Genomic DNA, 43,505 nt, shown 5'->3' with positions numbered 1-43,505 from the left:
ACGCCCTACAGGATTCGAACCTGTGACCTACGGCTTAGAAGGGCGTTACATACTGATTTCATTGAGTTTTATATAATTTCATGAGATTTCATCCTTCTGATTTATAAGGATTTATATACCTTGCATGATTTCAGCTAGTTTCATATCATTTCTTCGTTACTTGACCCGTTACTTGACCCGCAAAAAACTCGTAAATGGAAATTAGTTATGGCTAGCGTATTACTGACTGATAGTAAAATACGAGGACTGAAACCAAAGAAATCTGCGTATTATACTTGGCAAGCATCAGCGACTAGAGGAACTGGACGCCTTGGTGTAAAAACATATCCATCTGGAAGAAAAGTTTTCGTCTACCGCTACTTCAAAGATGGAAAAGAGAAATTTATATCGCTTGGTGATTACCCTAATTTATCACTAGCAGATGCTGCAGTAAAATCCGTAGCAGCTGCTACTGAATCATCATCCCTTGAGAAAATTAAATATGAACACGCCACAATAAAACAGCTCTTTGATGATTACATTGAAGATCAGAAACGGCAAGGCAAGCGTTCATATGATAAAACTCAAAACAGACTCAATCAGGTTCTAGATAGCAAGCATATTGATGCAACTATGCCTGCAAAAGATGTTACTCCAGATCATATAAAAAGAATACTTTCTGAGTTTATCTCCCGAGGTGCTTTGGCAGGTTCGAACAAAGTAAGAGCAAACCTACATGCGGTATTCAACTTCGGTTTGTTTGCCGACAATGATCCAGCAAAAATAAACGAGCGCGTTATTTATGGATTGGAACGAAATCCTGTCACAGTGGTTCCTAGACAAAAAGGTGCAGATAAAGCGTTAGATAGATTTTTATCATGGGATGAGTTGAAGCTATTATTAGAGCTATTCAATAAACCCACCATCGAATGTCCTATTAACTCAGATTATGCACGTCTATTTCTATTTTGTGTCTATTCCGCAGGACAACGACCATGGGAAATTATTGCTAATACCCGTGATAATTGGGATAAGAAAAATAATACATTAACAGTACCGCCCCATATTTCAAAAACAGGCGATTACCATGTAATTCCATTGATACAGCCTGCTATTGATATTCTTAATATCCAAGAGCTTTTGTATCCAACATCAAATTATCTTTTCCCTGCTAAAACGAAAGAAGGGCACCTGTTAACATCTGAATACGCTAAACAATTAAATAAATTTTGTAAGAAGAATGAGTTTGAGAAATTTACACCTAGAGATGTGAGAAGAACATTTAAAACATTGGCTGGAGAGATGGGGATTAGTTCTGAGTTAAGGGATATGGTACAAAACCATAAAAGACCCGGCGTTTCTCAGAAACATTATGACAGGTATGATTATTTAAGAGAAAAACGTGAAACGCTTGATACATGGTGTGAAAAGCTATCGTCGCTAAAAGAAGAATAGGGTTTATGTATCTCCCCCTAGCTCCTTATTGTAGGATAGATGTAACCCACAACAAGGAACACTAAAAATGAGAATGACTCTATATACCTGTCACTGTCATAGAAATCAGTTATCATTATTGATCTCTACAAATAAAAGCACAAAAAATGAGCATTTTAGTGCGAAGTAACGTACACTGAATCACGATATCCCTATGATGGGTGAAAGATATGAAAGCTTTTAACGTGATAAGAATGTTTCAAGACACACCAGTACAAGTTACCTGCCCAAGTTGTTCTTACGTTGCAAAATAAAATAAACACAAGCTTAAGAAGAACCTAATCTTATTAGGTCCTAATTGTGGCTACATGTTTTATTTCAATAAAATATAAACACAACTCAATATACCAGTTGTTGCCGTAGAAATTGAACGACAACAACCAGCACATTTATGAATGTATTTTAATAAAGGGTTAGTGTTTTATAATGAAAAAAATAAGAAGTTGCTACACGGAAATTCTGCACCATATCTGAAAGAGCTAAGCAATTTGATTTATATTAAAACTCAAGTTTTGACTAATAACCTTCTCATATACATATCATCAATCATTGATATAACACATTGAACGACAATAACAAGATCGATTTTAACGATCAGTTTACCAACCATCAATAGATTGAAACTATCAAAACCAACGCCATCGATCGAAAAAACCATCTTTACTTAAGTGATATTTGAAATAATAATAACTTAAATTATTTATTTTTATATTTGCCACATCACCATTAAAAAATTTAATATCTTTATTATTTATATATTCTACAAATATAAACCTCACTATAAACTCTATTTAATAGGATTATATATATATTATTATTCAATAATACTTTTCATTTTTTTGAAAAACAAAAAATAACTTAACTTTAATTTAATTTAAAATAGGAATCTTAAATATATGAAAAGAAAAGTTATAGCACTAGCTACTATTCTTTCTGCTGCATTTGCTGGCTCATCTATGGCGTATGACGGAACAATTACATTTACAGGTAAAGTTGTTGATCAAACATGTTCTGTTGATACCCAATCAAAAAATTTAGCTGTTATTTTGCCGACTGTTTCAGTCGCAACATTAAATAATGTAGCAACAACAGCAGGCTTAACTCCATTTACAATTAAGTTAACTGGTTGTTCCACAGATAAAGATGGTGCTAAAAACGTTAAAGTATATTTTGAACCATCCGCTGATACTGATTTAACTACACATAATTTAAAAAATACAGCAACAGGAACTAAAGCAAATAATGTTCAAGTTCAATTACTTAACTCAGATGCAGCAACAACAATCCAGTTAGGTACTGATTCTGCAACACAAGATGTCCATCCAGTACAAATCGACAATGCTAATGTAAACCTTCCATATTTTGCTCAATATTACGCAACCGGACAATCTACCGCTGGAGATGTAAAAGCAACCGTTCATTACACCATTGCCTATGAGTAAGGTTTATTGGATTGCTTTTATTTTACGGGGCAGAAAAAACTGCCCCATTTCCTTCTAGAGGTATTATGTTAAAGTTCATTCTTATTTTCTTGACTCTGTTTGTATCCACAGTGGCTCAAGCCAGTGTGGTTATTATGGGGACCCGCGTTGTTTATCCCGCAACGCAAAAAAGCATTAATGTTCAATTAAATAATAACGATGAATCCCCCGCATTAATTCAGTCTTGGTTAGATACCGGAAACGCAGCTGCAGCACCAGATTCAATTCACGTTCCTTTTATCATTACTCCTCCCATATTTCGTATGGAGCCAAAATCAGGGCAAACCATCCGGATTGTCTATACCGGTGAATCATTACCACAAGATAGAGAGTCTCTTTTCTATTTAAATGTCTTAGACATTCCGGCAAAACCTAAATTGGAAGAAAATTCGGAAAACTCAGAGGGAAATAACAATTACTTACAATTAGCCGTTCGTAGTCGCATTAAGTTTTTCTTTCGCCCTGATAATCTCAACGTAACGCCTGATGATGCTTACCAAAAAGTGACTTGGCATCAGGAAGGAGCACTACGCATTAAAGCGATTAACCCAACACCTTATTACATCACTTACAACAAAATCTCAGTGGGTCAGGATAAACAGCTAACGCCTGTTGAACAAAGTGGGATGATAGCTCCTTTTTCTTCAAAAATATTTTCACTTAAAGAGAAGCCAATATTAACAAATAAAGTCACTTGGGTTGTTGTTAATGATTATGGTGGATACCAACAAGGTGAATCTACTTTGGAATAAGGTAATATAATGAATTTTAATAACCAATTACACCTCATTTCCTATCGTTATTCTCTTCCGTTTTGTGTCGCTTTAGGGATTGGGGTGATAACAACTTCTTCATTCGCTGCTGAAGAAGCTGAATTTGATCCTAGCTTTTTGCATTCAGTACAAGGAAAGAATGCGATTGATATACGTCGCTTTAATTATGGCAACCCTATTCCTGAGGGCAAGTATTACGCTGATATCTATCTCAATAATGAATGGAAAGGAAAAGCTAATGTACAGTATTTATATACTGACAATGCGAATACGTCGACGTTATGTCTAACGCCGGAATTACTTTCATTAATTGATGTCGTCAAAGGCACTGTTCCTGAAAACAGTTATAAAGCCACTTGTTATCCCGCCTCAGAAGGACTCCCCTCAGCAAAATTTCATTTTGATTTATCCACTTTAAAGCTGAATATAGAAATTCCTCAGGCACAAGTGAATACTCGACCTCGAGGATATATTGCCCCTGCACAGTGGCAAAGTGGAGTCCCTGCCGCATTTGTCAACTATGATGTTAACTATTATCAATACAATACTCCGGATATAAATAATGAGCAGACTTACCTTGGGTTAAAAGCGGGACTCAATTTATGGGGATGGGCTTTTCGTCACCGTGGTGGTGAAAGCTGGAATAATGGTCATTCTACCGGATATCAGAATATCGAAACAAATGTGACGCATGATATTGCTCGGTTACGGGCACAATTCACATTAGGTGATTTTTATACGAATGGCGAGTTAATGGATAGCCTTAGCTTACGGGGAATTCGATTAGCATCGGATGAACGAATGTTACCCAACTCTTTACGTGGCTACGCTCCGATCGTGCGAGGCATTGCTAATAGTAATGCTAAAGTTACGATTTATCAAAATGCTAACATCCTTTATGAAACAACTGTGCCTGCTGGCCCCTTTGTCATTAATGATTTGTATCCCAGTGGATATGCTGGCGACCTTCTTGTGCAAATAACCGAATCTAATGGACAAACAAGAACATTTACGGTTCCTTTTGCTTCTGTTGCCCAACTTATTCGTCCCGGATTTAGCCGTTGGCAAATGTCAGTGGGACGCTATCGTTATGCAAATGAGACATATCATGATTTAATTGCACAAGGCACATATCAATATGGTTTGACAAATGATATCACTTTAAATAGTGGACTGACCACAAGCTCAAAATATACCGCAGGATTGGCTGGTGTTGCTTTTAACACGCCGATTGGGGCAATTGCATCTGACATTACATTGTCCAGAACAACATTTAATCACTCTAACGTAACGCGCAAAGGCTACAGTTTACATACTAGCTATAGCGTCAATATTCCGACCACGAGTACAAATATCACGTTAGCAGCCTATCGTTATTCATCTAAAGATTTTTACCATTTGAAAGATGCGCTATTGGCTAATCACAGTGAATTTATTGATGATGTTTCCATAAAAAGTGCCGCATTTTATCGCCCTAAAAATCAATTCCAAGTTTCAATTAATCAAGAATTAGGTGAAAAATGGGGAAATATATTTTTAACTGGTACCACTTATAATTACTGGGAGCATAAAGGAAGTCGTAATGAGTATCAGATGGGATATAGCCATTTTTGGAAAAAACTTGGTTATCAGATTGGCTTTTCTCAATCACGAGATAATGAGCAACAACGCCGAGATGACAGATTTTATGTGAACTTTACGCTTCCTTTGGGAGAGCGTGTTCAAAGCCCCATTTTTTCTACTGTCTTAAATTATAATAAAGGCGAGAAAAACAGCATTCAAACATCCATCAGCGGTATCGCTGGGGAAGATAATCAATTCTCTTATGGTATTTCAGGTAATAGTCAGGAAAGTGGACCTTCCGGCTATGCGATGAATGGAGGCTATCGTTCACCTTATGTAAATGTAACCGCAACCGTCGGGCAAGATACTCAACATAATCGTCAAATGTCATTGGGGGCGTCGGGGGCGGTTGTTGCACACCCTTATGGAGTGACATTGAGTAATGATTTAAGTGATACTTTTACCATTATCCATGCAAAAGGAGCACAAGGTGCGGTTATTAATAATGCACCAGGTAGCCGATTAGATTTTTGGGGTAATGGTATTGTGCCTTATGTCACCCCCTATGAAAAAAATCAAATTAGTATCGACCCCGCTAATTTAGATTTAAATGTTGAATTATCAGCAACAGAACAAGAAATTATTCCTCGTGCTAATAGTGCCACGTTAGTGACATTTAATACTCAAACAGGGAGAAACCTGCTGTTTGATATTCGTATGCCAGATGGCAGTACTCCTCCAATGGCTTCCGAGGTTTTGGATGATCATGAACAGTTAGTCGGATATGTTGCTCAAGCTGGGCGCTTATTTACCCGAGGTCTTCCCAAACAAGGTCAACTTGATGTGATATGGGGACCAAATCATGACGATAAATGCTCATTTACATATCATGCGACACACAATGAAACTGACATGCGGCCTCAAATCATTCCTGTTCAGTGTATACCGCACTCTAATTAGGAACAAAACATGAAAAGAATATTTGTTATATTATTTCTTTTAAATCTATTCCCTAGTCTGGCTGTTGCTGGTGCAGATGACTACGTACCGTCTCCAATAACAATCAACACATCTACCCACCCTGTTGTTGTTATAGGCCCTGCCGATGCCCATACTTACCCTCGGGTGATAGGAGAACTCAGCGGAACAAGCAATCAATATATATTTAACGGTGGTAGTTTAATAGCGTTAATGCGTGGAAAATTTACTCCCACATTACCTAAAATAGGCAAGATTACATATAGCTTTCGCCAAGGGAAAAACACTCAATCTTCCGATTTCGATATATTTGATATTGGAGTCCCGGGGCTAGGTATTATTATTGGTATGGCAGGCTATTGGCCTGCAACGCCTTTGGTTCCCATAAACAGCTCAAGTATATATATTGATCCTGTTGCCGCCAATACAAATCCAAATGCTTATAATGGTGCAACTGGAAGTTTTGGTGCTCGTTTATATGTTGCTTTTGTCGCAACAGGACGATTACCTAATGGGTATGTAACGATACCAACCAAACAACTGGGCCATATTTTATTGGAATCTAATCGGGCAAGTTTGAATAATAAAAGATTAACAGCTCCTGTTATGTTAAATGGAGGGCGCATCCAAGTGCAAAGCCAAACATGCTCGATGAATCAAAAGAATTATGTTGTTCCATTAAATACTGTCTATCAATCCCAGTTCACGTCTTTGTATAAAGAAGTGCAAGGAGGGGAAGTTAATATACAACTTCAATGCCAAGACGGTATTGATGTTTATGCTACATTAAATGATGCGACCCAACATGGGAATCGTTCTGATATATTAACATTAGCAACGGATTCTACGGCAAAAGGCGTTGGGCTAAGATTATATAAAAATAATGAAGTAACTGCGATTAGTTATGGTTCAGACACTCCTAACAAAGGAAATCAAAATCAATGGCATTTTTCAAATTATAGAGGAGAGATAAATCCACGTATAAAATTAAAAGCTAATTATATAAAAACAGAAAATACTATTACGCCAGGAAGTGTAAAAGCAGTAGCAACGATTACTTTTTCATATCAATAAAAATTAATTGAGTTTTATAAGTAGAGTAAAATGCTTTTATAACAAATGCTTTTTACTCTGTTAAACTTAAAAATCTGTTTATTGTTGGAGAATGAAGTTCATGAGTACAATTAATTCCATTATTGCTTATAGAATAAAGCAAAAAAGAAAAGAATTAGGGATGACAGGGAGGGAAATAGCCCATTCATTGGAAATAAGTCAACAGCACTATTCACGTATAGAGAATGGACATACCAAAATAACAGTAGAACATTTATTCTCTATCGCGTTTATTTTAGGTGTCAAACCTAAAGAACTATTGCCTAATTATAAATTTTCAAATGAAAAAGAAATGATTAAAGCAAAACAATCATTATCAGCAGAAAGCATTATGCCAATAAAGAAAAGCGACATGTATCCCACATAAATATAGACAGGTATTCATTTTATTAAAAATAATGTGAACCATTAAGGACATAAAAGGGAATACGTTGCTCTACATGATGTTGCCGATGAGCATCACGTATTCGTTCGCTCACAAAAATCTGTTTTCCCCGAAAACGTATCCCCGTATTGCGCTTGGCCCAATCAATAGGGTCATCCTGATAAGACGCATTCACAAACTGACTTGTTGCACAGACTAAAGGCAAGCTATATGGAGTCTCTACACTCCCCTCCCGTAATAACAATTCCATTGATTTTCCTCGGGTAAAAGGCAAATAGTCCGTATTAAAGACCAGTGTTCCATCTTCACTGTACAGTGATAAACCCCAACGTCTCTTCGGGGTCAAAACCATTCCTGAAACGAAAACACACACATAAATGTCTGTTTGGGCTGAACTGTATAATTGCTTTTTATGCGCTAAATAGCTCACTTCCGCTTGAGGGTTGGTGGCATGATAAAACACAACACACTTATCTAAATGCGGTAATGTTGTTGGCAAAGACCAATAGCGCCCGCCTTCAAGGTGGATTTTTTGTCGAAACACACAATAAGTCATTTGTGTATTACGTGTAATCGCACTTCGAAATCCCTGAAAGGCGCCATACCACTCCACACCATACGTTGGTTTTGTACTATCCGGTAACGGGATACCATAAATATCGACCACCATATTGGCTCTTTTGGCCATCTGTGGGTCTTGAGCCTGAACATTGTCATAAACATACTCATAACGTAATACAGGCCCTTCCATTCGGATATGCGTTATTCCCTGAAAATACGCATAATCATTCACCGCCATATACACAGAAGCCACTCTCGGGATGGCGAACGCCTCATACTCCATGGCTTCATGAATGACTTTGCTCCGTGTTTTTTTCGGTTGTCGATAATGGGGCCAATCTTCTGGCCCTATCTGATAAGAGGTTAAATAACAGAGAATTTGCGTATCACGCGTTAAACGGTAAGGTTTACCGCCTTCAACAGGAAAAATTTCAAGACCATACATAAATCAATTCCCTAGGTAACCGATTTTCATCACAAGGCGTTTTTTCTCATCTTTGACGACCAATTGATTATTGGTGATATTTAATGCCCCATTACCACCCGTAAAGCGGAAAATATTGTTTTTTGCATCCAATAAAAAGCCATTCCCTTTATCAAATCCCGATGATTTAAAATAATTGAGTACCACTAGTTTCTGTATCCACGCTTTATCCATTAAGGCTTCATGAATAACCACCTGTCCATTCTTCACGACAAACGGTGTCACCACTTTGCCATTTAATGACGATATCACCGCAAAGTTTTGGGCATTAACCAGAAATTGGCTATTTCCTTGCGCATTAAATCCTAAGCCAATGCCGGTAATGACTTTATTCCCTTTGCTATCTTGTTGGACTTTCATTGTCCATGATGCTGAAATTTTGCCATTTATGTCTGTGACCACTTTCGAAGTTTGTTCGATTTTGGCTGAACTTGTACCCACTTGGCTTTCTAAACGAGTGACTTGCTGAGCGGTAGAGGTCACTTTACCTGAAACCTCGGTCACTTTGGTTTCAAGTTGGTTTACCGCATTCGCCGTTGCATTAGCTTTCTGTTCGCTCGATTTAGGCACATCATTCGCCACAAACCCTTTCGGTGCCACCGATTGCTTGTTGTTGGTGTAAGTGCTGGTGATGATTTGATGGTTAACACTTTTATGCTTAGTGAGTTGGTATTTAGCGCCTCCTCGCAAATAGATATATTCCACAGAACCATTTATTAATTGAGCTGGTCCCATCACAGGGGATTGATTTGTCCATCGCCAATCAAAATTATCAATGATGCGGTTTTCAGACTGTGTTCCCCATCCAGAACCACTGACTTGCCATTCCACAATCATGGCAAAGCCTTTGGTGCCATGTGTCGCATAGCTGGGTTTATTGTCTCTATATTGCCCTAAAGTTCTAAAAACCTTAAACGCGTAACGACGAGAGGTCACTAAAGGCAAAATAACCGGATAATAGGTGTTTTCATTGAGTTTAGATAAATCTAAATCCACCATCACAGATCCCGTTAAATCGGCTTTCACTTTATCTAATTTGCTGGATAACGTTTGTACCTGAGAGGTTGCGGATGTCACTTTGCCATCAATATTAGATACTCGCGTATTTAACGCATTTACCGCACTACTATCAGCTTTCCCTTTAAGAGTTGAATTGAGCGTTGAAATCTCTTGCGTTTGGGCTTGCTGTTTCGAGGTGAGGGTTTCTAGTGATTTATTAATCGCGGAAACATTCCCATTCATCCGTGTTTCCAATGATTGTCGGGCTTTCGCTTCTGCTTGGTCACCTGTAACTCGCGCTTGCTTCTCAGCGGAGATAAGTCCTGCGGTGACTTTCGATAAATCATTGCCTGTATAATCACCACGAAGTTGTGTAGCTAAGAATTGGCGTTGTTGAGCCTCCGCTTTATCAGCTTCAGCGCGAGCTTGTTGCTCTTGGTTAATTACTGCTCCTCGTGCAACTTGCTCCGCTAAAATCGCATCATGGTTCGCTTTCACTTGCGTATTTAACTCAACAACGGCTGATTGGTCAGCTTTGCTATTTATCTCACCCAATAAGTCTTGTGCGAGTTGGCCTCGGCTGATTTGCCCCGCTAATTCTTCAAGAATTAAATCGGTTTGAGCTGAGCAAACACCAGAAGCCTCCACAAACGGCGATTTGCCATAGCTGTTGATTGTTCGAACATAAAAATAATACGTATGTCCTGCTTTTAAATTCTCTTGCGTCCAGAAATTCCCTTGGCCAACTTTATTTGTTTTGGTGATCACTTCATTTTCAGAAAGATTAGCGAGTTTTTCCTCACTAAACCAAAACTCAAAGGTATAACCCAAGACAGCACTATCACCTTGTTTTGGCGAGACGGTGAGGCTGAACATTCCCGAAGTAACATCAACCTTAATGGGAGCAGGCGGTGCTTGGATGGCAAAATCACTGATAGCGGGTGCCGACATCGCACCAGCCATATTCGTCGCTCTAACTTCAACACGATAAGTCCCTCGTGCTAATCCGTTAATATCAACACGCTCGGCCGGCACCTGAATAGATTGAATAACGTTGCCTTCTTGAAGAATAGTGACGGTGTTATAACGCACATCAGAAGCGATATTCTGCCAAGAAAGTGTACCTTGCACGATGTCACTGACTGCAAGTGGAACAAAGGTAAGATTAATCGGTGAAGCAACACCGCCAGCGGGTAAACTCACAAACGGCGGACGCTCGAAAGGCTTGCCAATCACATCTTCATATAAATAGGCACCATCCTCTTCCAACGTTAAAGCCACACCGTCTAAAGCATGGAAAGACCATTCGGCAATACGAAATTCCAGCCCACTAATCCCCAAAGCCGGTAATTCTAAAAGCACAACTTCCCCGGGGCGATAAGCATAGCCGTCTAAGTTCATCGTGAGTTGAACCCGTCTTCCGGCTTTCTTTTTACGGAGATATTGGCGAGCTAATCGTTGGGCTTGATAAGGGCTGGTGACAAAACGATAGTCGATGTTCTCCCGAATTTCTAAGCCATCCTCTTTCACCCATTCATCCACAATCACAGGCGTGAAATCCGTTTTTGTGTATAACTGTTCGGCATCAATAAACGTGCCATACACCGCATTGGTCGCATCTTTTAACCCTGTTTCAGGGGTACATGTGACGGTGCCAATCAATTGTGATTCGGTGATAGTTTTTATTGCCGGCCCATAATAAGCACCAATTTGAATACCGTGTTTTCCTGCGGTGAATGTCGGTTCCGCGTTAATACATTTGTGCATCGCTTCCAAGACACTCGATGGACTCTCATTTAAGTCATAGGCACCATTAAGGGTATATCGCGACTCAAATCCGCCTTCTGGCAGACTCACTTTTTCATCACATAAATCGGCTGCTTGTTTAAAGCTGTCAAAATCAATATCCGTATCAGGCACTTTTAAATAATGGCGGTAATAATCCAAAATAACTAAAGCCCCATTATTACTCCACACAGTTTGCCCAGTGCGAGGATCAAACAGATGTTTTCCCCAAACTTCACATTTCACATTGGGTAATCCATAAGGGAATTTTTCCTGGTCAAACGTGAGTGTTACACGTAACCAAGCCATACCCCGCCCAATCATATCCTCCTTCCATGACGGGCAATTTTTTAGCATAAAGGGATCGACATCTTCTCGCCCATTATGTAGCTCGATTTCAACAAGTGGCGCCGTGATTTTAACGCTTCCATGAAAAAGTGGAATTTCAATAGCAGTGTATTCACCAAACGTCTCAATGAGATCGTCCCCTAACCAAATCTTCCCGATTTTCTCTATAGGGTGCCCTGCCAGCGCCAATGCCAGTGTGATTTTTTCATTTTCATCTTGTTCCCCCGCCTCTTCTTCGGCAAAGAAAAGCAAACCCGATATCACTGTTTTTCCGACGATCACGGTTTCAGGGGCAGACGATGAACGTAACATCTGTTTGCGTTCACCGGTATCTCGATAATTCATTGACGGAAGTTTTGGCTTAAAGATAAGCGAACCTGCGACTTGAACCGCGACGCCTGCTGCCATCAGCGCCATGCCTATCGCTGAGGTGACGCCTCCGGTAAATAGCCCCGCAATCATTAAGCCAGCACCCACGACTTTTGAAATTAATCCACCACTCCCACCCATTATTCCACTCTCCACGCTTTGATTGGGTTAATCTGCACTGGCTTCACGCCTTGTGGGGTTACCCCCCAATAATGCCCCGCCCAGGCCACGGCTAAACAGTCACCGTCCTCACCTTTAAACAGTACGAGGTCGCCACGCTGAACGCGCTCAATCTCAATGGATTTGAAATAGCGTGATACAGCTTTCTCTAAGGAGCCAAATTTGGATTTGATAAGATTGAAAGCTTCAGCTTTAGTTTTATAGTGATTGAGATAAGGCTTTATTGGCGAGAAACCACATTGTGCGTCAATACATTCCGAGGCAAAAATACAACAATCAAATTCACCCCATGAAAAAGGGCGATTCATGGCCGCCCTGATGGCTTCAGGTAATTTAAATGTCCAGTTGGGTTGTTTCATTATCAAAATGCCTAAAAACAAAAAAGCCGGCATAATGCCGACTTTTATATTCTCTGTTTATCTTTTAACTAAAAACGATAGCCAAGACCAAGCATCCATGTGCCCACTTTAAAAGCATCTAATTTAGTGTATTCGTAAGAAGCATCAATCGCGATATTGGGATATGGGTTAAATTGAAGACCCGCACCATAAGCGAATGCGGATTTACTTTGTTGATTTTCTTTCCCATTATAGGAAAAATTATTCAATGCCACTTCCATTTGTCCATGAGCTACCCCAACTAATCCATAAGCACTTATATAATCGTTAAAACGATAAACAGGTCCCGCAGCCAACGAGTAATAATCTAAATCAATACTCCCAATCTTTCGAGAGTTCCAGTGATAATCATACCCTTGATGCGTATAAACAAAGGAGCCAATCATTCCCCACTGATTATCGAATTCATAACGATACTTAACATTAAATCCTTTGGGTTTCTCTTTTAGTTTATCGCCATCCACTTTAGCATGACTTTGTGCATAACCTAATGAAAGCGTATTTTCACCTACGGCTTGTGCATTTGCTGCGCATAGCGATAGACTCGTCATAATAAGGGGAACTAAAAGTTTTCTACTCATTTTGTTTCTTCCAACAATTATTTATAAATAAATGAAGGTGCATCTTTCTTGCTGCCCCAATAAATCGCCCGTTCAGCCATTTGAGCAACATAGCGAAAGATACGATCACCTTGCCGTCGAGATGACCACGACTCATCGGTGAATCTATCGGGTAACCCAATTGACCATCGCTCGAATCGATTAGAAACATTAACACATACGGCATTTTCTTCGCCAGACACCACATTAATCGATGTGATTTGTCCGACAAATAAGATTTCAGCAAGAAGCGGTTTTCCCTCTTCACCGATGGCAACCATCATCAACCGCACTTCTCGCCCTCGACTTTGCTCATTCATCACCATCCCCACCAGCGATTTATCAAAACCCGCTAATTTAAGCTGTAATTGTGGGGGACTGGTTGTCTTATTTTCTTTTAGCTGACTGATTTCGCCTAAACTTCCTACACCTAAATAGGTTTCCCCCGCAATAATCAGTTGCCCAACACCGGTATGCGCACAGGTGACGCCTGATTTCAAATCGAGTCTGGCGGCTAAAACGATATAAGCCCCCTCATTAATCGCGTTGACCATGGCATCAGAAAATGGATGATATTGCATTAGTACAACACCTCCTCAAAAGATAACGTGATATGGGTATACCCCAAGCGACGATGCTGAAATTTACCCTGTTCATTATCAACAAGCCGAAAAATCCCAAAAGGACGCTCAACCTCAAGAATTTCATTAACAGTAGGTGACGTTCTTAACATCGGCGAAATAAGAATAATGGCACGGCCTTGATTATCACTGACCACATCCGCCACCACCATTTTGAGTTCATTGCCCACAGTTAAGCGATCCCCTTGCTGTAACACGCGCATATTGCGCTTCCAGTCCTTTGTTTCTAGCCGATGACCTAATTGGCTCGGTATTGCAATGCGAGGCGAACCATACCCATAACGCCCTTTTCTTATCCAACTGGCTATTTTGACTCGCCCCGACATCCCATCCAATGAAGCCACCAGCGCTTCTAACTGGCGCGATTTCTCTTCATTTAAATTATTGAATGTCAGCTCACAACGCCAACGACTTCCCGGAAAGCGTACCGTTTGACTACTTCCATTAAATGGTGAGGTAAAGGTTTTGCTGTTACTCAATAATTGCCAGTTTTCCTGCGTGGGGATCACCTCTTTTGGCCATTCAAGAATAGACATTTAAACTCCTAATGTTCTGCGTGCTGCACCATTACTTTGAAAGTCTTGTAACATCATCGCGTGAGCTTTCTGTGCGCCGGCTTCTGTCCCTTGTTGTGCGGCTTCCTTCATTGCCTGCGCAAGTACAGCGTCACCATTTCCTGTCACCGTAATATGATTGACGACCGTCATTTGTACACCACCCGCACGGGCTAACGTCGGTTGCGGTGTAACGGGTATTCGTCCTGCGACCGCCCCCACAAAGCCACCTGAAGCATAACCTTGCGCCGCATGCATTAAGCGATAGAGATTGCCGACACCCAATTTAGCCGTCGCTTCTTTGGTAAAAACAAACTCACCACCATGCACAATCCCTTTAGGCTCAAATTTCCCGCCATGCCCCGTATAACCGCCGTAAGCATGCCCTTTGCTCATCCATCCCATATCAAAGCCCATTGCCTGCCCGCCTGCTTCAATGGCTTTGAAAACCAACATTTTCATTACCATTCGAGTGATATCGGAAATCACCGCATTGGCAAAATCTTTAAAGCTTCCTTTGCCCGTTAAAGCAAAATCGGCTAATGCATCAGACATATTATTAAGGGCATTGGTGGTGACGTTTCTGACGTTCTCCATCACATTCATGGCCGACTCACTGAAATCCGATAAGCCTTGTTTTAATCCCGCCATCGGATCGCCTTTCATGGCCTCTCGCATCCTAAGCTCTGCCTCAATCTGCTGTTTAGTGAGTTCGACATTGCGTTGTAAGTTCGCCAGCTCTTTTTCGCCTAAATCCACACTGGCTTGCTGATACAGCACATCAATCTGACGAAGGGCATTGAGCTTTTCTTGCTCTGCGCGTGATTTTCCTATCAAGGTAGTTTCAAATTGCATCTGCTCAATTTCTTTACCGCGATCATAAGCAAATTGCGCAACCGAGTTTGCTCGCGCTAAATCATCAATGGCTTTCGCTTTTTCTTTTATCGTCTCAATCGCTTTGGGATCGATTTTTAAGATGGCATCAAACTTGTCTTTATTCTGTTTGATATCGGCTAAGGCGGATGTGTATTCATTAAAGGAAGAGGTCGTGCCATACCGCTGAATATTTTGCCCATCCGCAATCAGTGAGGCTTGTTTTTCCTCTAATTCTGTCAAGATTTTGGTGTATTGCTTGGCATAATCAATGGTGGATTTCTTTGGCTTATTTCTTTGAGCCAATAACGCATTTTGTGCTTTAATTTCTTCAGTCAAAGCGACTTCATAACCTTTTTCTTCAGGTTTAATTCCCCGTCTTTTCAGCACATCTTCCGCATTCAACTTAGCCAGCTCAGCAGGAGATGCCTTAGCTTTCATGATAGTACGCCGAGATTCAGCAATAGAATCCTCTATTTTTTTTGCGATGACCTCGCTCATATTGGCTTGACTATTTGCTGCTTCATCTGTCTTATTAATTAACGCATCGAAATCATAACCCAAGTTTTTTAATGTCACCCTAAATTGGTTAATGACACTCTCAGCCTCCTTTACTTTCGATGCATAACGCTGATATTCATCACTTTGCTTACCATGTTTTTCTTCAACCAATGCCAGCATTTGTCGCATACTGGCTCGCTGACGCTCTAATATCGTCAACTGTGAAGCCACCTCCCCCATCGCTGCATCAAGTCCGATTTTTGCTTCTCTTTGATTTTGCGCGATTATCTCTTTATAACCTTCATGGTCACCCGTAAAACTCAAGTAACTCGAGGCATTTAAGCTCCAACCGGACTTCGAGTCTGCTGCCAATTTTTTAGCTTTTTCTAACGATCCTTCAAATTTTTCAATCTGAGCATCAATACCTTCAGATAATTTGCCTATATTCGTCAGCAATACTTGATTATTCATTGCTTTTAAGGCTTCTGTTGATGTATCTAGAGCATTGGCAAATTCGATCGATTCTCTTTTAGCTTGTTTGATATGTTCGCTATATTCATAGACGCCCATTCCAACAGCCGTTATTGCCGTTAACGCCAGTCCAACAGGGCCACCAACTAATGCCAATGTCCCACTCAACGCTCTTCCTGCGACCGTGGCTTGACGGCGTGCCGTCGTTAATGCCCGCTGTGTCGCCGTTTCTGCTATCAGTGCTTGTTTGTATCTTAAAGAGGCTTCCGTCGCTAACGATTTTGTCGCAATCACTTTCTCTAAGGCATAACCTTCTGCCGCGGTTCCTTTCGCCACTTGATAACTCATTTTTGCAGAATTCAATGCCGATAATGCCGCCTCTTTATCCGCCCATGCCTTCCTCACGGCACTGGTTGCTGCCACACTGTTTGCCTCTGCACTCTGTAATGTGGCTTTGGCTTCATTCAATGTGGCTTGATTTTTTAAGTAAGTGGCTTTTGTCCATTGAGAAAGCTTGGCGACTAAAGCTGTAACTGCAAGTCCTTCTGCGATTTTAGCCACCGTCGATAAGTGATTAGAAAGTCCCTCTAAGCCCGACGTTAAAAGCTGAGTCGCACCTGTACCTTGATTGGCTTCACCAACAAACCTCGTCATTGCTGATTGTAAATTAGTAAAACCTTGACTAACGGTTGTCACACTGGAAGCAAACTTCTGATCAACAGAATTTTTGACTTTCTCCAATGCCTGAATGATTTTATCAATCGCCATTTCACCGTCTTGGGCTTTCTTTTTTAAATCCCCCATGGAGATCCCCATGCCTTCTGCGATGACCTGTGCTAAACCAGGGATTTGCTCGATAACAGAATTTAAATCTTGCCCACGTAACTGACCTGCTGCTAATGCTTGGCCAAACTGAGTTAACCCCATTGCAGCAGAGGCAGCACTGGCTCCTGAAAGAGAAACCGCTTTAGAGACGGTTTCCGTAAGTTCAGCGACTTTCTGCTGGCTTAATCCTAGACGATCGGCATTATCCGCAAAACGTTGATAAACCTGTGCTGTGGCATCCAATGATTGATAGGTTTTTTGGGCAATATCATAGACGGCTTGTGTGGCTTTATTTAACTCGATAGAACTTTCCGTCACCAGTTTTAAGCGGTTCTGTAATTCTGTCCAACCATCGGCATAATTAATCACTTGCCGTACAGATAATGCACTTGCTGCGACGCTCGCAAAACGGGTAAAGAGTGCCGAGGATTTTGCAGTTTGCGATACCATACGCTCTTGCTGTACGGTGATAGCTTGAAGACTGACGCGAATACTTTGCCCAAATTGTTCTGTTTGGCGCTGGCTACGGTTGATCGCATTTATGAAATTTGCCGTATTCAGCGTCAAATCGATATTTAGTCTCCCCAATGCGCCAGCCATAAAAACTCCTTAAAACAATAAAAAAGCCCCAAAAAAGGGCTATCGATTAGCTAATACACTCTCAGTGACATTATCCCACACCTCTTCTTCCGTGATTTTCTTCTTCCACATCGGCATAAAATCCATCAATTCAGGCGGAGACATTTTCGGATCACGATTTATCATCGCGAGAAGATGCGCCACTTGTGCCATCCGATAATCCTCTCGCCATAAACCAAAGGGTTGTTTGCGATAAAAGGCTTCATATTCACACAAGTGGCTTTCAGGCATTTGCTCTATTTCCGCGAGCGTTTTTCCCAGTGCCAGCGACAATATCAGTTGGAATTGTCGCCGTTCTCCAAGTTTTTTTCGCTATTCCCCGCTTCTGCTGTAAACACCGCATTAGAGAACCCTTGTCCTAAACGATTAAGACCTTTTAAGTCTTCTTCATTTTCAGCATCAAAAAGCAGTTCCCCTTTTTCATCACACAACTTAAAAGCCAACATTCTGGCGACATCATATTCATCGTAGACACGATTTATCGCCTCGTTAAATTGTTCGGGATCGTCTTCATCTAAATAAATGTCCTGCGCCTCGGCAAGCTTGATTTTAATTTGACGAAGTTTGCGCTGAATGTAATTCATGGTGCCAACATCCAGCTCTTTGACATAAAAGGTGTTGTCTAAATAAGTAAAAGGCGTCACTTTCAGTGCTTGGTTTAACACTAATTCACGCAATAACGCGTTAGACATAATTACTCCTAAGATTTTTTATCGAGAAGGGAGAAGAGAAATAATGAGGTGGATGAATTAAGGGTTATTTCTTCGCATTCAAATAATCACGGCCAGACAATTTAATCGAGATCCCTGAATCCATCATTTGCCCTACACTGCCATCAATGTTCATGCCCGTTTCGACGGAGCCGTAATAAAACATGGAGCCTTCATCTCGCGTTAAGACCATTTTCACCGCAAATTTTTCTTTGCTGTTTTCATATTTACGCAAGAGTCGTTGCACATCACTGGAGCTATACCGTAAGAAAAAGGTCAATTTAATTGAACCGTATTCCGTATCACCGGATTCATATTCCTTGCCATCACTGCAAATGGTGGTGACATCGATTTGTTCAGTTGTTGAGCCATCTTTACTGAAGCTTTTTACGGCACAAAAGTTATTAGACCACTGAATACGTTGTGCTTTGGCGTTTGCAAAATCCGTGGGTAACGTTTTATCACTCCAATCCACTTCGTCGCACAGGGTCACTTTGTTGCCATCAACCTGTGCAACAGGAAAACGTCCATCTAACTCCCCGAGTCCCGATAACATAATCATGTCATCGGCTTTCAGCTTATTATTGGCGATGGTAATAGTTGCCGGTGATAACGTCGCTTCCGTCACGGTCATCGCCTCTCCTAAGCCGGTTTGCACAAAGATCTTCGTGCCGAGGAAAGGCGTCGCTTTATGGTTTTTTGACTTTGCCATATCCATTCCTTATTTATCTGATGAAATCATTAATTCAAGAACAAGCCGATGCAATTTGACATCCGCTTCATACCCAAAGACCGCATTCACCCGTTGTGCAAATGGGATTGTCGCAACAATCTGAGCCTCAATTTTTTTACGCAAGACCATAAGGGGTTGTGGCTGCGGCGCATACACATCAAGTTGCACGCGATAGTTATCTAAATCCGCATCCTCCAGCGCACTGTTAGGTGTGATACTGGCAAATTGGATCACAATGGCGGGATAACGCCCTTTGCCTTCGGGTAATACCTGAAAAAAAACCCTTCCATCGACAAGCGGTGAAAGGGTCTCTTTTAATTGCTGTATCATGATCTCTACCTTGTTTTTTCAATATCCTCTTTGAGTGTTTGAACAATCACTTTAGCCGTCGCTTCCTTTTTCGCCTCAAAGCTGAGGCGCATAAACGGTTGTGCGGGCATCTTGGCGGTACCAAACTCGACAAACCACCAATAAAACGGATCATTTGGGTTCAATGCCGCACTTTTTCCCGTTGCCTGTTTAAAGGCAGACACTTTTTTACCCGATAATGATTTCACCCAAATACGCGTTTTGACTTGTCCATTGCGCTGCACTTTCGTTTTAGAACGAATATTGCGCTTGATGGTGCCTTTACGTCGATGCGGTACCGTTTCCTTAAGGATAGGCACTCGATGTTTGATTTCCTGCTTTAACGCCAAAGCCCCTGCATTCATTGCCTTACGCGCACTTTGATTTCTGGTTTTACGGGCAATGTCTTGCATTCGTTGAGCAAGTTCAGACAATCCACTGATTTTAATTTCACCCATCATTCACGCCCTCTTTGCACATCAATTGAAGCTCACGATGACGCTCATCAGGGTCAATAATCGAAATAATATTAAATATTCGCTTACCCCATACAATACGCATCGAAGTATCAATATCAGCGATATAGCGAATAAGAATTCGCGTTGTGGCCTCACTTTGTACTTGCTGGGCTTGAAAATATTCCCGTCCTTGATAAGGCATGATCGCTGCACGTACTTTTGTCGCATGATCCGTCCAAATCACATCACTGCCACTGATGGCATCGGGCGCTAATACTGATTTTTGAATATTAATGGTGTGGCGTAATCGTCCTGCACGCATAAAACCTCCTACAACCCATAAATCCGGTAAGGTTGAAGTAGTGCGGTGACCGCAAAAGGTTGTGTAGAAAAAGCTTGCCCCGAAATTACCCCCTCACGATTTTCATACCATTGCGCAATTAATAAGAGCATTGCCGCAATCACATCATCCGTTAAGAACAAGGCTTCAGGATCTTCTTGTGCTTTATCCATCTCCTGAGTTTTATGTAATGTTCGACGCGTGTAATTTTCAACATATTTCACAGCGGAACCGATATACAGCGTCAATAAATTATCGTCATCCGTAAAATCAGGATCGATATTGCAATGCTGTTTCACCAATTCGAGAGAAAGCATTATTTCTCCTTTTTCGCCTTAATATTTCTTTTCGGTTCAGGTTCGGGTTCAGTAACAAGATGTGTTTCTTCCTGTTCTTTGGCATAACCTTTTTGGATTAACTCCCGTCCATGTTGCTCTAAGGTATCAATCTGCTCGCCTTCAAGCACCACTCGTCCCTCAAAATAAATGGCTCGTAAGATGACTAATTTCATATCACCTCCAAAGAAAAAGCGGTCATAAAGACCGCCTTAGTTACATTAATCACTTGACGTTGCTACCGTAAAATCACCGTAAACAAAGGCTTCTGGACGTTTGATCGCCAAAGCAAGACGCTCTTCACAACGAATAGAGATCATGTTTTTCTCAAAATCATCGGCGTTTTCCGTTGAAATCACCACATTCGTTTCTTCGCGATCAAAGAGCTGTGCACCCGCATTAAATGCCCCTGTTAAGAATTTCCCTTTAAACGCGGGAGTTTCTGTTGCCACAACCGGTAATCCCCATAAAGTCGGCCCTGTTAATGCGGAAGGATTAGCCAAAATATAGCGCCCCAAAGCGTCTTTGGTTAGTTCAATTTTCGCCCAGTCAATAAAGTGTAAAACGTGACCAGAAGCAGGGAAACGCGCCAATTGAGCTTGAAGCATGGCAAGCCGTAAATCATCGATACCATTTTGTTTTTCAACCGTAAAGGAGGCTTTATATTGAGTGGCTTGTGGGATAATGCCGTGCAAATGAGCCCCAGATCCATCACCAAATAAAATTTCTTGCTCTTCAACAAACTTCAATCCATAACGCATTTCTGCATCAATCAACGACTGCAACTGAGAAAAATCATCTAAGATTTGTTTAGACGCTTTAAACATATGAGCAATCGTCGTCACTGGCGTGATTTTGGTCGCAAAGGCAATGTCGCTATACGGCTTAGTGGTATTTTCAGGCGCAACCGCCGCCTTGTTGGTAAACCCCGTTTGCTGAACCCAGAAAATGGCGGGAGATTGCGTTTTACCTGACGCAATTAAGTCACGAATAAAAAGTCGTTGTTTCGGTGCAACATCGATACCCGACAATCGTTGTGGTTCAACCACGCCTTCGGCAACGCCCGTAGATGTTAATGCTGCTTGAACAGGAATTGAAACACGTTTGCCCCCTTGAATGCTGGAATTGATCTCTTTTAATACTTCAGCCGAAATCACTTGTTGACCAACACTTTTTACAACCTGCACCGCATTATTGAGTGGCATTTGCGCAACATGTTGTTCTAAATCCCCTAATGCGGCTTTCAGTGTTTTTTCAGATTCGCGTAGCGCATTTAGCTCAGTTGCCATTTTGTCTACGGCATGTTTCGTTTCTTCATTTAATCCACCCACTTTCTGCGCTTCTTTTAACGCTTCTTCAGCTTTGGCATTAAAATGTTGATTGGCTTCTTCAATTTTTGCCGATAGGTTTTTTAATAATTCATTTGTCTCTGACATAGTCACTCCAATTACTTAACGCAGGCAAAGGCGGTCACCGCCTCCTCCAATTTTGACAGGATTTCAGGATTAATATCGCAGGTAGCGCTTGGCATACCATTAGATTGGGAAGTAGCGCTCGGCATACTTCGGGTTAATGCACTAATTAGTTTTCGTCGTTCAGCACGAGGTGTGTTGGTTTTGGCAAGTAGCGCATCCAGTTTTCGGATCGCGGCTTGGGGACTTTCATCACCTTCGTCAATCACATCGGCAGAAAGTAGGCTGTCCGCAAATCCCTTTTCTATCGCTTCACTCGCACTGATATATGTTTCGTTGTCCATCATCTGACTCACCACGTCACTCGATTGCCCACTGCGTGCAACATAGATATCGGTCATCGAGGCATCAAAAGGGGCGAGATCATGAGCAAGTTTTGCAAAGTCGTGACGATTTCCTACCCCCATTGCCCAACAGTTATGGATCATTAAAAAGGCACCGCGCCCCATTTTTATTTCATCCCCTGCCATCGCAATAATGGACGCAGCGGAAGCGGCAATGCCCAAAATATTGACCGTTACCTTGCCACTGTGAGCACGAAGCAAGTTATAAATGGCCAACCCTTCAAACATATCGCCCCCTGGACTATTGAGGTTAACGACAATATCTTGCTCACCAATGGCACGAAGCGCGGCGGAAATCCGTTTAGCGGTGACACCTTCACCCCAATAATCTTCTCCAACGACGTCCAATATCGAAATCGAGTTATCCGCACTGGATGCCCGAATACGGCTATTCCATTTATCCAGTGCTTTGGGTTTCAGCTCATAGCGAATCAATGCGCAGGGGCGATCCTCCAGCGCGACTGGCAACTGATTTTTTTTCATAACGATTACTCCTCGGGACGAGGTGGATTGGATTGAGATGGGGTTACAGGTTCACCTTCAGGAAATAACCAGTTAGTGATCTGCGCTTTGAGCTTTTCAGCTTCATTGTTCGTGATGTCTTTTCCGAGCTGATCCAGTGGCGTTAAATTAAGCTGAACCGTATAAATATCGCCCCCTTCAATAGGCGGTAAATTCTCTAACCGTCGAACATCATTTCGGCTCATCCAGCCATTTTGTAACGCTGTTGTGTAATAAGCTGAACGTCCTGCACTGTCTGCACGTAATAAGCCCTCAACAGAAAATTCCGCATAATAATCATCATCACTGTCGAGTAAACAACGATTAATTTCTTGCTCAATATTGACCAATAAGGGACGTAGTGTATTGGTCAAAAACTGCATATTCATCCCTTCCACACTGGATGCCCAACTACTTTGCTTATCGGCATGCCCCACCATAAAAGGTGGAACGCGAAACCAACGGCAAATTTCCTCAATGCTAAATCCGCGACTTTGTAATAATTGCGCCGTTTCAGGGTTCATGGTGACATTTTGATAAGACAAATCCGCTTCAAGGATCATCACCTTTCCGGCATTTTTTGAGCCGGTAAACGTCATTAAATGCTTTCTTAGGCGTTCTCGTTGATCGGCTTTCAAGGCATTCTTTGACGTTAATAATCCACTGGTTTGTAACCCATTTTCAAACACTTTTCCGGCCGCTTCATCCGTCGATAACGCGGTACCAATCACATCACGCCCAATCTGGATCGGTATCATTCCGCACACACCATCCATACCAAACCCTCGAATATGCATCATATTTTTAACGGGAATAACCCGTTTATTCGATTTAGGCATGGTATAGGTATATTCCAATTGCCCATTTTCCAATCGTTTCACCGTCATGTTTTGAGGTAATAACGGTTGAAGAGAAACCAACTTTTTCCCGATATAACATTTTTCAATAAACGCATTTCCTCTTAAACATAAGCTGGCAACAACCATCAACATAAAGCGAGAAGGCGTCATTTCTGCATTGGGTTTTCGGCATAATACGGTGTAAGCGGGATGATGTTTCGCCAGTTCGCGCGAGCCATCCGCCTTCGTTTGATAGATTTTCAATGGCAATGTCGAAATAGATTCACTGAGTAACCGAACGCAAGACCATACCGCAGACAGCTGTAATGCATTATCTGCGGTGACCACCTTGCCACTGCTACTCTTTCCAATCCATTCTTCCCAAAAGGCGCCATCAGTTAAACTAATGGGTATCCCCATCCAATTGAGGATCGCCGATTTTATTCGGCTCTTTTTTTTCACGTTACGCATTTAGATCCCCACAATAATTGGGTTATCAAAGAAACCATCAATATCCCCTTCATCCTCGAATTCCCCTTCAGAAGCCCCAATCGCCATTGCTGATGCCACCACACCATCAATTCGACCGGTGCTTTTTTTCTTAGCAAAGACGCGGTTATCTTTTTGGTCAGCCTCAAGCACAGCGGATGCAGCATTCCATCTCAAACAAGGATTGGCGTGGATCTCAATCTTCTTGTCATCAATGAGCTGTTCAAACAGTTCGATAGAGTGTGGCATCCATAGCCCTGAATCTTTGGCTTTGTAAAATCCTTGTCCATGTTGGATTAAGGGAACCGTCACCCCCACCTCATCCAGTTTGGGTACAAGGTATTTAATGCGATAAGGGTCAAAGGCAATGGCTCTCATGTTGACGTGCATCACCATCTCCGCAATGCGTTCTGCCACAAATTCATATCTCACCGCATTCCCTGGCGTGGTATGCATAAAACCTTGCCTTACCCATAAGTCGTAAGGCACTCGGTCGGTTTTCGCTCTATCCAATAAGGTGTCTTTGGGTGTCCAAAATTCGACATAAAGACGTTTAAGGCGAGGAAAATACAAGGCTAATGCGGTTAAATCTTTGGTTCCCGATAAGTCCAGTCCGCCATAACACTCTTCACCTTGAAGATCATCGAAGGTGAACGTATTTTCACACTGCATCCATGTTTCACTGTTAATCCACGGATTATCGGCATCCACCCACTGACAAAAATTGAGCCGACGCACAATGCTTTCTTTCGCGGGCATACCTCGAGCTTGTGTCACTTGCTCGCGTAAATAGCGATCAGAAAAGGTGTAGCCCAGTGACGGATTGGCTTTCCCCCAGCAAGACTCATCCTTAAAGGGATCATCACCTTCATCCAGTGAGCAAATATAGGAAAAAAAGCTGTCGTCTTCGATAGTGCCTTCGGCGACTTTTCGACCGTATTCATGGTAGTCATAACACACACTGGTTTTATCATGGCCACTGTTGGTGATCATAAATATCAAGGCTTGTCGCCGACCTTTTGTGCCCGCTCGCATCATCTCAACGGCAGTATTATTTTTGTGCTCATGAATTTCATCAATCAACGCACAATGGGGACGAGGCCCTGATTGCCCATCATCTGAGCTAATTGGGCGAAAGAATGAACTCGTTTTCAAATAAGCCAAGTTCCACTCTTTGCCTGTTCCGCCTGATTTGGTGATCCGCTGACTTAATGCGGGAGATTGATCAACCATCGCCACCGCATCACGAAACAAAATCATAGCTTGGTCTTTTTTCGTGGCCGCCGCATACACTTCGGCACGCGGTTCACTGTCGGCGACTAAACAATACAACCCAACGCCACCTGCCATCGGGGATTTTCCTGAACCTTTGCCTGATTCAACGTACACCATGCGAAATCGGCGTGTGCCGTCTGTCATTTTCCAGCCAAAAATGGAGCCAATCACAAAGCATTGCCAAGGCAATAAAATAAACGGTTTGCCTTCATGCTCCCCGCCATTGAGCTTTAAGACTTTCGCAAAAAAATCGATCACTCTTTTGACGGCTTCGACATCCCAGACTAATCCCCGTTGCTCGGCTTCGTTTAAATCTTTGAGATGACGCGCACAAGCATGACGAATATCAGGTCCCGCTAAAATTTTGCCTTGATGCACGTCTTGCGCGTATTGCGTTGCGGGATCAACCGAAATATTGGTTGAGCGGATCTTCCTCTTCTTCTCCACCATCCATCTTCACCTTCGAACGAGCGGCGGGGGTTAAACCAAACTCGACTAAATAACTTTTAAAAAGACCGTCTTTTTTGTCCAACATGGCAACCGCTGGATTCGCTTTAATTAAAAAATCCCCTAATTGCGTTTTTGTGGTGTATGTCTTACCTTCAATGGCAATGGTGTCTCGCAATTGAAGAATATCGGCGTAGATATCACACAGCCGTTCTAATGCCAGCGTGTCAGCCACGGTTAAAACGCCCATCCCATCGAGTATTAAGGTTAATTTTGCCCACGCCATTTTCCCCCAATCCGTTAAATGTTCGGGTGGGCTTGGAATTTCACGTTTGGGTTGGGGTTCTTTATCGTTGAGTTTTCGTTTTCCCGGATTACCGGTGACCACCTTCAAGTGGGTCGGTTTCGGGCGTCTTCCTGCCATCGGAACCTCCCAGAAAAAAACTTTTCATTTCGCGGTTGTGCACACAAATGAGGGCGCTAGGTAATCAGGGCGAAAGTGTTTGAACTTTTACCCCGCCCCCACCCGTTGTTATTTCAATTTAGAATTATTTCAAATGGATATCGGGTGCATTCATGATCATGTCATTAGTGCATGTCAGTGTGACTGAGATATCAACTTGTTTACATAATCCATCAGCGGGTGGAAGAACAACTAACTTTTGATTACTTAACAACTCACCATCAACACTTAATGCATGACCAACGAAGCGACCGCCACGAAATAGCTTGGATAACTTCACTTGTTTTTGATTACACATCGTTATTTATTCCAATGAGAGTTCGGATCGAGTGGAATGCCATCCGCATTACAGCCAATGACTTTGCCACTCTTTTCGATACGTTGTTTGGTTGAGTTATGATGCAGTTCGCATAAGCTTTGAAAGTTCTTTGTGTCCCAGAATAAGGCCTGAGCTTTTGCGATACGTTCTTTATCACCTGATTCAAGCGCTTCTTTAAGACGATGCGGAATAATGTGGTCAACTACTGTGGCAACAGTAATGCGTCCTTGCTCTTGGCACATGACGCAAAGTGGATATTCATTAAGAAATGCTAATCGTACCTTTGCCCAGCGACCACCATAGACATTGCGTTTTTTCATGTTTTGTTTCTGACAACATCAGCTTCTATTGATGATTGCTTATTGCAGGTAATAATTCCTTTGAATATAACGTCACTAGACGTACTAAAACCTAAAGAATTATCGCTACTAATAACATAATGTTCATAATCAGCCTTATCCGCCCATTGATTATGAGTGGTTGCTAGTGTGATGATAGTTTGATTTATTTTATGTATTTTTTTTAGCAATTTAGCTGGCTTATCAATACTATTTAAATCGATGATTTTTGTGTTTCTTGGATCTGTATAAGGAAATTGCCCTGAATGACAAATCGCTATGAATTCTTTATATAGGTTGCTTCTCTCTTCAATTAGCTGCGATATTTCTTTTTGCAAGTAAACACAATGACCTATTGCCTCATAATTAATCTGTTTGTTTGACATAATAAACTCCAATAAAAAAGCCATTAGGGCCTATTCATCGTTAGATATTAATTAAATCAATATCCTCAATTTTAAGGAACGCTATTCAATACCAGGAATATAGATTTGAGCTTCTTTAAGAATTCGTTCCCTCGCTGTTAGTAGTAACTGCTTTCTACCACCAACTCCCCAGTTAGCCATCGTTCTTGCACAGTTACTTATATTTTTAGTTTCGGTATTAATGACATGATCTAGCTTGTTCAACTTAGACATGACATCTAATCCCTTCCTCGTAGCCTCTTTAAACGTGTTGTAGACAAGGATTTCAAATTCTGGCTTTAACCAAGCTGCATATCTAATAACGACTAACTCTAAAGCCCAAGTTCCCTGGTTGAGTCCACCTTTAATCACTTTAACCGATGCACTTTTTGTTGCATCGCTTAAAGCGTGAACAAATCGCCTTACTTGACGACTTTTCAAAAATGCACCAGGCCTTTGTGATTCCGTTGCTTTACCATCCGCAACAGCGGCCGCATGAAGATCATTTAAATTATATCTACCTTCACTATCAACACGGACAGACACACCATTAATACTTACTCTTGGATATTGCATAACGTATTACCTTCATTTGAAATGAACCCTCGTTCACATAGAAAATCAGCCCGTCGAAGCTCGCCAGCTATAACTGACTTTCTCGAAGGCTCATATCAAAGTGATTGGATTCGACGTTTTTGAATTGCTCTGTGAATGAGCGATGAAATGCGTATAAAAAAAGCCACCAGCGGTTAACTGATGGCTATCCATATACGTCACTAAATAAATGACGTTTGTAGAATTAAATATATTGATGTCTCTCCATCGTCACGCCCCTTCTTCTACCTACAGCTGACGTTGCTGATAATGACCGAAAAATAACAAAACGGTGGTATTCGTTGTTTTTGACTCTCACTATGCGCTCTCTATCGAGAAATAAAATAGGTCATGGCTAACATAGGAGACGGCGACAACGCGACGCTTTCTATTTCTATTGGCATTGAAATAAGAGTAGCGGTATGATTTATAGGTATTTATTTTTCGCTTAAATTTAGCCCCACGGTAAACTCAAACTCGCAGGGTTATTTTATTTGTATTCAATAGTTAATTAAAAAAACAATTGAAAGTATTCAATTCGCTTATTTGCTTAACAAAGCGATACTGAATTAATATCACTATATTCCTCTTGAGAAGTTCTTTATTTAATTTTGTCCATGCGTGATGCTGGAACTTATTTTTCATCTCTAATGTGAGAAGCCTCACACAAATAATAAATTTAACTCATATTTCTTCTTTATATAAAAATAAGTTGAATATTTTTACTAATATTAAAAGTTACTAAAGTAAAAATTTATTTACTCTTTTATTTTATCCCATTTTATTTTTATTAATAGTGATTAGTCTAATGGACAAAATTTACATTGCATCATCTAAAATTATTTCTGTTGCTTACGATTATCAAACTAAAATGCTAGAAATCGACTGTAAACATGGAGAACAATATCGATATAAGGAAGTACCATTCAGTATTTACCAAGGTTTAATGGCATCAAATTCTAAAGAAAAATTTTTTCATGCCATGATTGAACATAAATACTCTTATAATTAAATAACCTTATAGTTACCATTTAATATTATTATTCTTATTTTTATCACAAAAAATATCTTTTTTAAAAGAAAACAAAAACACAAATAAGAATCATTCCATCTGACTTATTAAAACTATTTAGCAAATTAATGTTAAGTATATTGTAACCACTTATTAAAATAATATTTTTGCCGCACTATAGGTATATTCACTTATAAGTGCTATCTTTATTAGGATTGATATTTTTTCGACAAATTTCAGTTTTGCCCTCGTACTCTACGTAGGGCTTTTTTTTAGTTCACACACTCCACTCTAATGTAATTCTGCAACCCTTTAATCATTTGCTCTGACTCTGCAATTCGTTCTCTGAGTAACCAATAATTTCGGAGAGCGGTGTCAGTAGGTCGGGCGGTGGTTGCATAAGCCAAGCTGGTGGAGGGAGTGGTTTTGACTTTGGGACACTCGGCTTTGATGTACACCCGCTCAGGATGACGCTCGCTAATATCACGCAAGCGACTAATTTCATTCTTGGCATTCGCTAACTCCTGCGTATATTGAATATCCAGTTGGTTTAACCGCATTATGCGTGCTTGATAATCAGTATTAATAGACTTCTGCTCTTCGAGAGCTACTGTCAGTTTTTTGTTGGTATCTGTCAGTGAATTAATCCTATTAGCTTGCCAATTAATCACCCAATAGCCCCCCACAATGATGCCTACCATCACAATGACAGCATAGAGTTTCCCATATTTCATGATTAATACCGATGATGTGAGAGTGCAATCTGACAGCGTTTTTCTAAACTCACTGGGTCTTTAGTACATGAGTTATCAATCAAGAGATAAATACCACCAGCGACTGTAATGAGTAATGCAAGGATAAAGCTGATAATGACGATTAAAGTTTTCCATGACATAGTGCTGACTCCGCTTCTCGTCGACTGACAAGCCCTCGCCAAACCTTTCCACCTGCATATACCCAACGTTTTATTTCTTCACAGGCACCCGCTCTATCACCGGCGTTTAGCTTCTTGAGTAATGTTGAGCGAGAAAATGCGGTAGCACCCACATTAAAAGCAAAGGAATATAAAGCGGCTTTGGTGTAGTCATCGAGTGGTACTTTGATTAATGCATCGACTTGCTGTTGTGTCTTAATAAAATCGTTTTGTAATAACGCATCACATTCTTGTTGTGTGTATCTCTTACCTTGAATAATGTCTTTGCCTGTATGCCCATAACAAACTGTTAGAACACCCGCCACATCACGATAAGGTTCATAACGCACACCTTCAAAATGGGCTATTACTACTAACGCGATTGCTGTGGCTCCCGCTGTTGTTAGCGCAGCTATTTTCTGTTTGAGAGACATTAAATATCCTTTGGCGCTTTCACCATTAATTCAGCAAGCCTTTTTAGGGTTTCAGTTGGGTTTTGTGGGTCAATATGTTGAACAAGCTCTTCAAATAATTGAGTGCGTTTTCGCTGTTCTCGACGAGTCATAAAATAAGTAGCTAAACCCAGAACCATGCTAAACGCCATCCCAATAACAAATCCCCATTCATATAATGAGAGGCTGGCAAAAAAGGCCGTTAGGCCTGCTGTTCCATAGGTTACATTGGTTAATTTTTCCATACGCATAGTCACCCCCAAAGGAGTGTCCGTTGATGATGAGTGTGAGAAAGTTAAAAGTGAAACGATAAAAATTAGGCGGGCATTGATACTTTAAGTGCCTTTAATAAACCTTCAGGCAACTGTTCTTCCAGTGACGCATTAGAAACAATCACAAGACCATACATAGATATCCATGTATTCGTTTGTTGTAAGTGTCCCTGAATAAATTGCTTCGCTTTCTCTAACAAATAAACACAACTCTCTTGTGTGTTTTTACGCCAATAGGATTCAATCGCCACCAGCAATGGAGCACCAGCATTACCAATTTTTTGCAAGCCGATTCGATATTGCTTTTTACCTGCGGGAGACGTTGTGCAAATTAATTGTGTCAGTTGTTGAGTTTCACCATCAGCCGTATGGATATTCGCCGTTAAAATGATAGAGGTGTTCTTTTCACTGTCTGTTTCTGAAGCATAGTGAAGACTAAACTGTAATTCGTTTATCTCTTTTGGCATGATGCGCACCTTTTATTGATATATGTCATATTTAGACAAGAAAAAAACCACTGTTGTGGATTCATATAATTGATATTTTAATGATAATAATTATCATTACAGCACATATCTGGTTTTCCCTGATATTGATACATTGTTTTATTGATAATTTATCTCGTTATTAACACTATTCCCGAGAGTTTATGCCGACATAACTCCTAGCGTGTCGGCTTTTTTTTATATAAAAAAACCCCGCCGAAGCGAGGTTTTATATATTCAACTATTTAATGCTTAACTCATTTGAGCTGTCATCACACTTTTGCAAAAGATACATTTTGCGCCATGTGGATTGTTCACTGTGACATCAAATTGTGATGTTCTATATTGTGAACCGCTACAACAAGGGCATTTAAAATAGAGGCGAATAGTAATAGCGCCTTTAGAGAGCCACCACGTTGCCTGCTGCTGGACCTTTCATACCATTTTCAATGGTAAATGAAACTTCTTGGCCTTCCATCAGAGATTTGAAGTCATCACTTTGGATTGCAGAGTAATGTACAAATACATCTTTACTTCCATCTTTAGGGGTGATGAAACCAAAACCTTTATCATCGTTAAACCATTTTACTGAACCAGTCATTGTATTAGACATAGAATTTCCTTTAATTTATTTAATTTGCCATAAGGCATATGAGGGTTTGTTTTTTATTTTTACTTATGGGAATTAATTAGAAGGAATTCGCAATGAAGTGGTATCGAGGATAACGCTAAACGGTGAACAACTTTAAACTGACTAACATAAATAGGCCTGTACTTCCAAACCAGTGATGTCATTAAGCCATAGATGAACTCAGATAGCAAACTTTATTTTATATATAAAAACCCCGCAAAAGCGGGTTTATAAGTTAGTTGACCTTGATGTCACTCTTATCACAATATCATCATTTTTACGATCGTAAAGCGCTTTATGTGACTTTTTCTATGTATCGATCCATTTCTAAGGAGACATCTAACATCATTAACATACCCTCTATTATCCCTTCTGCTTTTTGCAGTTTTTTTCCTATGTGAGTATCAGAACAATTGTGCTTGTTAGCCAGTTGCATAAATGTCATTCCGAATAAATAGTAATCGAGTAATAGGTCATGCATCCCACTATTCTTTTTATTTAATTGAGCCATGCAACTAGAAATAATTATTGCATCGTCTTCACAGCATTGAGGACGAGCTTTAACCTTGCTTGGTATTAATCCACTAAATCCCGCAGCAATCGAATACCATTGAACCGACTCAGTATTATCAGCCGCCCAAGCCCCCCATCGTTCTAATACCTGTTGAATATCACGCATTACGCCATTTCCTTATGTTGTCTTGAAAACACTAACTCTCTTACTTCACAGGCCTCTATTAACATGTCATTAAAATCGCCATTATCAGGCCATCTCACACTGACCGTTTCTACATCATTATTAGAAAGTAGGTTTTTATGTGCACATTCCATAGCGGCTGCATGCCCAGCAGCACTCCAATCCATATCTGTAAAGATAACAAGGTGAGTCACACCTTTCGGTGCTTTGAATTTTTTCATGAAGTTGGTATTGATAACCGACCAAGTATTGACACCATAGAGTTGCTTACAAGAAAGTGCCGTTTCGATACCTTCAGCAATGCCAAGTGTGTTATCAACAGGAAACATTCTTATCGCGACAGATTCTGCATACTCTAAATAATTATCTTCCTGCACAGCTGTCATTTTCTTCACAATATCAAGAGAGGCTTTTTTATCCCCTTGTAAATACGTTCTATGCAAGTAACAAAGTTGTCCTTTAGCATCAGTGGCTAATGACCAAATAGCTTGAAATTTGTCAGAACTATTACGAACAGGTTGATGATCACAATAACGAACGTTATCAAGTGGTAACTCAAAAACACCTCGATTATGTAAATACTGCATGGCGGGTGTATTTTTCAGTATTGATAATTTAGAATAACAGCCTGTAATGCGTTGGAATAAATTATTCTTATTTGTTTTACTTGGTAAAATAGCTTCTTTTTCTCGGTGATTACCAATCAAGACATCAATTTCATCTGCTAATGTTTTGAAGTCTTTGCCTTGTGTTCTTTCCAGTAATTGAAAGCCATTTCCCGAACCGCACGTGCAGATGTAAGTTCCTCGCCCGTCTTTATCATCAATACGAAATTTTCCTTTTTGCCCGCAAATAGGGCATTTCCCTTTAAAGTGCTTACGCCCCGTTATAGGAGGTAACCCATAATGTGCAAATATTTTTGCCCATTGCCCTTTTACGGCATCAATCGTATTCACAGTAAACCTCCTTGTTGTGGCTGGTGGCTAATTTGAGTACGTAAATTTTGAATATTGGCTTGTGCCTTCTTGCGAGATTTAGCAAAGGCAATTTGTTTGTACTTAATAAAGTTACTCACTTCGGGAGTGATTTCTTGTGGTGTGTTATGAAAGCCTCGTGGCCATACCCCAAATTTATCTTTAAAGGTATTAGCAACCCAACCATCACTTATCGGTTTACCCTGTGTCGCTCGTTGGTTCTGGTAGTATTTCAATTGAGACCACCAGCTTTGCTTATCTTCTCGGGTGTAAGTGCGCTCTTTTTTATTCAGTTTTTTGATGTTTCGGCTAGTATCAACATCGATATCTTCACCCACTAAAGGTTTAAACCCACATTTAGGGCAAACATAAACACCTGCAGGCTTCATGTAGTGGCAAGAAGAACATTCTTTCGGTTTCTTCTCTCGTTTTTCTTGCTCTCGGCTAGATGAAGATTCACTCATACCGTCATTTTTGGTGAGCAGTTCGTTATATTCAATGTCATCGGGATAACCTAAGCGGTGAACAGAACCAGAGTGATCGAAAATAAGGCAAGTCTCTTTTCCTGGTGCGGTACGTAATCCCCTTCCAATAGCCTGACACCAACGAATCTCTGATTTAGTTGGACGGGCGTAAATAATGCAACGGACATCACTATCAAAGCCGGCAATCAATGTTCCCACGCTCACAAGCACCTTGGTCGCGCCTTGCTCAAACCGATGAATAATGATCTGACGCTCATCATGTGGCGTATCTGCAGTGATCACCTCAGCATTCACACCTGCACGATTAAATTCGACGGTGACAAAATTGGCATGACTGACTGTGACGCAAAAGCAAATCGTAGGTAGGTTTCGACCATTCACCAACCAGTTATCAACAATATCCCCCACCAAATCAGCACCACTCATAATTTCAGCAATTTCAGCTTCTTTGTAATCACTGCCGAACTCTGCGTTGCTGGACGATTTTACTTTTGATAAGTCTGGTTTAGTTGGTGCATAGAACTCGTATGAGCTTAAATCACCACGCTTGATTAACTCTTTCATGGTGGTGGGCTTGATTAGTGTTTCGTAGTAATGACCAAGGAATGGCGCAAAAGGCGTACCGGACAAACCAATTACCTTGAATTCACTTTCACTGATCACTTCTAATATTTTCTTACGACGCAAATGCGCTTCATCGATTATGAGTAAATCAATGTTGTCTGGAAAATCTCTACGAATAATAGTATCTGCTGACGCTATCTGAATAAAACGGGTCGGATCGTAATTAGGATGATTACGCCATACATAGCTAATTTCTTCGGCTGGTAAGCCATACTCAATAAAACGACTGGCTGTTTGATCAATCAAAATTGTGTAAGGAACAAGAAACATCACTCTCATTCCACGCTGAACATGTCCATCAGTAATAAACGCAGCTAATGCCGTTTTTCCGCTTCCTGTTGGGCTATAAATCATGAATGTTCTATTTTGCTTCCATGCCTGACGTAACATCGTCAATCCGCGTTCCTGTGCAAAATTTGGTGTGATTGTTAACATCGGTTTCCTCATTTGATAATTAGCGCTGCCAAAGGAAGGGATTTATTTTTATTTCTTTGGACGTCTAAACGGCTATTGCTTTTTAACTCCTATAGAGATCTATATTTAAGATCTACTCACTCCCTTGGCTGTGCCTTCCCTAACACCCCTTTCAAAGATCACCCCCCTTTCCCCCCTAGAAAGTTTTCCCCTCTTCCCCAGAAAACAATCTAGACGGCTAAACGTCTTAACTTCCAATACCTCCTAAATTTAATTACTGCTAAATCGATAACGGCTTTGCTGTGTACCCTTGCATTGCCCTCTGATAACGCTTTATGAACTCTCTTAATCTGACGTTAGCTTCATGACGAGCTTTGTTGTCTTTACGGTAGGGAACTTGTTCTCGTTCCCATTCCGTTTGGTATACTTCTGAATATTTAACTAATGCCTTCTGCCTCACGCTTGGGCTTAACTTCGTAAGTTGTTCCTGAATCCACTTAGCATCATCAGGAAAGTAGTGATCAGGCATCGGCATATTGATTTGGTGCATGAGTTTCCCTTTCTGGTTTATTAGGAAAAACTTTAATTTCCTCGGCTCCCACCACTTCTCCATCAACATGAATAACAAAAATATTTCTTTTGTTTTTTAATGCTTTATTTATTGCACTTTGCTGAATACCAAATAAGTCAGCTACTTTTTTTTGCCCCAACTTTGAAACCAAAACCGATAATGGTATTTTTTCCATAAATGCTCCTCCTGAATTTATTATTACCGCTAATGATAATTAAATCAACACCGGAGGTGATTGTTTTTATCTCCGGAGGTGATATTATTAATTTATGAAAAAGAAACCTTTGACTGATGAACAAAAAGCAGACGCAATTCGCCTCAAATCCATATTTGAATCTAAGAAAAAAAACTTGGGATTATCACAAGAAGTTCTTGGGGAAATGTTGGGGATGGGGCAAAGCGCTGTTGCGCAAATATTGAATGGCGTTAATGCTATTAATCATGAGCATGTTGCAAAACTTGCAAAAATACTTGACGTTTCGGTAGAAGAAATAAGCCCATTTCTTGCAAAAGAAATTAGGGAGGTTTACCAACCTGTTTTATCTCACACAACACAAAGCTCTCAAAGTTTTCATCAATACCCATTGTTCACAAAAGTTCAGGCTGGTGCCTTCTCGACAGAATTTAATTCATACACAAAACAAGACGCAGTGTCGTGGATACCAACAGCCAAGAAAGCCAGCGAACGTTCTTTCTGGCTAGAGGTTGAAGGTCAATCAATGACCGCACCACCGGGAGGTAAGCCAAGTTTTCCAGAAGGAATGCTTATCTTGGTTGATCCTGAGGAAGAAGTAGAGTTCGGTGACTTCTGCGTTGCTCGTTTACTAAATGATGAGTTCACATTCAAACGACTGATTAGAGATGGTGGAGTTGAGTACCTAGAGCCATTAAACCCTCGTTTTGACCTGATCCCTATTAACGGGAACTGCACAATCATAGGTAAGGTAATCAAGTCACAATGGCCTGACGACACGTTTTAGGAGGAAATATGGCGTTTAACAATATTGAGATAGCAAATATTAGACGGTGTATGGAATTTTTCATGGAAAAACGCCGCCCAGCAGAGCACCTAAGGGATGAATTAGATTTACAGTATCGTATCGAGGACGACTCAGTAATTATCTTTGAAATTAGGCAACTAATATGGAGTGATGGCAGAGTAGAAGAACCTATAGCAAAAATCACACATAATAAATATTCGAATTCATGGTCTCTGCTTTGGATGGATAAAAATAGTAACTGGCACAACTGCGATGAAAAAATGTTAGGTAGTTTCTCTGACGCTATTAAGCTCGTCGAAGATGATGTACAAGGCTGCTTCTTTGGGTGACGACACGTTTTAGGGTGTGGTTGACAGAGCAACAGTAAAACTGAAATTTGGCTGACGCGATTTTAATAATTAATCATCAAATTAAACATGAGATGGCGATGAATAATGCTATAGCTATAAAATTCAATTACAACAAAGATAGAAAAGACCCTGAAGATATTCTCAATATTTTAACTGGTTACGTTAAGTTTTATAAAAGAATTGGATTGATATCATTATCATCAATTAACGAAAAAGATGATGCTGTTTTTGAGTTGGTTGGGCTACAAAATGGGTCGGCTATAGCATGGATTAAGTGCATAAAGGATAAGTGGGAAATCCTTATATTAAAATCAGCTACATCCTTAGCAGATAACATGCTTATAAAGTCTGAAGTTTCAACGAGAGATGATCTCGAGTCCTATTCTAATGTTATTTCTGAAACAATTATTAATAATTCAAATGAAAATATAAGAGTAGAACCATGTATAGATTTAGAGATGCTGGGTAAGACCTTATCTGATTATTCAGTTTTAAGCTCTCGCCTTCACGAAAATGAATCAGCTCTCATCGGAATGGGAGCCATGGGTGACACTGACTTTAGCGGTTTCAAAGAATTAAATAATAAATTTACTTTTAATGGAAATGTTGAAGATATTCTTTCCCATGCAATAAAACACCACAAAAGGGCATCTAAATTTCACGTAAATGTATTAGCCAACAAAGGGGATAACATATGGCGACTAGAAGAACTAGTAACTGAAAATGTATTTGCAGCAAAAGTTGCAAATAATGACTGGCTAGACAGTTATCAATCAGGGCTTATTTCTCCTATTGGCCCAAATGATTTGATGGAAGCGATTATCGAATATGATGAGATTATGCCGATAAAAGGAAAGAAAAAAGCGAAAAGTAAGTACAAAAATGCTAAAATAATAGAGGTTATTAATATCGAAAGAAATACAGGCACACAAGATGATCTCTTCCAAAAACGAGAATGAAGAAAAAAAATCGATGATGGCCGACATCTATGGAGAAGCTGTCTTCTTAATTATTCCTGTTATTGCACTAGTGATCATTACAGCTGTAAAAAACTCAATTTCAATTGAGGCGATTGTATCTTCTCTATTACTAACATCCGACTGGTCGATTATGTCATCGGTGATATTTGGACAATGTGCATACAAAGTGTCTAGAGTCGTAACCCTTCTAGGCTCAAAAACTGACGGGAGAAGGTATGCCTTCTATCTTGCTAGAAGGATATTTTTAATTACAATTTCCTTACTTGTTTATGCCTCTGTTACTTTTTCTCCTAACTTGTATCTTGGCGTGATTCAAGTAATCCTATTCTTTTTATCTATCTATTTTTTCTTTGTGGATAGCGCTGGAGCTTATATTTTACTTAATCGAAATAGTTTTAAATAACCCCAGCCCTCTCCGCGAGGGCTTTTTTGTGTCCTCTCCCCTCCAAAGAAGTGATCTTCATTCCAATCTGAGATTTATTTGAAAATAAATTCCTTTTAAATTCAATAAAATAACTTGCGGTAATGACAATTAATCACCCGCGGTGTTGACAACAAAATCACTAGCGGTGATACTTAATTGTAAATGATAACTGATAGAATTAATGAAGGATCATATATGACCAGTATATATTCTACCGCAATCCCTAATTTGCCGAAACCTGACATGCATACAGCCATAATGTTACCTATGTTCTTGTTTCGTTTCTGGACTAAAACTGAGCATCCAGAGAAAAAAGAAGTTATGGCCACCAGCGCTGAACAAGCTAAAGAGTTACTTGGTGGTAATGTAGTTTTCTCTGCACAATTTCCTTGCGAGGCTTAATTATGGCTCACGAACTCAATTTAGAAGCTGTTGCAAAAAAAAGCGACCAACTAAACGCCCTTTTATTCCAGCTCAACGCTGAGCGCATATCGGGTCAGCCTGAGATAGAAAGCTTAATTGGACTAGCTTACGAATTATCAGGTGATATTTCAGTCTGGTTAATTGAAGAAAATGCACAGAGAGATAATGATCATGGCAAAAGAAATAATTAATGTAGATAGCGGGAAAATGCTAGATACATTACATCGAGTAAAAGCATTCTTAATTTCAGCTCAGTTTCTTTCTCGTAATAGCGAAGAGCGAGCAATTCAACTTAGCTTATTATCTCAAGCAGAAGATGAAATCGATGAGGTTTTAAATGATGAATAACACTAAGTTAAAAGAATCCGCTTGTGATGAATTACTTTATGCAACTTCTATTTTAAATCTCATTATCAATGATAACGTAACACCTAGCGATAATATGTTTAATGCGATTGAATCAGCAGTAGCCAATATAGAAAGAGCTAAAGAAAGTGTATCGAATATTAATACTGATAAATCACCAAAGCCTATCGGTGAAATTAAAATCAGTGATAACGATACAATTGAAACGGCTGTCGGGTGCATTTTAAATACATTAGAAACTGCAATTAATTTAAAAGTCTCTGAAGAAAGCGGTCACATTAAAAATTACGATATTCAAATTACAAATTTAATCCAGTCAGCCAAATTAAATTTAGAAACTGTTTATGAAAAAGTAAGTTTCACGGAGGCTTAATGAATTTTGATGACTTAGTTACTCTTCCTGATTTAAGTAAATTAACAGAAGGTGAACTGGGTAACTTAAGAGGTAATTTAGATTTAGCTATCGATTCACTTGTTACAGGAATGAATATATTCGGTGAGTTTATGTTTTGGGCTGATGCTAATGAAAATTATCCCGATGGTAAAGATCATCTTGGGGATGTGGGATTATTTGTAAGTCAGCTATCGTCATTTATATCAATATTAAATGACAGACTTGGTGGAATTGAATACGAAATATCAAATCGAAAAATAAAAGGAACAAGAAAATGAGCAGACAACACGAAGCTATTGAGAAAGCAACTGATAATCAAATTACTATTGCCATGCGCCCTGTATATATTATTACAGGTGCTAATCGAGCTTACTTAAGTGAACGTTCAGCATTAAATAAGCTAGCAAACATTCTCACTGAGCGTGAATTTCACAAAAAAGGTATTGAAACTAACTACGAAGGTGAACAATGTGAACTTGAGAATGGCACAATCGCTTTCAAGCGTGGCGAACCTACCGAGCACTTTATGAAACACAAAGAAGCTAAATTATCAGAGCTTCATGAACGATTAAAGCAGGAGCGTAATATTGAACGCTTACAAAAAGAATATGCTAAAGCTGTAGAAAAATATGATGAGGCAGAAAAAGAAGCTGATAGATTATATTACGAATTAAATAATGCTTTAACCAATAAATAGAATATCTACGAAATAAAAATTAATTATAGCGTTCATGCTAGGGATTGCTGCGCTCTAAATCAGGAGTAAGCAACATGGATAAAGTTAATTTACTTGAAGTAAGAAGAAAGCGTTTTATCAACTCAGTGCTTATTTATATTAAACAAAATGGAAAGAAAGCTGAGTTTAAATCAAAGTTAAATAATAAAACTGTTATTACAGAAATTAGCTTTGAAAATTTAAATAATTTCTTCCGTGATGTCTATGAAGAAAAAGATTGCCGTCAACGTTGTAAGTGGAGTGATAAAGATATCTACAATACTTATGAATGGTTATATAACTTAAATGGCTCGATTTCTGATATGGGTAAATTCATGATTGATTATATTGTTGAGTATTTACCTCCTTACTTAAATGGAGAGGAATATAAATATCATGACGTATTCTGAATTCATGAAAAAAGGTAAGCAATTAGAGGGGAAAGGATTTTATAGACGCGCACTAGAGCAATATAACCAAGCTTTTATTATCGCAGATCCACCAGCCAAGGGTGCAATGAGTTATCAACAAAAAATAAGTAATCAATCATCTAAGCGTTGCTTAGATAAAGCCAAAATTAAAGTGACGGAAAGTTATTTATGAAACATGAAAATATGGCGGTAACTCAACTAATAGAAATTCTAAAAGAAAAAGTACCAGATTGTCCGACTTGGATGCTTGATGAATCTCGTATGAATTATGAAGCACTAACACATCAGGAACTAATGGAGTTCGCTGAATGCGCGGTTAAGCGCCAGCGTTATATTCAAGCCACAAAGTACCTTATTTACAGCAAGGATCGATTTGGCCTTGATCCCCACGGGAATTATCAGTTTTTTTATAAAAACTTTGGAGCCTACATGGATATTGAAGTGATTGAAACCTTACTAATTCATCAAATTGAGCGACCTTTATTAGAGGAAAATCCAGAGGAAAAATATATTGCCGTATGGCGTTTTTATACAAATAACGAAACTAGAGAAACTGAAACCGGTATTACATGGCTATTTGACTTCATAGATGACGTGTTTATTAAAGGCTTTCAATTTTTAAATACACCTTTATCAAATAACTCAGTTCACTAGGGAAAATATATGAATAACTTAATCACTATTAACAACACCCAAATGCCTGTTGCTGAATATAAAGGTCAGCGCATTGTTACTTTCTCAATGATTGACCTTGTACATGGTCGACCAGACGGTACGGCTCGCGCTGCTTTTAATCGCAATCGTGACCACTTTATTGAAGGTGTCGATTTCAATGAAGTAGGTTCGGACGTAATACGTACAGACCTACCTGAAGGGATATTTTCTAAATTTGCTCCTAGCGGCATCGTACTGTTTGAGTCTGGCTATCTCATGTTAACCAAACCATTCAATGATGATATTGCATGGCAAGTACAGCGCGAACTGGTTAATAGCTACTTTCGCCCACCGCAAACCGCTATTAGCGAATTAGAAATGATTGCCAGAATCGCCAGCCATAATGCCCAGCAACAACGTCAAATAAATCGTATTGATGAGAAAGTTGAACAGATGCATGAGACTGTCGAACAAATAAAACAAGGAACGATCCCTGTAGGTTGGATTGGTTACTCATTAGCGAAAACTAAATCGGGCATGACGATTGATAAATGCAAGACGCTTGCCAAGCAATACAGTGTCCGAAAAGACCAAATAACCGTTCTTACCCCAGAAGGCATGCCTAGGCCTATGGCTATCATTCATGAGGCTGACTTCATGGTAGCAATGAAACACATGATGGGCGAAGCAGAAAAACGCGGTACTCGTTGGTATCACCCGAAAATGGGACTATTTCAGGCAATTGGCTGGGAGGATAAATAATGATTATTCAAACGCATTTACTTCGTGCTGCTTTGGTTTGCGTGGCTAAACAAGATCCTCGTTACTATCTGCAAGGTGTTCATATTAGTAATAAATATCTTGAAGCAACTAATGGACATGTCGCTGTGCGTATGGAACATGGCATTAAGACACGCCGTGATGCAATACTTGAGTTCAGAGGCTCTATTCCTGCAAAAGCAAACACAACAGAAATTAAATTTACTGAAGAACCTTTTGCTATTCATCGCGACAAAAACGGTCATCGCGTGGGGTTCTCTGCACTTGTTTCACATAAAGGTGCGCGCTTCCCTAATTTAGATCTCGTCATCCCGACAGAATATGAACTTTGTTTACCTCATATGCAGGCTATTTACCTTACTTATCCTGAAAAGATGTTTAGTACTAGTCGCGGATGTCATCCTGTCTCATTTCATCCATCAGGAATGACCAAGCCTTGCCTATTAAAATTTAGTGACGTGATAAACGAAAAATACGGCAATCCGCAATTCGTTGTTATGCCATGCAGAGCTTGAGGTGAAAATGAAAATTGAATATATCTCCAGTGGAACGGGAAGCATGGCAAAGGTAGTTATTTTTTCCTTTATCACTGAACGAAGAAAACTAAATCGGTTAATTAATCGGGTATTACTTTTTACCCCCGTTCACGAGAACACTATCGGGTTCTTTTTTCGAGTCACCACTATTTATGGCAAACCGAATCACGTATTGCGAGCTTACAAAATTATTTGCAAGGAGGCAAAAAATGACAACTACAACTCGATACATTAAATGGAAAGAAATGATCCGGTTAACAGGAAAAAGCAAACCTACAATTTGGAGAATGTATGCAAAACGAAATGAGTTCCCCAAACCAGAAAGAACAAAAGGTGGTACGTTTTTAGGCTGGCCAGAACATGTCTATGAAGAGTGGGTTAGAAGTGAAAAACTGTAATGCTAACTTGACCCGTTACTTGACCCGCATCTCTTGCGGGTTTCTTTTTAAAATCTTATAAGCTATTGATTTGAAATGGTACGCCCTACAGGATTCGAACCTGTGACCTACGGCTTAGAAG

The 43,505-nt window shown here is 40.1% G+C and carries 59 protein-coding genes; 23 read left to right on the top strand and 36 right to left on the bottom strand.

What is annotated here, in order from left to right; translation table 11 throughout:
- Positions 1-207 precede the first annotated feature (207 nt).
- The 6 genes from GWI59_RS06885 to GWI59_RS06860 all read left to right on the top strand — a co-directional run bounded on the left by GWI59_RS06885 (position 208) and on the right by GWI59_RS06860 (position 7,748).
- Positions 208-1,434: a tyrosine-type recombinase/integrase gene (locus GWI59_RS06885; protein WP_036935173.1), complete on the top strand. Its 1,227-nt coding sequence runs from the start codon at positions 208-210 to the stop codon at positions 1,432-1,434.
- Between the two features lie 935 nt (positions 1,435-2,369).
- On the top strand, positions 2,370-2,915 hold the full coding sequence (gene ucaA, locus GWI59_RS06880) for a uroepithelial cell adherence major pilin UcaA (protein WP_020946062.1): 546 nt from the start codon (positions 2,370-2,372) through the stop codon (positions 2,913-2,915).
- Between the two features lie 65 nt (positions 2,916-2,980).
- Positions 2,981-3,706 carry a fimbrial biogenesis chaperone gene (locus GWI59_RS06875; protein ID WP_041701675.1) on the top strand — a complete coding sequence of 242 codons (726 nt, stop codon included), beginning with the start codon at positions 2,981-2,983 and terminating at the stop codon, positions 3,704-3,706.
- 9 nt (positions 3,707-3,715) lie between these two features.
- Positions 3,716-6,250: a fimbria/pilus outer membrane usher protein gene (locus GWI59_RS06870; protein WP_161724332.1), complete on the top strand. Its 2,535-nt coding sequence runs from the start codon at positions 3,716-3,718 to the stop codon at positions 6,248-6,250.
- A gap of 9 nt (positions 6,251-6,259) precedes the next feature.
- Positions 6,260-7,342, top strand: a complete 1,083-nt coding sequence (locus GWI59_RS06865; RefSeq protein ID WP_020946065.1) for a fimbrial protein — start codon at positions 6,260-6,262, stop codon at positions 7,340-7,342.
- A 100-nt stretch (positions 7,343-7,442) separates the two neighbouring features.
- Entirely contained in the window at positions 7,443-7,748 is a 306-nt protein-coding gene (locus GWI59_RS06860; protein WP_036919964.1) for a helix-turn-helix domain-containing protein, read from the top strand.
- A 22-nt stretch (positions 7,749-7,770) separates the two neighbouring features.
- Here the strand turns inward: GWI59_RS06860 and GWI59_RS06855 are convergent, their stop codons facing one another.
- The 24 genes from GWI59_RS06855 to GWI59_RS06740 all read right to left on the bottom strand — a co-directional run bounded on the left by GWI59_RS06855 (position 7,771) and on the right by GWI59_RS06740 (position 28,384).
- Positions 7,771-8,772, bottom strand: coding sequence for a hypothetical protein (locus tag GWI59_RS06855; protein ID WP_161724330.1), 1,002 nt, complete (start codon positions 8,770-8,772; stop codon positions 7,771-7,773).
- A 3-nt stretch (positions 8,773-8,775) separates the two neighbouring features.
- A complete protein-coding gene (locus GWI59_RS06850) occupies positions 8,776-12,453 on the bottom strand; it encodes a phage tail protein (protein ID WP_161724327.1) in 3,678 nt (1,225 codons plus the stop codon).
- Positions 12,453-12,851, bottom strand: a complete 399-nt coding sequence (locus tag GWI59_RS06845; RefSeq protein ID WP_161724325.1) for a DUF6950 family protein — start codon at positions 12,849-12,851, stop codon at positions 12,453-12,455. Before GWI59_RS06845 ends, GWI59_RS06850 begins: the two co-directional genes overlap by 1 nt.
- Positions 12,852-12,919: 68 nt before the next feature.
- Positions 12,920-13,471: an Ail/Lom family outer membrane beta-barrel protein gene (locus tag GWI59_RS06840; protein ID WP_004244754.1), complete on the bottom strand. Its 552-nt coding sequence runs from the start codon at positions 13,469-13,471 to the stop codon at positions 12,920-12,922.
- A 17-nt stretch (positions 13,472-13,488) separates the two neighbouring features.
- Positions 13,489-14,070 carry a hypothetical protein gene (locus GWI59_RS06835; RefSeq protein WP_004251702.1) on the bottom strand — a complete coding sequence of 194 codons (582 nt, stop codon included), beginning with the start codon at positions 14,068-14,070 and terminating at the stop codon, positions 13,489-13,491.
- Complete coding sequence (locus GWI59_RS06830; protein ID WP_161724323.1) at positions 14,070-14,666, bottom strand: hypothetical protein; 597 nt, start codon at positions 14,664-14,666, stop codon at positions 14,070-14,072. Before GWI59_RS06830 ends, GWI59_RS06835 begins: the two co-directional genes overlap by 1 nt.
- Positions 14,667-17,954: a phage tail tape measure protein gene (locus GWI59_RS06825; protein ID WP_161724321.1), complete on the bottom strand. Its 3,288-nt coding sequence runs from the start codon at positions 17,952-17,954 to the stop codon at positions 14,667-14,669.
- Between the two features lie 39 nt (positions 17,955-17,993).
- Positions 17,994-18,224: a phage tail assembly protein T gene (locus GWI59_RS06820; RefSeq protein WP_231133514.1), complete on the bottom strand. Its 231-nt coding sequence runs from the start codon at positions 18,222-18,224 to the stop codon at positions 17,994-17,996.
- Between the two features lie 44 nt (positions 18,225-18,268).
- Positions 18,269-18,685, bottom strand: a complete 417-nt coding sequence (locus GWI59_RS06815) for a hypothetical protein (RefSeq protein ID WP_036894767.1) — start codon at positions 18,683-18,685, stop codon at positions 18,269-18,271.
- Between the two features lie 64 nt (positions 18,686-18,749).
- Positions 18,750-19,337: a hypothetical protein gene (locus GWI59_RS06810; RefSeq protein WP_237584695.1), complete on the bottom strand. Its 588-nt coding sequence runs from the start codon at positions 19,335-19,337 to the stop codon at positions 18,750-18,752.
- A gap of 87 nt (positions 19,338-19,424) precedes the next feature.
- The gene (gene gp17, locus GWI59_RS06805) at positions 19,425-19,766 is read right to left on the bottom strand and encodes a tail completion protein gp17 (RefSeq protein ID WP_161724317.1); all 342 of its coding nucleotides are present in this window, start codon (positions 19,764-19,766) and stop codon (positions 19,425-19,427) included.
- A 5-nt stretch (positions 19,767-19,771) separates the two neighbouring features.
- Entirely contained in the window at positions 19,772-20,245 is a 474-nt protein-coding gene (locus tag GWI59_RS06800; RefSeq protein ID WP_072062637.1) for an HK97-gp10 family putative phage morphogenesis protein, read from the bottom strand.
- On the bottom strand, positions 20,235-20,564 hold the full coding sequence (locus GWI59_RS06795) for a phage head closure protein (protein WP_161724315.1): 330 nt from the start codon (positions 20,562-20,564) through the stop codon (positions 20,235-20,237). The genes GWI59_RS06800 and GWI59_RS06795 overlap by 11 nt, the downstream gene beginning before the upstream one ends.
- An 8-nt stretch (positions 20,565-20,572) precedes the next feature.
- Entirely contained in the window at positions 20,573-20,899 is a 327-nt protein-coding gene (locus GWI59_RS06790; protein WP_058336093.1) for a head-tail connector protein, read from the bottom strand.
- Positions 20,899-21,093, bottom strand: a complete 195-nt coding sequence (locus GWI59_RS06785; RefSeq protein WP_072071162.1) for a DUF7210 family protein — start codon at positions 21,091-21,093, stop codon at positions 20,899-20,901. Before GWI59_RS06785 ends, GWI59_RS06790 begins: the two co-directional genes overlap by 1 nt.
- A 45-nt stretch (positions 21,094-21,138) precedes the next feature.
- Entirely contained in the window at positions 21,139-22,353 is a 1,215-nt protein-coding gene (locus tag GWI59_RS06780; RefSeq protein ID WP_161724313.1) for a phage major capsid protein, read from the bottom strand.
- 11 nt (positions 22,354-22,364) lie between these two features.
- On the bottom strand, positions 22,365-23,216 hold the full coding sequence (locus GWI59_RS06775) for a head maturation protease, ClpP-related (RefSeq protein WP_161724310.1): 852 nt from the start codon (positions 23,214-23,216) through the stop codon (positions 22,365-22,367).
- A 5-nt stretch (positions 23,217-23,221) separates the two neighbouring features.
- Entirely contained in the window at positions 23,222-24,544 is a 1,323-nt protein-coding gene (locus tag GWI59_RS06770; RefSeq protein ID WP_161724308.1) for a phage portal protein, read from the bottom strand.
- Positions 24,545-26,287 carry a terminase large subunit gene (locus tag GWI59_RS06765; RefSeq protein ID WP_161724306.1) on the bottom strand — a complete coding sequence of 581 codons (1,743 nt, stop codon included), beginning with the start codon at positions 26,285-26,287 and terminating at the stop codon, positions 24,545-24,547. It lies immediately after the preceding gene.
- Positions 26,241-26,708: a phage terminase small subunit P27 family gene (locus tag GWI59_RS06760; protein ID WP_036937618.1), complete on the bottom strand. Its 468-nt coding sequence runs from the start codon at positions 26,706-26,708 to the stop codon at positions 26,241-26,243. The genes GWI59_RS06765 and GWI59_RS06760 overlap by 47 nt, the downstream gene beginning before the upstream one ends.
- Positions 26,709-26,832: 124 nt before the next feature.
- On the bottom strand, positions 26,833-27,045 hold the full coding sequence (locus GWI59_RS06755) for a hypothetical protein (RefSeq protein ID WP_060556835.1): 213 nt from the start codon (positions 27,043-27,045) through the stop codon (positions 26,833-26,835).
- A 2-nt stretch (positions 27,046-27,047) separates the two neighbouring features.
- Entirely contained in the window at positions 27,048-27,386 is a 339-nt protein-coding gene (locus tag GWI59_RS06750) for an HNH endonuclease signature motif containing protein (protein WP_060556836.1), read from the bottom strand.
- Positions 27,383-27,790 (bottom strand): hypothetical protein, encoded by a 408-nt coding sequence (locus tag GWI59_RS06745; protein ID WP_036976739.1) that lies wholly within the window; start codon positions 27,788-27,790, stop codon positions 27,383-27,385. Before GWI59_RS06745 ends, GWI59_RS06750 begins: the two co-directional genes overlap by 4 nt.
- Before the next feature lie 81 nt (positions 27,791-27,871).
- Positions 27,872-28,384: a KilA-N domain-containing protein gene (locus tag GWI59_RS06740; protein WP_036937622.1), complete on the bottom strand. Its 513-nt coding sequence runs from the start codon at positions 28,382-28,384 to the stop codon at positions 27,872-27,874.
- Positions 28,385-29,210: 826 nt separating this feature from the next.
- Here GWI59_RS06740 and GWI59_RS17680 point away from each other — a divergent pair.
- The gene (locus tag GWI59_RS17680; protein WP_115286937.1) at positions 29,211-29,414 is read left to right on the top strand and encodes a KTSC domain-containing protein; all 204 of its coding nucleotides are present in this window, start codon (positions 29,211-29,213) and stop codon (positions 29,412-29,414) included.
- 272 nt (positions 29,415-29,686) lie between these two features.
- On the opposite strand, the gene GWI59_RS06730 is transcribed toward GWI59_RS17680, so the two are convergent.
- From GWI59_RS06730 to GWI59_RS06685, 12 genes are all read right to left on the bottom strand, one after another.
- Positions 29,687-30,148 (bottom strand): lysis protein, encoded by a 462-nt coding sequence (locus tag GWI59_RS06730; protein WP_161724304.1) that lies wholly within the window; start codon positions 30,146-30,148, stop codon positions 29,687-29,689.
- 2 nt (positions 30,149-30,150) lie between these two features.
- Entirely contained in the window at positions 30,151-30,309 is a 159-nt protein-coding gene (locus GWI59_RS17400; protein ID WP_202608827.1) for a hypothetical protein, read from the bottom strand.
- On the bottom strand, positions 30,291-30,761 hold the full coding sequence (locus tag GWI59_RS06725) for a lysozyme (protein WP_161724302.1): 471 nt from the start codon (positions 30,759-30,761) through the stop codon (positions 30,291-30,293). Before GWI59_RS06725 ends, GWI59_RS17400 begins: the two co-directional genes overlap by 19 nt.
- On the bottom strand, positions 30,761-31,030 hold the full coding sequence (locus tag GWI59_RS06720; RefSeq protein WP_160230480.1) for a hypothetical protein: 270 nt from the start codon (positions 31,028-31,030) through the stop codon (positions 30,761-30,763). Before GWI59_RS06720 ends, GWI59_RS06725 begins: the two co-directional genes overlap by 1 nt.
- Before the next feature lie 65 nt (positions 31,031-31,095).
- Positions 31,096-31,518 carry a hypothetical protein gene (locus GWI59_RS06715; RefSeq protein ID WP_160230481.1) on the bottom strand — a complete coding sequence of 141 codons (423 nt, stop codon included), beginning with the start codon at positions 31,516-31,518 and terminating at the stop codon, positions 31,096-31,098.
- Positions 31,519-31,788: 270 nt separating this feature from the next.
- Entirely contained in the window at positions 31,789-31,929 is a 141-nt protein-coding gene (gene ymcF, locus GWI59_RS17525; RefSeq protein WP_418312483.1) for a cold shock small protein YmcF, read from the bottom strand.
- A 7-nt stretch (positions 31,930-31,936) separates the two neighbouring features.
- On the bottom strand, positions 31,937-32,149 hold the full coding sequence (gene cspE / locus GWI59_RS06710) for a transcription antiterminator/RNA stability regulator CspE (protein WP_041701226.1): 213 nt from the start codon (positions 32,147-32,149) through the stop codon (positions 31,937-31,939).
- Positions 32,150-32,462: 313 nt separating this feature from the next.
- Positions 32,463-32,846, bottom strand: a complete 384-nt coding sequence (locus tag GWI59_RS06705) for an antiterminator Q family protein (protein ID WP_161724300.1) — start codon at positions 32,844-32,846, stop codon at positions 32,463-32,465.
- Positions 32,846-33,820 carry a DUF7146 domain-containing protein gene (locus GWI59_RS06700; protein WP_115286942.1) on the bottom strand — a complete coding sequence of 325 codons (975 nt, stop codon included), beginning with the start codon at positions 33,818-33,820 and terminating at the stop codon, positions 32,846-32,848. The genes GWI59_RS06705 and GWI59_RS06700 overlap by 1 nt, the downstream gene beginning before the upstream one ends.
- A complete protein-coding gene (locus GWI59_RS06695; RefSeq protein ID WP_161724298.1) occupies positions 33,817-35,382 on the bottom strand; it encodes a DEAD/DEAH box helicase family protein in 1,566 nt (521 codons plus the stop codon). The genes GWI59_RS06700 and GWI59_RS06695 overlap by 4 nt, the downstream gene beginning before the upstream one ends.
- A gap of 259 nt (positions 35,383-35,641) precedes the next feature.
- Positions 35,642-35,821 (bottom strand): hypothetical protein, encoded by a 180-nt coding sequence (locus tag GWI59_RS06690; protein WP_239994717.1) that lies wholly within the window; start codon positions 35,819-35,821, stop codon positions 35,642-35,644.
- A gap of 61 nt (positions 35,822-35,882) precedes the next feature.
- Positions 35,883-36,107: a Cro/CI family transcriptional regulator gene (locus GWI59_RS06685; protein WP_036934651.1), complete on the bottom strand. Its 225-nt coding sequence runs from the start codon at positions 36,105-36,107 to the stop codon at positions 35,883-35,885.
- Between the two features lie 94 nt (positions 36,108-36,201).
- Between GWI59_RS06685 and GWI59_RS06680 the strand changes: the two genes are divergently transcribed.
- The 16 genes from GWI59_RS06680 (at position 36,202) to GWI59_RS06610 (ending at position 43,384) form a co-directional block, all read left to right on the top strand.
- The gene (locus tag GWI59_RS06680; RefSeq protein ID WP_036934653.1) at positions 36,202-36,912 is read left to right on the top strand and encodes a LexA family protein; all 711 of its coding nucleotides are present in this window, start codon (positions 36,202-36,204) and stop codon (positions 36,910-36,912) included.
- Between the two features lie 8 nt (positions 36,913-36,920).
- Positions 36,921-37,262, top strand: coding sequence for a DUF3024 domain-containing protein (locus tag GWI59_RS06675; RefSeq protein WP_036934654.1), 342 nt, complete (start codon positions 36,921-36,923; stop codon positions 37,260-37,262).
- 98 nt (positions 37,263-37,360) lie between these two features.
- A complete protein-coding gene (locus GWI59_RS06670; RefSeq protein ID WP_161724296.1) occupies positions 37,361-38,242 on the top strand; it encodes a hypothetical protein in 882 nt (293 codons plus the stop codon).
- Positions 38,217-38,666: a hypothetical protein gene (locus GWI59_RS06665; RefSeq protein ID WP_161724294.1), complete on the top strand. Its 450-nt coding sequence runs from the start codon at positions 38,217-38,219 to the stop codon at positions 38,664-38,666. The genes GWI59_RS06670 and GWI59_RS06665 overlap by 26 nt, the downstream gene beginning before the upstream one ends.
- Before the next feature lie 216 nt (positions 38,667-38,882).
- Complete coding sequence (locus tag GWI59_RS06660; RefSeq protein WP_072070104.1) at positions 38,883-39,089, top strand: hypothetical protein; 207 nt, start codon at positions 38,883-38,885, stop codon at positions 39,087-39,089.
- A gap of 2 nt (positions 39,090-39,091) precedes the next feature.
- Positions 39,092-39,301 (top strand): hypothetical protein, encoded by a 210-nt coding sequence (locus tag GWI59_RS06655; protein ID WP_036934661.1) that lies wholly within the window; start codon positions 39,092-39,094, stop codon positions 39,299-39,301.
- Positions 39,282-39,458, top strand: a complete 177-nt coding sequence (locus GWI59_RS17395) for a hypothetical protein (RefSeq protein ID WP_164526622.1) — start codon at positions 39,282-39,284, stop codon at positions 39,456-39,458. The genes GWI59_RS06655 and GWI59_RS17395 overlap by 20 nt, the downstream gene beginning before the upstream one ends.
- A complete protein-coding gene (locus GWI59_RS06650) occupies positions 39,448-39,849 on the top strand; it encodes a hypothetical protein (protein ID WP_072070105.1) in 402 nt (133 codons plus the stop codon). Before GWI59_RS17395 ends, GWI59_RS06650 begins: the two co-directional genes overlap by 11 nt.
- Positions 39,849-40,148, top strand: a complete 300-nt coding sequence (locus GWI59_RS06645; RefSeq protein ID WP_161724292.1) for a hypothetical protein — start codon at positions 39,849-39,851, stop codon at positions 40,146-40,148. The genes GWI59_RS06650 and GWI59_RS06645 overlap by 1 nt, the downstream gene beginning before the upstream one ends.
- On the top strand, positions 40,145-40,567 hold the full coding sequence (locus GWI59_RS06640) for a hypothetical protein (RefSeq protein ID WP_161724290.1): 423 nt from the start codon (positions 40,145-40,147) through the stop codon (positions 40,565-40,567). Before GWI59_RS06645 ends, GWI59_RS06640 begins: the two co-directional genes overlap by 4 nt.
- Positions 40,568-40,641: 74 nt before the next feature.
- Complete coding sequence (locus tag GWI59_RS06635; protein WP_072070107.1) at positions 40,642-40,995, top strand: hypothetical protein; 354 nt, start codon at positions 40,642-40,644, stop codon at positions 40,993-40,995.
- Positions 40,982-41,188: a hypothetical protein gene (locus GWI59_RS06630; RefSeq protein WP_109402538.1), complete on the top strand. Its 207-nt coding sequence runs from the start codon at positions 40,982-40,984 to the stop codon at positions 41,186-41,188. Before GWI59_RS06635 ends, GWI59_RS06630 begins: the two co-directional genes overlap by 14 nt.
- Positions 41,185-41,670 carry a hypothetical protein gene (locus GWI59_RS06625; RefSeq protein WP_161724288.1) on the top strand — a complete coding sequence of 162 codons (486 nt, stop codon included), beginning with the start codon at positions 41,185-41,187 and terminating at the stop codon, positions 41,668-41,670. Before GWI59_RS06630 ends, GWI59_RS06625 begins: the two co-directional genes overlap by 4 nt.
- 9 nt (positions 41,671-41,679) lie before the next feature.
- Entirely contained in the window at positions 41,680-42,432 is a 753-nt protein-coding gene (locus tag GWI59_RS06620) for an ORF6N domain-containing protein (RefSeq protein ID WP_161724286.1), read from the top strand.
- A complete protein-coding gene (locus GWI59_RS06615; protein ID WP_161724284.1) occupies positions 42,432-42,965 on the top strand; it encodes a hypothetical protein in 534 nt (177 codons plus the stop codon). The genes GWI59_RS06620 and GWI59_RS06615 overlap by 1 nt, the downstream gene beginning before the upstream one ends.
- Before the next feature lie 230 nt (positions 42,966-43,195).
- Positions 43,196-43,384, top strand: coding sequence for a helix-turn-helix transcriptional regulator (locus GWI59_RS06610; protein ID WP_115286949.1), 189 nt, complete (start codon positions 43,196-43,198; stop codon positions 43,382-43,384).
- Positions 43,385-43,505: the final 121 nt, after the last annotated feature.

The organism is Proteus sp. G2673, assembly GCF_009915125.1.
GTDB lineage: Bacteria > Pseudomonadota > Gammaproteobacteria > Enterobacterales > Enterobacteriaceae > Proteus > Proteus penneri.
This window is presented reverse-complemented; position numbering and strand designations above follow the sequence as displayed.

Excerpts from the sequence above, each read along its gene's own strand:
- GWI59_RS06625 (WP_161724288.1), top strand. The coding sequence starts at position 41,185 with ATGAAACATGAAAATATGGCGGTAACTCAACTAATAGAAATTCTAAAA.
- GWI59_RS06765 (WP_161724306.1), bottom strand. The coding sequence starts at position 26,287 with ATGGTGGAGAAGAAGAGGAAGATCCGCTCAACCAATATTTCGGTTGAT.
- GWI59_RS06850 (WP_161724327.1), bottom strand. The coding sequence starts at position 12,453 with ATGGGTGGGAGTGGTGGATTAATTTCAAAAGTCGTGGGTGCTGGCTTA.
- GWI59_RS17400 (WP_202608827.1), bottom strand. The coding sequence starts at position 30,309 with ATGTCATGGAAAACTTTAATCGTCATTATCAGCTTTATCCTTGCATTA.
- GWI59_RS06615 (WP_161724284.1), top strand. The coding sequence starts at position 42,432 with ATGATTATTCAAACGCATTTACTTCGTGCTGCTTTGGTTTGCGTGGCT.
- GWI59_RS06835 (WP_004251702.1), bottom strand. The coding sequence starts at position 14,070 with ATGCAATATCATCCATTTTCTGATGCCATGGTCAACGCGATTAATGAG.
- GWI59_RS06730 (WP_161724304.1), bottom strand. The coding sequence starts at position 30,148 with ATGAAATATGGGAAACTCTATGCTGTCATTGTGATGGTAGGCATCATT.
- GWI59_RS06725 (WP_161724302.1), bottom strand. The coding sequence starts at position 30,761 with ATGTCTCTCAAACAGAAAATAGCTGCGCTAACAACAGCGGGAGCCACA.
- GWI59_RS06655 (WP_036934661.1), top strand. The coding sequence starts at position 39,092 with ATGGCTCACGAACTCAATTTAGAAGCTGTTGCAAAAAAAAGCGACCAA.
- cspE (WP_041701226.1), bottom strand. The coding sequence starts at position 32,149 with ATGTCTAATACAATGACTGGTTCAGTAAAATGGTTTAACGATGATAAA.
- GWI59_RS17395 (WP_164526622.1), top strand. The coding sequence starts at position 39,282 with ATGGCAAAAGAAATAATTAATGTAGATAGCGGGAAAATGCTAGATACA.
- GWI59_RS06830 (WP_161724323.1), bottom strand. The coding sequence starts at position 14,666 with ATGTCTATTCTTGAATGGCCAAAAGAGGTGATCCCCACGCAGGAAAAC.
- GWI59_RS06885 (WP_036935173.1), top strand. The coding sequence starts at position 208 with ATGGCTAGCGTATTACTGACTGATAGTAAAATACGAGGACTGAAACCA.
- GWI59_RS06635 (WP_072070107.1), top strand. The coding sequence starts at position 40,642 with ATGGATAAAGTTAATTTACTTGAAGTAAGAAGAAAGCGTTTTATCAAC.
- GWI59_RS06675 (WP_036934654.1), top strand. The coding sequence starts at position 36,921 with ATGGCGTTTAACAATATTGAGATAGCAAATATTAGACGGTGTATGGAA.
- GWI59_RS06630 (WP_109402538.1), top strand. The coding sequence starts at position 40,982 with ATGACGTATTCTGAATTCATGAAAAAAGGTAAGCAATTAGAGGGGAAA.
- GWI59_RS06870 (WP_161724332.1), top strand. The coding sequence starts at position 3,716 with ATGAATTTTAATAACCAATTACACCTCATTTCCTATCGTTATTCTCTT.
- GWI59_RS17680 (WP_115286937.1), top strand. The coding sequence starts at position 29,211 with ATGGACAAAATTTACATTGCATCATCTAAAATTATTTCTGTTGCTTAC.
- GWI59_RS06640 (WP_161724290.1), top strand. The coding sequence starts at position 40,145 with ATGAGCAGACAACACGAAGCTATTGAGAAAGCAACTGATAATCAAATT.
- GWI59_RS06845 (WP_161724325.1), bottom strand. The coding sequence starts at position 12,851 with ATGAAACAACCCAACTGGACATTTAAATTACCTGAAGCCATCAGGGCG.
- ucaA (WP_020946062.1), top strand. The coding sequence starts at position 2,370 with ATGAAAAGAAAAGTTATAGCACTAGCTACTATTCTTTCTGCTGCATTT.
- GWI59_RS06705 (WP_161724300.1), bottom strand. The coding sequence starts at position 32,846 with ATGCGTGATATTCAACAGGTATTAGAACGATGGGGGGCTTGGGCGGCT.
- GWI59_RS06665 (WP_161724294.1), top strand. The coding sequence starts at position 38,217 with ATGATCTCTTCCAAAAACGAGAATGAAGAAAAAAAATCGATGATGGCC.
- GWI59_RS06670 (WP_161724296.1), top strand. The coding sequence starts at position 37,361 with ATGAATAATGCTATAGCTATAAAATTCAATTACAACAAAGATAGAAAA.
- GWI59_RS06750 (WP_060556836.1), bottom strand. The coding sequence starts at position 27,386 with ATGAAAAAACGCAATGTCTATGGTGGTCGCTGGGCAAAGGTACGATTA.
- GWI59_RS06720 (WP_160230480.1), bottom strand. The coding sequence starts at position 31,030 with ATGCGTATGGAAAAATTAACCAATGTAACCTATGGAACAGCAGGCCTA.
- GWI59_RS06785 (WP_072071162.1), bottom strand. The coding sequence starts at position 21,093 with ATGAAATTAGTCATCTTACGAGCCATTTATTTTGAGGGACGAGTGGTG.
- GWI59_RS06810 (WP_237584695.1), bottom strand. The coding sequence starts at position 19,337 with ATGACCGTGACGGAAGCGACGTTATCACCGGCAACTATTACCATCGCC.
- GWI59_RS06715 (WP_160230481.1), bottom strand. The coding sequence starts at position 31,518 with ATGCCAAAAGAGATAAACGAATTACAGTTTAGTCTTCACTATGCTTCA.
- GWI59_RS06695 (WP_161724298.1), bottom strand. The coding sequence starts at position 35,382 with ATGTTAACAATCACACCAAATTTTGCACAGGAACGCGGATTGACGATG.
- GWI59_RS06660 (WP_072070104.1), top strand. The coding sequence starts at position 38,883 with ATGACCAGTATATATTCTACCGCAATCCCTAATTTGCCGAAACCTGAC.
- GWI59_RS06840 (WP_004244754.1), bottom strand. The coding sequence starts at position 13,471 with ATGAGTAGAAAACTTTTAGTTCCCCTTATTATGACGAGTCTATCGCTA.
- gp17 (WP_161724317.1), bottom strand. The coding sequence starts at position 19,766 with ATGATACAGCAATTAAAAGAGACCCTTTCACCGCTTGTCGATGGAAGG.
- GWI59_RS06860 (WP_036919964.1), top strand. The coding sequence starts at position 7,443 with ATGAGTACAATTAATTCCATTATTGCTTATAGAATAAAGCAAAAAAGA.
- GWI59_RS06825 (WP_161724321.1), bottom strand. The coding sequence starts at position 17,954 with ATGGCTGGCGCATTGGGGAGACTAAATATCGATTTGACGCTGAATACG.
- GWI59_RS06855 (WP_161724330.1), bottom strand. The coding sequence starts at position 8,772 with ATGTATGGTCTTGAAATTTTTCCTGTTGAAGGCGGTAAACCTTACCGT.
- GWI59_RS06645 (WP_161724292.1), top strand. The coding sequence starts at position 39,849 with ATGAATTTTGATGACTTAGTTACTCTTCCTGATTTAAGTAAATTAACA.
- GWI59_RS06755 (WP_060556835.1), bottom strand. The coding sequence starts at position 27,045 with ATGTGTAATCAAAAACAAGTGAAGTTATCCAAGCTATTTCGTGGCGGT.
- GWI59_RS06740 (WP_036937622.1), bottom strand. The coding sequence starts at position 28,384 with ATGCAATATCCAAGAGTAAGTATTAATGGTGTGTCTGTCCGTGTTGAT.
- GWI59_RS06760 (WP_036937618.1), bottom strand. The coding sequence starts at position 26,708 with ATGGCAGGAAGACGCCCGAAACCGACCCACTTGAAGGTGGTCACCGGT.
- GWI59_RS06865 (WP_020946065.1), top strand. The coding sequence starts at position 6,260 with ATGAAAAGAATATTTGTTATATTATTTCTTTTAAATCTATTCCCTAGT.
- GWI59_RS06795 (WP_161724315.1), bottom strand. The coding sequence starts at position 20,564 with ATGCGTGCAGGACGATTACGCCACACCATTAATATTCAAAAATCAGTA.
- GWI59_RS06800 (WP_072062637.1), bottom strand. The coding sequence starts at position 20,245 with ATGATGGGTGAAATTAAAATCAGTGGATTGTCTGAACTTGCTCAACGA.
- GWI59_RS06610 (WP_115286949.1), top strand. The coding sequence starts at position 43,196 with ATGACAACTACAACTCGATACATTAAATGGAAAGAAATGATCCGGTTA.
- GWI59_RS06815 (WP_036894767.1), bottom strand. The coding sequence starts at position 18,685 with ATGTCTAACGCGTTATTGCGTGAATTAGTGTTAAACCAAGCACTGAAA.
- GWI59_RS06680 (WP_036934653.1), top strand. The coding sequence starts at position 36,202 with ATGAAAAAGAAACCTTTGACTGATGAACAAAAAGCAGACGCAATTCGC.
- GWI59_RS06770 (WP_161724308.1), bottom strand. The coding sequence starts at position 24,544 with ATGCGTAACGTGAAAAAAAAGAGCCGAATAAAATCGGCGATCCTCAAT.
- GWI59_RS06790 (WP_058336093.1), bottom strand. The coding sequence starts at position 20,899 with ATGCTTTCTCTCGAATTGGTGAAACAGCATTGCAATATCGATCCTGAT.
- GWI59_RS06775 (WP_161724310.1), bottom strand. The coding sequence starts at position 23,216 with ATGAAAAAAAATCAGTTGCCAGTCGCGCTGGAGGATCGCCCCTGCGCA.
- GWI59_RS06650 (WP_072070105.1), top strand. The coding sequence starts at position 39,448 with ATGATGAATAACACTAAGTTAAAAGAATCCGCTTGTGATGAATTACTT.
- GWI59_RS06780 (WP_161724313.1), bottom strand. The coding sequence starts at position 22,353 with ATGTCAGAGACAAATGAATTATTAAAAAACCTATCGGCAAAAATTGAA.
- GWI59_RS06875 (WP_041701675.1), top strand. The coding sequence starts at position 2,981 with ATGTTAAAGTTCATTCTTATTTTCTTGACTCTGTTTGTATCCACAGTG.
- GWI59_RS06820 (WP_231133514.1), bottom strand. The coding sequence starts at position 18,224 with ATGCCTGAAAGCCACTTGTGTGAATATGAAGCCTTTTATCGCAAACAA.
- GWI59_RS06620 (WP_161724286.1), top strand. The coding sequence starts at position 41,680 with ATGAATAACTTAATCACTATTAACAACACCCAAATGCCTGTTGCTGAA.
- GWI59_RS06685 (WP_036934651.1), bottom strand. The coding sequence starts at position 36,107 with ATGGAAAAAATACCATTATCGGTTTTGGTTTCAAAGTTGGGGCAAAAA.
- GWI59_RS06745 (WP_036976739.1), bottom strand. The coding sequence starts at position 27,790 with ATGTCAAACAAACAGATTAATTATGAGGCAATAGGTCATTGTGTTTAC.